General features: G+C 39.9%; 54 protein-coding genes. 45 read left to right on the top strand and 9 right to left on the bottom strand.

The window, feature by feature from the left end:
* The first annotated feature begins 212 nt into the window (after positions 1-212).
* From FC64_RS03420 to smpB, 7 genes are all read left to right on the top strand, one after another.
* The gene (locus FC64_RS03420; RefSeq protein ID WP_057906552.1) at positions 213-1,421 is read left to right on the top strand and encodes a phosphoglycerate kinase; all 1,209 of its coding nucleotides are present in this window, start codon (positions 213-215) and stop codon (positions 1,419-1,421) included.
* 63 nt (positions 1,422-1,484) lie between these two features.
* The gene (gene tpiA, locus FC64_RS03415; protein WP_057906554.1) at positions 1,485-2,240 is read left to right on the top strand and encodes a triose-phosphate isomerase; all 756 of its coding nucleotides are present in this window, start codon (positions 1,485-1,487) and stop codon (positions 2,238-2,240) included.
* A gap of 103 nt (positions 2,241-2,343) precedes the next feature.
* Complete coding sequence (eno, locus tag FC64_RS03410; RefSeq protein ID WP_057826818.1) at positions 2,344-3,669, top strand: phosphopyruvate hydratase; 1,326 nt, start codon at positions 2,344-2,346, stop codon at positions 3,667-3,669.
* A gap of 111 nt (positions 3,670-3,780) precedes the next feature.
* Positions 3,781-5,352, top strand: a complete 1,572-nt coding sequence (locus tag FC64_RS03405; RefSeq protein ID WP_057906551.1) for a ClC family H(+)/Cl(-) exchange transporter — start codon at positions 3,781-3,783, stop codon at positions 5,350-5,352.
* Positions 5,353-5,412: 60 nt separating this feature from the next.
* Positions 5,413-5,649 carry a preprotein translocase subunit SecG gene (gene secG, locus FC64_RS03400; protein WP_057906550.1) on the top strand — a complete coding sequence of 79 codons (237 nt, stop codon included), beginning with the start codon at positions 5,413-5,415 and terminating at the stop codon, positions 5,647-5,649.
* 92 nt (positions 5,650-5,741) lie between these two features.
* Positions 5,742-8,132, top strand: coding sequence for a ribonuclease R (rnr, locus tag FC64_RS03395; RefSeq protein ID WP_057906549.1), 2,391 nt, complete (start codon positions 5,742-5,744; stop codon positions 8,130-8,132).
* 27 nt (positions 8,133-8,159) lie between these two features.
* Positions 8,160-8,627, top strand: a complete 468-nt coding sequence (gene smpB / locus FC64_RS03390) for an SsrA-binding protein SmpB (protein WP_057906548.1) — start codon at positions 8,160-8,162, stop codon at positions 8,625-8,627.
* Positions 8,628-8,663: 36 nt separating this feature from the next.
* Here smpB and FC64_RS03385 read toward each other — a convergent pair whose 3' ends face one another.
* Positions 8,664-9,197 (bottom strand): hypothetical protein, encoded by a 534-nt coding sequence (locus tag FC64_RS03385; RefSeq protein WP_057906547.1) that lies wholly within the window; start codon positions 9,195-9,197, stop codon positions 8,664-8,666.
* Between the two features lie 27 nt (positions 9,198-9,224).
* Positions 9,225-10,091, bottom strand: coding sequence for a Cof-type HAD-IIB family hydrolase (locus FC64_RS03380; RefSeq protein WP_057906546.1), 867 nt, complete (start codon positions 10,089-10,091; stop codon positions 9,225-9,227).
* Positions 10,092-10,210: 119 nt separating this feature from the next.
* Between FC64_RS03380 and FC64_RS03375 the strand changes: the two genes are divergently transcribed.
* From FC64_RS03375 to tsaE, 3 genes are read left to right on the top strand one after another with little or no spacing between them, the layout of a single operon-like run.
* On the top strand, positions 10,211-10,906 hold the full coding sequence (locus FC64_RS03375; protein WP_057906545.1) for a uracil-DNA glycosylase: 696 nt from the start codon (positions 10,211-10,213) through the stop codon (positions 10,904-10,906).
* A 21-nt stretch (positions 10,907-10,927) separates the two neighbouring features.
* Positions 10,928-11,920: a phosphate acetyltransferase gene (pta, locus tag FC64_RS03370; protein WP_057906544.1), complete on the top strand. Its 993-nt coding sequence runs from the start codon at positions 10,928-10,930 to the stop codon at positions 11,918-11,920.
* A gap of 6 nt (positions 11,921-11,926) precedes the next feature.
* Positions 11,927-12,394, top strand: coding sequence for a tRNA (adenosine(37)-N6)-threonylcarbamoyltransferase complex ATPase subunit type 1 TsaE (gene tsaE, locus FC64_RS03365; RefSeq protein WP_057906543.1), 468 nt, complete (start codon positions 11,927-11,929; stop codon positions 12,392-12,394).
* A 39-nt stretch (positions 12,395-12,433) separates the two neighbouring features.
* Here the strand turns inward: tsaE and FC64_RS03360 are convergent, their stop codons facing one another.
* Positions 12,434-12,967, bottom strand: coding sequence for a 3'-5' exonuclease (locus FC64_RS03360; RefSeq protein ID WP_057906542.1), 534 nt, complete (start codon positions 12,965-12,967; stop codon positions 12,434-12,436).
* Between the two features lie 150 nt (positions 12,968-13,117).
* Here FC64_RS03360 and murB point away from each other — a divergent pair, with 150 nt between their 5' ends.
* Both murB and glmM read left to right on the top strand, forming a co-directional pair.
* Positions 13,118-14,023, top strand: a complete 906-nt coding sequence (murB, locus tag FC64_RS03355) for a UDP-N-acetylmuramate dehydrogenase (protein WP_057906541.1) — start codon at positions 13,118-13,120, stop codon at positions 14,021-14,023.
* 161 nt (positions 14,024-14,184) lie between these two features.
* Positions 14,185-15,540 carry a phosphoglucosamine mutase gene (gene glmM / locus FC64_RS03350; RefSeq protein ID WP_057906553.1) on the top strand — a complete coding sequence of 452 codons (1,356 nt, stop codon included), beginning with the start codon at positions 14,185-14,187 and terminating at the stop codon, positions 15,538-15,540.
* Between the two features lie 62 nt (positions 15,541-15,602).
* Here the strand turns inward: glmM and FC64_RS03345 are convergent, their stop codons facing one another.
* Positions 15,603-16,283 (bottom strand): hypothetical protein, encoded by a 681-nt coding sequence (locus tag FC64_RS03345; RefSeq protein ID WP_057906540.1) that lies wholly within the window; start codon positions 16,281-16,283, stop codon positions 15,603-15,605.
* Positions 16,284-16,545: 262 nt separating this feature from the next.
* On the opposite strand from FC64_RS03345, the gene FC64_RS03340 reads away from it, so the two are divergent.
* From FC64_RS03340 to FC64_RS03320, 5 genes are all read left to right on the top strand, one after another.
* Complete coding sequence (locus FC64_RS03340; RefSeq protein WP_057906539.1) at positions 16,546-17,073, top strand: sigma-70 RNA polymerase sigma factor region 4 domain-containing protein; 528 nt, start codon at positions 16,546-16,548, stop codon at positions 17,071-17,073.
* A gap of 138 nt (positions 17,074-17,211) precedes the next feature.
* Entirely contained in the window at positions 17,212-17,427 is a 216-nt protein-coding gene (locus FC64_RS03335; RefSeq protein ID WP_057906538.1) for a DUF1659 domain-containing protein, read from the top strand.
* Between the two features lie 40 nt (positions 17,428-17,467).
* A complete protein-coding gene (locus FC64_RS03330) occupies positions 17,468-17,695 on the top strand; it encodes a DUF2922 domain-containing protein (RefSeq protein WP_057906537.1) in 228 nt (75 codons plus the stop codon).
* Positions 17,696-18,105: 410 nt separating this feature from the next.
* Complete coding sequence (locus FC64_RS03325) at positions 18,106-19,449, top strand: AbiH family protein (RefSeq protein ID WP_057906536.1); 1,344 nt, start codon at positions 18,106-18,108, stop codon at positions 19,447-19,449.
* Positions 19,450-19,458: 9 nt separating this feature from the next.
* Positions 19,459-20,367, top strand: coding sequence for a restriction endonuclease (locus FC64_RS03320; protein WP_057906535.1), 909 nt, complete (start codon positions 19,459-19,461; stop codon positions 20,365-20,367).
* A gap of 88 nt (positions 20,368-20,455) precedes the next feature.
* On the opposite strand, the gene FC64_RS07380 is transcribed toward FC64_RS03320, so the two are convergent.
* Positions 20,456-20,545, bottom strand: a complete 90-nt coding sequence (locus FC64_RS07380; protein ID WP_202987249.1) for a type I toxin-antitoxin system Fst family toxin — start codon at positions 20,543-20,545, stop codon at positions 20,456-20,458.
* A gap of 318 nt (positions 20,546-20,863) precedes the next feature.
* On the opposite strand from FC64_RS07380, the gene FC64_RS03315 reads away from it, so the two are divergent.
* Genes FC64_RS03315 through FC64_RS03300 form a run of 4 tightly spaced genes read left to right on the top strand, consistent with a single transcriptional unit; the run spans position 20,864 to position 25,939 of the window.
* Positions 20,864-21,505: a TetR family transcriptional regulator gene (locus FC64_RS03315; protein ID WP_057906534.1), complete on the top strand. Its 642-nt coding sequence runs from the start codon at positions 20,864-20,866 to the stop codon at positions 21,503-21,505.
* Positions 21,498-23,237, top strand: coding sequence for an ABC transporter ATP-binding protein (locus FC64_RS03310; protein ID WP_057906533.1), 1,740 nt, complete (start codon positions 21,498-21,500; stop codon positions 23,235-23,237). Before FC64_RS03315 ends, FC64_RS03310 begins: the two co-directional genes overlap by 8 nt.
* Positions 23,230-25,065 (top strand): ABC transporter ATP-binding protein, encoded by a 1,836-nt coding sequence (locus tag FC64_RS03305; RefSeq protein WP_057906532.1) that lies wholly within the window; start codon positions 23,230-23,232, stop codon positions 25,063-25,065. Before FC64_RS03310 ends, FC64_RS03305 begins: the two co-directional genes overlap by 8 nt.
* A gap of 13 nt (positions 25,066-25,078) precedes the next feature.
* Complete coding sequence (locus tag FC64_RS03300; RefSeq protein WP_057906531.1) at positions 25,079-25,939, top strand: hypothetical protein; 861 nt, start codon at positions 25,079-25,081, stop codon at positions 25,937-25,939.
* Positions 25,940-26,011: 72 nt separating this feature from the next.
* Here the strand turns inward: FC64_RS03300 and FC64_RS03295 are convergent, their stop codons facing one another.
* The 3 genes from FC64_RS03295 to ade all read right to left on the bottom strand — a co-directional run bounded on the left by FC64_RS03295 (position 26,012) and on the right by ade (position 29,827).
* Positions 26,012-26,716, bottom strand: a complete 705-nt coding sequence (locus tag FC64_RS03295; protein ID WP_057906530.1) for a type 1 glutamine amidotransferase — start codon at positions 26,714-26,716, stop codon at positions 26,012-26,014.
* A complete protein-coding gene (locus FC64_RS03290; RefSeq protein ID WP_057906529.1) occupies positions 26,716-28,068 on the bottom strand; it encodes a Mur ligase family protein in 1,353 nt (450 codons plus the stop codon). The genes FC64_RS03295 and FC64_RS03290 overlap by 1 nt, the downstream gene beginning before the upstream one ends.
* Positions 28,069-28,192: 124 nt before the next feature.
* Entirely contained in the window at positions 28,193-29,827 is a 1,635-nt protein-coding gene (ade, locus tag FC64_RS03285) for an adenine deaminase (protein ID WP_235804834.1), read from the bottom strand.
* A gap of 218 nt (positions 29,828-30,045) precedes the next feature.
* Here ade and FC64_RS03280 point away from each other — a divergent pair, with 218 nt between their 5' ends.
* From FC64_RS03280 to FC64_RS03180, 21 genes are all read left to right on the top strand, one after another.
* Positions 30,046-30,639, top strand: a complete 594-nt coding sequence (locus FC64_RS03280) for a thymidine kinase (protein WP_057906528.1) — start codon at positions 30,046-30,048, stop codon at positions 30,637-30,639.
* Positions 30,640-30,657: 18 nt separating this feature from the next.
* Positions 30,658-31,743 (top strand): peptide chain release factor 1, encoded by a 1,086-nt coding sequence (gene prfA / locus FC64_RS03275; protein WP_057906527.1) that lies wholly within the window; start codon positions 30,658-30,660, stop codon positions 31,741-31,743.
* Positions 31,736-32,575: a peptide chain release factor N(5)-glutamine methyltransferase gene (gene prmC / locus FC64_RS03270; RefSeq protein WP_057906526.1), complete on the top strand. Its 840-nt coding sequence runs from the start codon at positions 31,736-31,738 to the stop codon at positions 32,573-32,575. The genes prfA and prmC overlap by 8 nt, the downstream gene beginning before the upstream one ends.
* A 16-nt stretch (positions 32,576-32,591) precedes the next feature.
* Positions 32,592-33,590, top strand: a complete 999-nt coding sequence (locus FC64_RS03265; RefSeq protein WP_057906525.1) for an L-threonylcarbamoyladenylate synthase — start codon at positions 32,592-32,594, stop codon at positions 33,588-33,590.
* 59 nt (positions 33,591-33,649) lie between these two features.
* Complete coding sequence (gene upp / locus FC64_RS03260; RefSeq protein WP_057906524.1) at positions 33,650-34,279, top strand: uracil phosphoribosyltransferase; 630 nt, start codon at positions 33,650-33,652, stop codon at positions 34,277-34,279.
* 298 nt (positions 34,280-34,577) lie between these two features.
* Positions 34,578-35,297, top strand: coding sequence for a F0F1 ATP synthase subunit A (gene atpB / locus FC64_RS03255; RefSeq protein ID WP_057906523.1), 720 nt, complete (start codon positions 34,578-34,580; stop codon positions 35,295-35,297).
* Between the two features lie 23 nt (positions 35,298-35,320).
* Positions 35,321-35,542, top strand: a complete 222-nt coding sequence (gene atpE, locus FC64_RS03250) for a F0F1 ATP synthase subunit C (RefSeq protein WP_057906522.1) — start codon at positions 35,321-35,323, stop codon at positions 35,540-35,542.
* Between the two features lie 52 nt (positions 35,543-35,594).
* Entirely contained in the window at positions 35,595-36,116 is a 522-nt protein-coding gene (gene atpF / locus FC64_RS03245; protein WP_057906521.1) for a F0F1 ATP synthase subunit B, read from the top strand.
* Complete coding sequence (locus tag FC64_RS03240) at positions 36,103-36,648, top strand: F0F1 ATP synthase subunit delta (RefSeq protein WP_057906520.1); 546 nt, start codon at positions 36,103-36,105, stop codon at positions 36,646-36,648. The genes atpF and FC64_RS03240 overlap by 14 nt, the downstream gene beginning before the upstream one ends.
* Before the next feature lie 15 nt (positions 36,649-36,663).
* Positions 36,664-38,175: a F0F1 ATP synthase subunit alpha gene (gene atpA / locus FC64_RS03235; protein WP_057906519.1), complete on the top strand. Its 1,512-nt coding sequence runs from the start codon at positions 36,664-36,666 to the stop codon at positions 38,173-38,175.
* Positions 38,176-38,193: 18 nt separating this feature from the next.
* Positions 38,194-39,150, top strand: a complete 957-nt coding sequence (locus FC64_RS03230; RefSeq protein ID WP_057906518.1) for a F0F1 ATP synthase subunit gamma — start codon at positions 38,194-38,196, stop codon at positions 39,148-39,150.
* A gap of 18 nt (positions 39,151-39,168) precedes the next feature.
* Positions 39,169-40,575 (top strand): F0F1 ATP synthase subunit beta, encoded by a 1,407-nt coding sequence (gene atpD / locus FC64_RS03225; protein WP_057906517.1) that lies wholly within the window; start codon positions 39,169-39,171, stop codon positions 40,573-40,575.
* 14 nt (positions 40,576-40,589) lie between these two features.
* Positions 40,590-41,009 (top strand): F0F1 ATP synthase subunit epsilon, encoded by a 420-nt coding sequence (locus FC64_RS03220; protein WP_057906516.1) that lies wholly within the window; start codon positions 40,590-40,592, stop codon positions 41,007-41,009.
* Between the two features lie 211 nt (positions 41,010-41,220).
* Positions 41,221-41,451, top strand: coding sequence for a DUF1146 family protein (locus FC64_RS03215; protein WP_057826859.1), 231 nt, complete (start codon positions 41,221-41,223; stop codon positions 41,449-41,451).
* A gap of 13 nt (positions 41,452-41,464) precedes the next feature.
* Positions 41,465-42,769 (top strand): UDP-N-acetylglucosamine 1-carboxyvinyltransferase, encoded by a 1,305-nt coding sequence (gene murA, locus FC64_RS03210; protein ID WP_057906515.1) that lies wholly within the window; start codon positions 41,465-41,467, stop codon positions 42,767-42,769.
* Positions 42,770-42,924: 155 nt separating this feature from the next.
* Positions 42,925-43,920: a rod shape-determining protein gene (gene mreB / locus FC64_RS03205; protein WP_057906514.1), complete on the top strand. Its 996-nt coding sequence runs from the start codon at positions 42,925-42,927 to the stop codon at positions 43,918-43,920.
* A gap of 5 nt (positions 43,921-43,925) precedes the next feature.
* A complete protein-coding gene (gene yidD, locus FC64_RS03200; RefSeq protein ID WP_057906513.1) occupies positions 43,926-44,222 on the top strand; it encodes a membrane protein insertion efficiency factor YidD in 297 nt (98 codons plus the stop codon).
* Positions 44,223-44,240: 18 nt separating this feature from the next.
* Entirely contained in the window at positions 44,241-44,459 is a 219-nt protein-coding gene (locus FC64_RS03195; protein WP_057906512.1) for a DUF2969 domain-containing protein, read from the top strand.
* A gap of 26 nt (positions 44,460-44,485) precedes the next feature.
* Positions 44,486-45,688 (top strand): FtsW/RodA/SpoVE family cell cycle protein, encoded by a 1,203-nt coding sequence (locus FC64_RS03190; protein ID WP_057906511.1) that lies wholly within the window; start codon positions 44,486-44,488, stop codon positions 45,686-45,688.
* 110 nt (positions 45,689-45,798) lie between these two features.
* On the top strand, positions 45,799-46,788 hold the full coding sequence (locus FC64_RS03185) for a DNA-processing protein DprA (protein WP_057906510.1): 990 nt from the start codon (positions 45,799-45,801) through the stop codon (positions 46,786-46,788).
* Positions 46,789-46,879: 91 nt separating this feature from the next.
* Positions 46,880-48,034: a D-alanine--D-alanine ligase family protein gene (locus FC64_RS03180; RefSeq protein ID WP_057906509.1), complete on the top strand. Its 1,155-nt coding sequence runs from the start codon at positions 46,880-46,882 to the stop codon at positions 48,032-48,034.
* Positions 48,035-48,068: 34 nt separating this feature from the next.
* On the opposite strand, the gene FC64_RS03175 is transcribed toward FC64_RS03180, so the two are convergent.
* The gene (locus FC64_RS03175; protein ID WP_057906508.1) at positions 48,069-48,734 is read right to left on the bottom strand and encodes a DUF1361 domain-containing protein; all 666 of its coding nucleotides are present in this window, start codon (positions 48,732-48,734) and stop codon (positions 48,069-48,071) included.
* Between the two features lie 184 nt (positions 48,735-48,918).
* Here FC64_RS03175 and cdaA point away from each other — a divergent pair, with 184 nt between their 5' ends.
* From cdaA to FC64_RS07540, 3 genes are all read left to right on the top strand, one after another.
* Positions 48,919-49,809, top strand: coding sequence for a diadenylate cyclase CdaA (cdaA, locus tag FC64_RS03170; RefSeq protein ID WP_081035626.1), 891 nt, complete (start codon positions 48,919-48,921; stop codon positions 49,807-49,809).
* Positions 49,806-50,891: a CdaR family protein gene (locus FC64_RS03165; RefSeq protein WP_057906507.1), complete on the top strand. Its 1,086-nt coding sequence runs from the start codon at positions 49,806-49,808 to the stop codon at positions 50,889-50,891. Before cdaA ends, FC64_RS03165 begins: the two co-directional genes overlap by 4 nt.
* A 235-nt stretch (positions 50,892-51,126) precedes the next feature.
* A partial coding sequence (locus FC64_RS07540) for a KxYKxGKxW signal peptide domain-containing protein (protein ID WP_202987248.1) occupies positions 51,127-51,420 on the top strand: 294 nt, incomplete at its 3' end.

Here is a 51,420-nt window from a genome sequence, read left to right as displayed (position 1 = left end):
TGGTACGACAATGAATCAGGCTTCACAGCTCAAATGATCCGTACATTAGAAAAATTCGCAAGCATGCTTAAATAATTAATTTAAGTATGAAAATCGAAAGATTTTTATAGAGGCGGGTGGAGGTATAGCCTCTACTCGCCTTTATTTTATAGTGAAATTGGCTTCAAAAACCGATTTAACTACCAAATTTATATTTATGGAGGTTAGGCACTATGGCTAAACTTATGGTATCTGATTTAAAAGATGACCTTAAAGGTAAAAAAGTTTTAGTTCGTGTTGACTTTAATGTTCCGATTAAAGACGGCGTTATTGGTGACGACAACCGGATGACAGCTGCTTTACCAACAATCAACTACATTATTGACAACGGTGGAAAGGCAATCTTGTTCTCACACCTTGGTCGTGTAAAGACTGAAGAAGACAAGAAGGCTTTGACATTGAAGCCAGTTGCTAAGCACTTAGCAGAATTATTGAACAAGCCTGTTACATTTGTCCCTGTAACACGCGGTGCGCAATTAGAAGACGCAATCAACAACATGAAAGACGGCGACGTTTTGCTTGTTGAAAATACACGTTTCGAAGACTTAGATGGTAAGAAGGAATCAGGTAACGATCCTGAATTAGGTAAGTACTGGGCATCACTTGGTGACATTTACGTAAACGATGCCTTTGGTACAGCTCACCGTGAACACGCTTCAAACGTTGGTATCGCTTCAAACATGAAGGCTGCCGGCAAGAAAGCTGCTGCTGGTTTCTTACTTGAAAAGGAAATCAAGTTCTTAGGTAACGCTGTTGACAATCCAGCACACCCATTTGTTGCTATCTTAGGTGGTGCAAAGGTTTCAGATAAGATCGGTGTTATCAACCACTTGATCGATAAGGCTGACAAGATCATCGTTGGTGGTGGAATGGCATACACATTCTACGCAGCTAAGGGTATCAAGATTGGTAACTCATTAGTTGAAAAAGACAAGATTGAATTAGCTAAGGAAATCATGGAAAAAGCTGGCGACAAGTTAGTTCTTCCAATTGATAACGTATGTGCTGAAAAATTCGATAACGATGCTCCAAGCAAAGTTGTTGAAGGCGATATTCCTGATGGTTACATGGCCTTAGATATCGGACCAAAATCAGTTGAAGAATTCGAAAACGTTTTGAAAGACGCTAAGACAGTTGTATGGAATGGACCAATGGGTGTATTCGAAATGCCTAACTTCGCAAAAGGTACACTTGAAATTGGCAAGTTCTTAGGTACATTGACAGATGCTACAACAATTGTCGGTGGTGGTGACTCAACAGCTGCTGTTAAGAAGTTGGGTGTAGCTGACAAGTTAACCCACATCTCAACTGGTGGTGGCGCATCACTTGAATATCTTGAAGGTAAGACATTACCAGGTATTGCCGCTGTATCAGACAAATAATTAATTTGATTCAGATAGGGAGGGCAATCCTCCCTATTTTTATTGAAAGAAAGGATGAAGATTATGCGTACTCCAATTATTGCAGGTAACTGGAAATTAAATAAAAACCCACAAGAAACAACAGAATTTGTAAATGCTATTAAGAATGATTTACCAAAGAACACAGACGTTGAAACATTGATTTGTGCTCCAGCAGTTGATTTGCCAGCATTGATCGAAGCAGCTAAAGGTTCAGAATTACACGTTGGTGCTGAAAACTGCTACTTTGAAGATGAAGGTGCTTACACAGGTGAAACATCACCAAAAGTATTAAATGAAATGGGTATTGACTATGTCATCATCGGCCACTCAGAACGGCGCGGATACTTCCACGAAACAGATGAAGACATCAACAAGAAAGCAAAGGCCATCTTTGCAAACAACATGAAGCCAATTCTTTGCTGCGGTGAATCACTTGAAACTCGTGAAGCCGGCAAAGCTGAAGAATTTGTTGAAGGCCAAATCAAGGCTGATTTAGAAGGTTTATCAGCAGACCAAGTTTCAAACATGGTAATTGCTTATGAACCAATTTGGGCAATTGGTACTGGTAAGACAGCTACAGCGGACCAAGCTGAAGAAATGTGTGCTGCAATCCGCAAGACAGTTGCTGACTTATATGATGAAACTGTTGCTGACAAGGTTCGCATCCAATATGGTGGTTCTGTAAAGCCTGCAAACGTTAAGGAAATCATGTCAAAAGAAAACATTGACGGTGGTTTAATCGGCGGTGCTGCTTTACAACCAGACTCATTCTTACAATTAGCTCACTACAAAGACTAATTTTTGAATGGATTTACGTTGAAAGTTTAAAGTAAAACCAGTAAAATAATACATGAAAACAATTTCTAAGATTGTTTATCAAAGTTAAAGGAGATTATAACATATGTCTGCAATTACAGAAATTTATGCTCGCGAAGTCTTAGACTCACGTGGTAACCCAACAGTTGAAGCTGAAGTTTACACAGAAGCAGGTGCTTTTGGTCGTGGAATCGTTCCTTCAGGTGCTTCAACAGGTGAACACGAAGCTGTTGAATTACGTGATGGTGACAAGTCACGTTACATGGGCAAGGGTGTTTCAAAAGCCGTTGCTAACGTAAACGACGTTATCGCAAAAGAAATCGTTGGTTACGAAGTTACAGATCAAGTTGCTATCGATAAAGCAATGATTGCTTTAGACGGTACACCAAACAAAGGTAAGTTAGGTGCTAACGCAATCTTAGCTGTATCAATCGCTGTTGCACATGCTGCTGCAGATGAATTAGAAGTTCCTTTGTACAACTACATCGGCGGATTCAACGCTCACGTTATGCCAACACCAATGATGAACGTTATCAACGGTGGTGCACACTCAACAAACAAGGTTGACTTCCAAGAATTCATGATCATGCCTGTAGGTGCTCCTTCAATGAAGGAAGCTGTTCGCATGGGTTCAGAAACATTCCACCACTTACAAGCAATCTTAAAGGATGCTGGCAAGGCAACTGCTGTTGGTGATGAAGGTGGCTTCGCTCCTGACTTTGCTAACAACGAAGAACCATTACAATATCTTGTACGTGCCATTGAAGATGCCGGCTACAAGCCAGGTAAGGACGTTGCCATTGCAATGGACGTTGCTGCATCAGAATTATGGGATGACGAAAAGAAAGTTTACAAGTTACGTTGGTCAACAGGTGAAGAATTCACAACACCAGAATTCATCAAGTACATCGAAAACTTAGTAGACAAGTATCCAATCGTATCTGTTGAAGACCCAATCGACGAAAATAATTGGGATGACTGGGCAACAATCACAAGCGAACTTGGCAAGAAAGTTCAATTGGTTGGTGACGACTTCTTCGTTACAAATACAGAATACTTACGTAAGGGTATCAAGATGGGTTGCGCAAACTCAATCTTAATCAAAGTTAACCAAATCGGTACTTTAACAGAAACAATGGAAGCTATCGAAATGGCTAAGGAAGCTGGTTACACAGCTATCGTTTCACACCGTTCAGGTGAAACAGAAGACACAACAATTGCTGACTTGGTTGTTGCTACAAACGCAGGTCAAATCAAGACTGGTTCAATGAGCCGGACAGATCGGATCGCTAAGTACAACCAATTAATGCGGATCGAAGATCAATTAACAAGCAACGTTGCAGAATACAAGGGTATCCACTCATTCTACAACTTAAGCGAACAAGCTCGTCAAGACATTATGAACAAATAATGCCTGATAGAGATATAAAAGAGGAAAACCGATTACGGTTTTCCTCTTTTTTTTGGTTGCGGATAATGTTATATTTTTTTAGGTAACACTTTTATGTGAAGAGGGATTAACGTGTTAAAAAATAGAGATCAAAAGGTTGATCTAACGCGATTCAAATTTATTATAAAAGGACTCGGCGTTGGTTTAATTGTTGGTTTTGTTGTAAGCTTGTTTCGTTTTTTTATTGTAATTGGGTTACATTGCGTTTTAATTGCATATCATTTTATGCGCCATCATCCAATATATATTCTTCCGTGGATTTTATTAATGTTGTTAATTGCTTTTATTAATTCACGATTAATAAAAAAAGATCCGAATATTATGGGATCAGGAATCCCACAAGTTGAAGGTCAATTAGCTGGCGAAATGGAAATGAATTGGTGGAGTGTTCTTTGGCGGAAATGGATTGGCGGCGTTTTGGCGATTGCTTCTGGGTTATTTCTTGGACGAGAAGGTCCGTCAATTCAGCTCGGAGCAGCCGTTGGGCAAGGCTTTGCTGAAAAAACCAATCATAAAGGCGTCGGCCGGCGAGTGTTGATTGCTGGCGGAGCAGCTGCGGGATTATCGGCAGCTTTTAATGCCCCAATTGCTTCATCACTTTTTGTTTTGGAAGAAGTTTATCATAATTTTTCACCGTTGATTTGGACGACGGCTTTAAGCTCAGCGATTGCTTCAGATTTTATTTCAATGAATTTCTTTGGACTTACGCCGGTTTTGCATTTGCGTTATTTTGAATCATTTCCAATCAAATATTATTTTCTACTAATTTTCTTGGGAATCTTTTTAGGCTTTTTAGGGAAGCTATATTCTTACATGACGTTAAATATTGACAAACTTTACGCTAAAATTAAATGGCTTCCGCGAAACTGGGATTCTATTGTTCCATTATTAATGGTTATTCCATTGGGATTGATTTGGCCGCAAGTTTTAGGGGGTGGCAATGCAGTTGTTTTGGGAATTAATCATTTTTGGTCAAGCATTACGGTCTTAATTGCTTTATTCGTTGTTCGATTAGTTTTTTCAACAATTTCATATGGTTCAGGTCTTCCCGGCGGAATTTTCTTGCCAATCTTGACATTAGGGGCAATCGTTGGGGCCCTTTTTGGAAAAGTCTGCGTTGCACTAGGTTTAATGCCGGGAAAGTTAGTAATTAATTGTGTCATATATTCAATGGCAGGATATTTTGCCTGTATTGGAAAAGCTCCGTTTACAGCGATTTTACTGATTACTGAAATGGTTGGATCATTGAGCCATTTAATGCCATTAGCGGTGGTTTCATTGATTGCCTATACTGTAACCGATATTATGCGGGAGCGTCCGATTTATGAAGCAATGTTAGATGCTTTGCTTCCTGAGAAAGAAGAAGCAGCTGAAACTTCAACTTTTCAGGACCGGATTGAAGTTCCAGTATTTGCTGGATCATTTTTACAAGATAAATCAGTTCGTGATTTTCAATGGCCGAAAGAATGCTTATTGATGGCGATTCGAAGAGGAGAACGGGAGTTAATTCCGCATGGTGATACGGTTATTCGAAGCGGTGACACGTTAATTATTTTAACATCGCATGAGAACCGGGCATGGATTCGTCATCGTATTGATGAACTTGCGCAAGCAGTTTATAAAAAGAAACAGTTGGCAAAATGAGTTAATAAATGATAAAATGAGAATTGGTTTTATAACGGAAGAGTGAGGAGGATAAGTGAATTGTATAATACGCTCTTAACGTTACTTGTGATTGTTTCGATTTTAATTATTATTTCAGTAATGATGCAACCCGCAAAGACTGATAATGCTTCAACTGCTTTATCAGGCGGTGCAGCTGATCTTTTCAGTAAGCAAAAGCCAAGAGGATTTGAAGCCTTTATGCAGAAGGTAACTGTTGTTTTAGGGATCTTATTCTTTGCGATTGCTTTAGGCTTAGTATATATTTCATCGCATTAGTCGAAAAAGAAGCGGGGCTGTGACTTTATTCGTCGCGGCCCTTTTTTACATAAAAGTAACGCTTAGTTAATATTTGATAAACGAGGAAACGAATGGAAAAACAAGAAATCATTAATGCATTATATAAAAAATTTAATGAAGAATCAGACCGGCACTTCACGGTACAGGAACTGGCAGATTATCTTGATATGAACCATGGAGCCCAATTTAAGTTCGTTGTTCAAGCATTGACGCAAATGGAACATGACGATCAACTGGGGTTCGATGATGACAACCGGTTCTATTTGAAAAAGCCGATGCCACATTATGAAGGGGTCTTTCATGCTAACGACCGCGGTTTCGGTTTTGTAACGATCGATCCGGATGAACCGGATTTCTTTATTAACCCGTTAAATACTTTATCAGCCTTGAACGGGGATGAAGTTGAAATCGAAATGGTTACACCGGGCGATCCTGAACATGAAGTCCGACCGGAAGGAAAAGTCGTTGCAATCAAAGACCATGCTTTGACGCAGGTTGTTGGTGAATTTCGCAGCGATGAAGATCAGAACTTACCGCAAGGAATTTTAGGAACAATTCACTTAACCGATAAGAAAATGACGAATTTGCAGGTCTTTGTTGAAGATAAAGGCTTGCACCCGGTTCCAGGACAAGTTGTGCTGGCTGACATTACGGCTTATCCTAGCACGGCGCTTCCAGGAATGTTGAAGGTTGTTCCAATTAAGGTAATTGGGAATGTTAACGACCCAGGGGTTGATATTTTACAAGTTGTGTATAAGCATGATATCCCAACTGAATTTCCCGATGATGTGCTTGAAGAAATCAGCCATATTCCGGATTATGTTACGAAAGAGGAAAAAGAAGGCCGGGTTGATTTAACTGATCAAAAACTGGTCACGATCGATAGTATCGAATCAAAGGACCTTGATGATGCGGTCAATGCATGGAAACTTCCAAACGGTAATTTCCACTTAGGGGTTCACATTGCCGACGTTTCACACTACGTAACTCCTGGCAGTCCGCTTGACAAGGAAGCATATGAACGCGGAACGTCAGTTTACCTGACTGACCGAGTAATTCCAATGTTGCCGCACAAGTTATCAAACGGGATTTGTTCACTTAATCCGCACGTTGAACGGTTAGCAATGACGTGTGAAATGGAAATCAATCCGGAAGGAAAAGTTGTTAACCACAAAATTTTCCCAAGTGTGATCAAATCAACGGAACGGATGACGTACGTTGCGGTCAACAAGATCCTGGAAGCCCACGATGAGCAAACCATGGAACGTTATAAAGAATTAGTTCCAATGTTTGAAGATATGGCTGAATTGCATAAGATTTTGCTGAAGATGCGGAAACGGCGCGGAGCAATTGAATTTGAAGATGATGAAGCTAAAATCATTTTGGATGATGACGGTCACCCAATCGACATTCAATTACGGAACCGGGGGACCAGTGAACGGATGGTTGAATCATTCATGTTGGCTGCCAATGAAACGGTTGCGGCCCACTACAACAATCTTAACGTTCCATTTGTATACCGGATCCACGAAAAGCCGAAGGAAGAAAAAATCACGGCATTCTTTGAATTTTTATCAGCTTTAGGCGTTGAAGTGACGGGAACGAAGAAGGATATTCAACCGAAGATGTTGCAGGGAATCTTGAAAAAGGTTGCCGGCAAGCCGGAAGAAGCGATGGTTTCAACGATGCTTTTGCGGTCAATGCAACAGGCGAAGTATGATGATCATCCAATCGGTCACTTTGGCTTAGCCGCAAGCGACTACACGCACTTTACTTCACCAATTCGGCGGTACCCAGACTTGACCGTGCACCGCTTGATTCGCTACTATGCGGAAAATGGAACAAGTGAAGCTGCTCAAGCTAAATATAAAGATAAACTGCCTGAATTAACGAAGCACAGTTCAGAAATGGAACGGCGCGCAATTGATGCTGAACGGGAAACGGATGACTTGAAGAAGGCTGAATACATGGCTGACCACATCGGCGAAGAATTCGATGCGGTTGTCAGCTCAGTAACGAAGTTTGGAATGTTCATTGCCTTACCGAACACCGTTGAAGGATTGATCCACATCAGTGAAATGAAAGATGACTACTATGTTTATGTTGAAAAACAAATGGCATTGGTTGGTCGGCGCTACAAGCGGACATATCGGATTGGGCAACCGTTACGCGTGAAGTTGATGGACGTCAACGTCGAATTGCACGAAGTCAACTTTAAGTTGCTTAACCCGAAGGATGCACCGAAGACTGATTTATTGGACGGGGTTGATTTGCCTGAACTGAAGAAGCCGTTTAACCGCAACCGGCGGGATGGCAAAGGTAAGAATAACCACCGCAACAATGGCAACCGAAGTGATCGTCATAAGGATAACCGCAAGAACGGTTATCGCGGCAACCGGAACAATAATCGACGCCGGAATAATCAGCACAAACGCAATCAGGACAATCGATACCGCCATTAATTTATTGATGTGAAAGGGTGGTTAGCGATGAAAAAAACAAAAACGAAGGATGCACCATTAGCTCAAAATAAAAAAGCGCGGCATGACTACCAGATTCTTGAAACCCTTGAAGCTGGGTTAGTTTTAACCGGAACGGAGATCAAATCAGTGCGGGAACGCCGCATTAACCTGAAAGATGGCTTTGCCCAAATTCACAATGGCGAAGCATGGTTAATGAACGTTCACATTTCAGAGTATACGCAAGGAAACCGATTCAATCATGATCCGTTGCGGGCTCGGAAATTGCTTTTGCATAAAAAAGAGATCCAAAAGTTAACGGGGCAGACAAGTGAAAAAGGGATCACGATCGTTCCACTGAAGGTTTATTTGAAACATGGCTTTGCCAAGGTTCTTTTAGGAATTGCTAAAGGGAAGCATGATTATGATAAACGGGAAACAATCAAGAAACGTGATCAGGAACGCGAAATTCGCCGAACACTGAAAAATTATCGATAAGAAAAAACGCTGTGACGGATAAGTCACAGCGCTTTTTTACGCTAATTCATTTTGATTATGTTGCTGAAATAACTTTGTTAAATCTGGGTTCAATAGTTGTTCATCAAGTAGAGCCCAATAATTTAATAGGGCAATGATCCCGCATACGATTGATTCGTCTGCTTGGTGGTTAACTTTGATTTCAAGCAGTTTTGGAACTGTCGTTGTAATTTGGGTTTTCATTACCGGACGATAAAGTTCAAATGCACGGTATTTCAATTGCCGTTGATTTCCCCAAATCAACCAATGCATTTTTTTAAGATACAGTGGGTGATCATAATTATTGAGAATGCGCCGGAAAGTGCTAATTTGATGATGATCGCACGTGATCTCAAAGCGTTGGATCTTGCCGGCTGTCAGTTGATTAATTGCAAGCAGTTCATCGCCGTAAAGAGAATTGACAGTAATTTTGCCTAACTGATTTCCCCATTGGCCATTAACGAGATATTGAACCTGATGATTACAGTTGCGAACGATCAGCGCAGAATCATTGCGTCGAAGAGTTTCGTAATTAATATAAAGTGACCGCATTTTCACCACCAAACTTTTAACTCATTTTTATTTCCGATTTAATTCTGTCAGAATGGCTTTACCGACTCCATCGTTGATGTTTGATTCAGCCAAATGGTTGGCGATGGCCTTGACTTCGTCAGTGCCGTTTGCCATGGCATAACTGACACCGGCAGCCTTTAGCATTGAAACGTCGTTGTTGTTATCCCCAATCGCCATCACGTTATCCATCGGAATGTTCAAGGAATCTGCGTACCGTTGAAGGGCGATTCCTTTTTGCGCATTCACGTGGTTGATTTCAATGTTACGTTCGCCGGATGAAGTAACGACTAATTCTGGATTAGCGTCAAATTCAGCGCGTAACGGGTCAAGGACTTTCGGACCGTCTTGACTGAATGCGACGATTTTATAAATCGGATTATGAGGATCTTCCAAAATGTCATTATAGTCCTTTACGTATTGAATATTAACTAATTCCATTCGGGCTGAAGCTAAGCTGACAGCCAATTTAAACGGTGTATCTGGTTGAATGGATGCAAGCAGTTCAGCAAAGTTTTCGATTCGCTTTGACTTGTCGTCTGAACATACCCCGTTTTTGGTAACGACTTCAAAGTATAATCCAGCCCGTTTTAACCGCGCCATGATCTGCCGGGCAATTGATGGCGGAACGGGTGTTGAAACAACGGTCTTTCCGTTTTCGTCAAGTACTAAGCCCCCGTTGATCGAAATCATTGGGCACTTAATACCGAATTTATCAAGAAGGGGTTTAACTTCATACCAGCAACGTCCAGATGAAACGATAAAGTGAACGCCTCTTTTTTGGGCTTCCTTGATGGCGTCAGCGTTGAATTTTGAAATTGTCATTTCACCATTAAGTAATGTACCATCCATATCAGATGCAATGATTTGAATCATAAAATATACCTTCCTTTGCTTGATTACCAATATTTTAACATATATTGCAAATGGCAAAGTGAATATTTTATTTTTAGCATAATTTTAAATATGGTAAAATGTCGAAAGAGGTGACGATGATGAAAACGTTGATTCATAATGATTGGCAACAAGTTTTAGAGCCGGAATTTGAAAAACCATATTATCAACAACTTCATAATTTTTTGAAAAATGAGTATCAGCATTATCAAATCCACCCGGATATGTATCATATTTTCCAGGCATTTGAGTGGACGCCCTTTTCAAAAGTTAAAGTTGTAATCTTGGGACAAGATCCGTATCATGAACCGCATCAGGCGCATGGATTAAGTTTCTCGGTCTTACCCGGTGTTCCAGTTCCGCCATCGCTGCAAAATATTTATAAGGAACTCCAAAATGACTTAGGCATTAAACCGGTTAATCACGGTTATTTAAAAAAATGGGCCCAACAGGGAGTCCTGTTACTTAACTCGGTATTGACTGTCCGGAATGGACAGGCATTTTCACATCGTGGTAAAGGTTGGGAACAGTTGACGGATGTTGCGATTCAAAAATTATCTGAGCGGCCCAAGCCGGTGGTCTTTATTTTGTGGGGAAAAGCAGCGCAAGCGAAAGAAAAATTTATTGACCAATCACGTAATATCATCATCAAATCGGCTCATCCGAGTCCACTTTCTGCTAATCGTGGCTTTTTTGGCTCGCGTCCTTTTTCAAAAGCGAATGCGGCATTGGAAGCAATGGGGGAACAGCCAATTGATTGGCAACTTCCTGAACACGTTGATGAGTCTGATGTATAAGGGAGATAGGAGGAAAATTGAATGGATTTAATTGAAAATTTAAAGCGAAAGATCAAAGGACAAGGAATCAAGGTTGTATTCCCCGAAGGAAGCGATGAACGGATCGTAAAGGCTGCGTGCCGTTTAGCCCAAGATAATTTGGTTGATCCGATTATTTTAGGAACTCATGATGAAGTCAATGCGGTGTTAAAGGCAAGTCAAATTACGTTACCAGCAAATGCGCAGGTTATTGACCCGAAAACTTACCCGGACGATCAATTTGAAGAAATGTTAAATGCCTTCATTGAACGGCGTAACGGGAAAAATACGGTTGACGAAGGCCGTGAATGGTTGCGCAATGTTAATAATTATTTTGGAATTATGCTTGTTTATATGCACAAGGCTGACTGCATGGTTTCAGGAGCAATTAGTCCAACTGGTGATACGGTGCGGCCAGCACTTCAAATTATTAAAACGAAACCAGGCGTTTCCCGGACAAGCGGTTCATTTATTATGACCCGCAACGATGGTAAGGAAACGTATGTCTTTGCGGACTGTGCGATCAACATCAATCCGTCAGCGGAAGAATTAGCCGAAATTGCCGTTGAAAGTATCAAGACAGCCCGGTTATTCGATATTGATCCTAAAGTTGCCATGTTGAGTTTTTCAACGAAAGGTTCAGCACACTCAATGGAAGTTGAGAAGGTAATAGATGCAACCCAAATTGCCCAAAAGAAGGCACCAAACGAAATGATCGATGGTGAATTGCAATTCGATGCAGCTTTAATTCCAAGCGTTGGTGCAAGCAAAGCTCCTGGTTCACCTGTTGCAGGGCAAGCTAATGTTTTTGTTTTTCCTGATTTGCAATCTGGTAATATTGGCTATAAGATTGCACAACGGTTAGGAAACTTCACGGCAATCGGACCGATTTTACAAGGCCTTAATCAGCCAGTTTCTGATTTGTCACGTGGAGCATCTGAGGATGATGCATATCAAGTTGGAATTATTACTGCAGCCCAAACTTTAATGGAGTAATGTGAAATGTTAACGATCAAAGTTGATTCAGCAGAACAGACGCAAGCAATCGCGAAGAAAATGGGTCCGTTGTTGCAGGCTCGCGACATTCTATTGCTTGACGGTGATCTGGGGGCCGGGAAAACGACCTTCACTAAGGGACTTGCGGAAGGTCTTGGAATTCACCGCAACATTAAGAGCCCAACGTTTACGATTATCCGCGAGTACCAGCAAGGGCGCTTGCCGTTATACCACATGGACGTTTATCGGCTTGAAGAAACCGGTGGCGATGACCTTGGCCTTGAAGAATATTTTGAAGGCGATGGGGTTTCAGTTGTTGAATGGTCACAATTTGTTGGTGATGAAATTCCGGCTGATAAATTGATTATTCATTTGAAAAAAGATGATCACAATGACGATGTTCGCTACCTTGAATTTGAACCGCACGGAAAGCGGTATGAAGAATTGGTGAGTGAATTGGAAAAGCAATTGTAAAAAAAGGAGACTGCAATTTATGTTGCAGCCTCCTTTTTTCTATACACTTTGCACATATGGTTTCAGCGCTGGTGTCCCAAAATGATCAATCTGTTCAAGTAAAATGTTTGCACAGGCTTCACAATCATCAAGTGCATTGTGGTGATGCTCAAGGTTGATGTTGAGCGCATCGCAAACGGTATTTAGCCGGTAATTCGGTAATCCTTTATAAAATGCGTGGCTGGTTGCTAGTGTATCAAGGGAAAGATAATGTGGTTCTGGTAACTGATAGTGTTCCAGTGTTTTTTTGAGAACACTGTTGTCAAACCGTGCATTGTGGGCGACCACGATTTGATCCGGACCGAAGAATTGCTGAATGTGTGGCCAAAGTTCATTGAATTTTGGTGAATCAGCAACCATCTCCGGTTTGATGCCGTGAATTTGAATGTTGCGCCAGAAAAAATCTGATTCGGGTTTGATCAGTGAATATAATTCATCAACGATTTGGTTATTTTGAACAACGGTCAGTGCGAGCGAGCAGGCACTGTCACGTTTGCCGTTGGCCGTTTCAAAGTCAATTGCCACAAAGTTCATTGTTTTTGCTCCTTCAAAGATTTATTGCCATTATTGTATCATTTTATTGCAGAATATTTACGATAAAAATGTTAAAATGAAAAAGCAAGCAAATTCAAGCAGAATTGTGAAGATTTGATTTGAATCAAATTGAGGTGTGAGGGTTTTAATATGGATTTTGAAAAGTTAACAGTAAAAAAAGAATTACAAGGAATCGAAGTTCAGTTTGATGAACCGCTCGCAAATTATACCAATACCTGTACGGGAGGTCCAGCTGATATTTTAGCGTTGCCAGCTTCAATTCAGGAAGTGAAGCGCGTAATTGACTGGACGAATCAAAAAAATGTGCCGTTGACGGTCATCGGCAATGCCAGCAACTTGATCGTTAAAAACGGCGGAATTCGCGGCATGGTTATGATTTTGACAAAGTTAGACCGGATCAAGTTATTAGCAAATCAAATTATTGCACAGTCCGGGGCTTTATTGATCGATGTTGCGCAAAAGGCAAGTGAAGCCAGTTTAAGCGGTATGGAACCTTTATCAGGAATTCCAGGCAGTGTCGGTGGGGCGGTCTTCATGAACGCTGGTGCATACGGTGGCGAAATTGCACAGGTTGTCAAATCGGTTGAAGTAATCACTCGTCAAGGTGAATTAAAGACTTATCGCGGCAATGAATTACGTTTTGGTTACCGCCACAGCCGGTTGCAAGATGAAGATGAGATCGTTTTACAAGCCACCTTTTCATTGAAAGCCGGCAATCAAGAAGAAATCATCAACGCAATGCGGGAATACAGTTTCTTGCGGGCTTCCAAGCAACCGCTTGAATATCCGTCATGTGGAAGTGTCTTCAAACGGCCAGTGGGACACTATACTGGAAAATTAATTCACGATGCAGGACTTCAAGGTTTCCAAATCGGCGGCGCGCAAGTTTCAAAGAAGCACGCCGGCTTTATCGTTAACGTTGATCATGCGACCGCAACGGATTACATGGATGTGATTCATCACATTCAACGAACGATCAAGGAAAAGTTTGACGTTGAACTTGAAACCGAAGTGCGAATTATCGGTGAAGATTAAGCCATCATGATTTAATGAAAGTTAATCATTTATAAGAGTTTATGATAGAATATTACTATTATGAGCTCTTTTGTTTTAATAAAATGTAAAAAACATTAGTGGTCAACATGATATAATAATTACATTAGTTACTAATATGAAATGAGGAAAATACGATGAAATTGAAGTATTTCGGAACAGATGGCGTTCGGGGCATTGCAAATGAATCATTGAGCCCTGAATTAGCATTTAAATTGGGCCGTTGCGGCGGTTATGTGTTGACGCAACATGCTACCAATAAGGAACGAGCACCACGGGTTTTAGTAGCACGTGATACCCGAATCTCAGGCCAAATGCTTGAACACGCATTGATTGCCGGATTACTTTCAGTTGGAATTGAAGTGTTCGACTTGGGCGTAATCACAACTCCGGGAGTAGCATACTTGGTTCGCTTGCAAGATGCTGACGCCGGGGTCATGATTTCAGCTTCACACAACCCGGTTCAAGATAACGGAATTAAGTTCTTCGGCGGCGACGGCTATAAGTTGTCCGATGAAAAGGAAGCCGAAATTGAAGCTTTGCTTGATAAGGATGAAGATACATTGCCACGCCCATCAGCAGAAGGTTTGGGAACAATGAGCGACTTTAAGGAAGGAACTTTGAAGTATACTCAATTCCTTGAACAAACGATTCCGGACGACTTGTCAGGAATGCACATCTGCGTTGACGGCGCAAACGGTTCAACCAGTGCATTGGTATCACGCTTATTCGCCGATTTAGGTGCGGACTTTACCACGATGGCAACTAATCCCGATGGTTTGAATATCAATAATGGAGTTGGTTCAACGCATCCGGAAGCCTTAGCGAAGTTCGTTGTCGAACAAGGAGCGCAAGCCGGTGTTGCCTTTGACGGTGACGGCGACCGGTGTATCGCCGTTGATGAATTAGGAAACATTGTTGACGGCGACAAGATCATGTACATCTGCGGAAAGTACATGAATGAACGTGGCCGGTTGAAGAAGAGCACAATTGTAACGACCGTAATGAGCAACCTTGGAATGTACAAGGCGATGGAGAAAGCCGGAATAAATTCAGTAAAAACTCAAGTCGGCGACCGGTACGTTGTTGAAGAAATGTTGAAGGACGGCTACAACCTTGGCGGTGAACAATCCGGCCACGTTGTTTTCTTAGACTTTAATACAACGGGTGACGGAATGTTGACGGCTCTTCAATTATTGAATGTCATGAAGCAAACCGGTAAGAAATTGTCTGAATTAGCCGCTGAAGTTGAAACGTATCCACAAGAATTGGTTAATGTACGGGTAACAGATAAGAAAGCCGCATTGAATAATTCTGCCATTCAAAAGGTCATTAAGGAAGTCGAAGCCAAAATGGATGGCGAAGGACGGGTATTGGTTCGTCCTTCAGGAACTGAAGACCTTTTGCGGGTAATGTGCGAAGCCAAAACACCGGAATTAGTTCATGACTATGTTATGGAAATTGTGAACGTTGTTAAACAGCAAATGGGAATTGAATAAAAGTGAAAAAGCGCTGACAGTGGAAACTGTCAGTGTTTTTTATTGTCTGCATTACCGAATTTTTATTTAATCACCCGCTTAATTTCTCGCAAACTCATCCCAAAGACTTCTTTCAAAATCTTAATTATCCGAAAGGTGCCAATTGCCCTTAAAATTTTTGATAATTCAGCATTTGAAAGGGTGGTCTCATAATGTGCGGGTAACTTGACGGTGAAGTGATACGGCAAAATGGCTTGCGCCACGCCATAGCATCGGTATGCTAGTTTTTTATTACTTTGAAAGGCTTTTTCATTTGCCTTTAAATGAAGTTCAAAATTATGTTCAGGAACGTCAATTGTAAAATGGGATTTGTCTTCTTTACGGATCGGATATTTATTAAGAAAGACCCAGCAGCCTTGATGGCGACTGGTTCCAATGGCGGGAAAAATCAAAAAGTCTTTTCCCATAATCGGTAACTGGCGGGTCCCGGAGTGGTGAACATCATAGAGATGATAGATAATGCCGTCGATGATAATTCCGCCTAAATCACTGTGCGGAGCAATGAGTTGTTTGATAAGGGCATTGGGAGTTTGATTCGTTTTAATGACCGTCCCATCATTTTGGAAAATCAAGGTTCGGAAATGTTGCTCGTGAATCTTACAGAACATGATTGTGGTGGCAGGATTAAGCGTTGCATCATAATCGACCACAACGCGGTGGGGTTTACTAAGCTGTTTGGTATTGGTGCAATATTGAAGCAGCATGGGCATAACTCCTGACTGTTTGATTAAAGGTTAATTTTTGTTAAAAATAATTACGATTTTCTATATCAACCAATTTTACTTACCGGTTAATTATTTTGTCAACATCATTCTTAATCATTCTGAAAATTAAAATCAAATTTAGTTCATCGTCTTTAAAATTAACTGCCATCTTTGCTTGTTGATCGTTATTTTTTAAACTTGGCGTATCAGTTTGGGCCAGATTGAAATTAAAGTTAAGGAGCAGTCATGACGAAAAAGTGAATTGGAGAACCAAGAAGTTATTCGCCAAGGATTTGAAGAATTATTACACGATGATTTAGTGATCTATGCGGTCTTAAAGAAATTAAATATTACTCAAGCTCATGTAAATTACGATGATTATGTTTCGGAAGCTCGCTTATTATATTTAAAAGTTTATGCAACGAATCAATTAACCGGGAAGCAGCGATTTAATTATTTTTTTACTAAAATTTACTGGGGATTATTAGATCTGCTACGCAAAGAAAGCCGCAATGCGCAGCGTGTTGAACCTGAATCCGCTGATGAGCTGATGATAATCGATAACCGGATCGATCTTGAAGCGCAGGTCGAATCAACGGAACTGTTAACAGCCATTCGCAGTCTTTGTACGGAAAAAGAATGGTTTTACGTTGAACAACGGCTGCAGGGGAAAACGATTAAGGAAATCGCCATGCAAATTGGTGTGCACCCGAATGCGTTATACCGGCGCAAACAGCGCTTGAAAAGGAAAGTCGATCATTTTTTGGAAAAAGTTGATCAAGAGGTGTGAAAAATGATAAGGGATTTCGTTAATAAAGATGTAAGGGGCGCGCGCCTTACACCAACGCAATGGACTGAAAGATCAAACTTCAATCCGATTAGTAATTGAACATGATTTTCAGTCATTTAGAAATTGGAGGAATATAAAGTGGCAGTTAAAGCAGAATGGAAGAAAACCGGAATTTATCTGGAACATGATTTAGGTGATGGTAAGATCCGCCGGCGGACATTTAACGGGGTGAATGCCGATGCGACCGCAGAGAAGATCGCTACATTTGCGGATATTATCGGAAAATTAACTGGAGAAAATGTGCTTGGAATCAAGGTAACGCGAACTGAAGAAGTTTCATCAATCAGTGAATAAAACCGTTACTACGCATTAATGAGGAAAGAAGGCATTTAATATGAAAAAATTAAACTTAGGGTTTCGTTCAGCAACGAAAAATACGGTTCATCGGTTACAACTCAGTTATGTAAAAACCGATTTAGACGCCGAAACTTTAAAAAAGTATATGGCGCAAATCGCAGCGTTAGGGATTTTCAGTGATAAGACTGGCGAAAGTGTGTTTGCTACTCCGGTTTCCGCCAGTTATGTCGATACGGAAGAAAAGGTCGTTTTTGCTGAAAAATAATTTGTAAATAAGGTGAGAGGTTCTGCTGAAAGTTAGAACCTCTTTTATGTTGCTTTCTTGGCTTGATAATGACTCCAGTCAGAAAAATGATTACTGATGTACTTTGCGCTGATCAGTGGCTAGTAAATAAAATAGGAGACAATATTGAAGTTATTTTGTTGCCTAAAAATTTAGTCCGATTTAATGGTAATCAGAGTTATAAGGTTATCCCTTTTACCTTTAATATGTGGAAAGTGTCATTAGAAATTATTTAGATCTTTTCAGTCAAGATTTTAAGGATTATGAAGAAATGTTAGAGACAATTCTTTTTTATAAGTAGGGACTATTTTTTAGTCACAATCACGCATGGCTATATATTTCTGCTTATCTCCTGTTATATATTGTATAGGTGTAAGGAAAGGATGTATGAAATGGTAAGTCAACTAATAATTATAGGAAATGGTTTTGATATACATTGTGGATTAAAATCTAAGTTTAGCGACTATTTTGATAAAAATAAGCCTAAAAATGATAGCGATAAAATGTTTTTTAATAGGGCGGTATCTTCATTACCTTCAATAAAAAATTCTTATTTCTTTAAACAGCAATCTTTTTGGGATATTTATTTTAGACTGTTATCAACTATTGAAATAAAAGATTGGGCTGACGTGGAAAAGCAAATCATCATCTTTTTAACTCATGGTGCTAAATCATATGATTTACTTGATTTAATGAGTCTTAAATTTTTGGAAAGAATTATAAAGCCTTATGAGTCAGAGTATGACTTTTCCAGAATAAAACAATCAATTGGAGGTGAAATGGATAGTATTAAAAGAAAAAATACATCAGCAGCATGGGCCTCTATTTCTGACGTAGCAGAAAAATTAAATATATGTATGGATTCTAAAACCAAAAATAATAATGATGGACTGATGAGTATTCAAAAAGCAATATATAATTATATGATTGATACAGGTGATGCTATTTCTAACGATTTTTGCCAAAAAAGTTTGATTAATACTTATAAAGCATTTCTATATGATTTTTTATTCAAAGAATTACAAGCCTTTGAGAGTAACTTAAAGGGATATTTAAATAATTTATTTAAAACAGAAAATGTAGTTAAAGTAGAAAATAATGGATCGATATCTTCAGTTTCTAAAAGTCCAGAAGGAAAAATAACGAAATATATGAAGTCGTTTCAAGATTGCTTAAGGAAAATATCTAAAAATAGTTATTATAATTTATTATCATTTAATTATACGTATCCAATTGAAATTTATGGTGTATACTCGGGAGGTATGGGAATAGAGACTGTACCAAATGTAAGAAGAATTAATTTAGATAAGTGTAATTGTTATACAAATATACATGGCAGTTTGGATAAAGACATTATTATAGGAATTGATGAAAAAGGAATAGACGAAAATGATATTTTGTATAGATTCACAAAAACATATCGTTTATTTGAATTGGATAATAAAGAGTCTTGTTTAGATAAGAATATTAAACATATTAAGTTTTATGGTCATTCATTAGCAGCTGCTGATTATTCATATTTCCAGTCAATATTTGATTTTTATGATATTTATAATAGTGATGTTGATTTAACATTTTATTATTCGGACTATGATGGAAATCAAAGGCATGTAAACGTTGATAGAGTTGTAAAATTAATTAAAGCTTATGGGAATACGTTAGATAATAAAGATCACGGAAAGAATCTATTACATAAAATGAAATTAGAAAATAGATTGCTAATAAAAGAATTATAGGAGAATATAATGAAAAAATTTATAAAAATGAAAAGAAAAGAGCAGGAAGCCTTTCTAATGTTTCCGATTTTAAAAGAATTAAAGAATGTTGGCGGTCAAATTACAACGAAAGAATTGCGTAAATTAGTTGTAATGAATACTGAAGAAATTCCAGAAAATATTTTATCTGAAACTAAAGTGTCTGCTAAAGGGCGTACATATATTCCATTTAATTTTCCGTTTAATTTTGCATTAACTAATATGGAAATGGCAGGCTTTTTAAAACGTCCTAAACGTGGAGTGGTTGAATTAACAGAAAAGGGTAGAATTTGCGATTTAGAGCGACAAGATTTAGTTGATCAGGTTTACAAACTTTCTTTACCGGAGTGGGATAAAAGGACTAAAAATAAAGAGCAAAGGGAAGAAATAATTGAGGATTCTCAAGAGAATTCAAATAATGACGATTTTGAAGAAACTTGGCGTTTAGAGTTGCTAACAGCTTTAAATAATCTTTCACCAACTAAATTTGAACTATTTTGTAGAGCTTTGATGAAGAAAATGAATATTGAAGTTGATGAAGAAAAAGGAGTTGTTCCAGTTGGTGATGGTGGAATAGATGGTTATGGATATTTAACGACTGATGATTTTCGAACTACAAGGGTTGCTATTCAAGCTAAAAAATGGAATTCAAATAATTTAGTTTCTTCACCTGAAATAGATAAATTTAGAGGTGCAATGGATAAATTTAGAGCAGATTATGGAATATTTATTACAACTTCATCATTCACAAGAGGGGCAAAAAAGGCGTCGAGAACAGGAACTTCTGTGATTACTTTAATTGATGGAGATCATCTTATTGATTTAATTGCAAAATATGAACTATTTGTGGAGCCTATAACAATTTATAAACTTGGTGAATTTTTTGAGGGGGATCATTAAAAGGATACAAATCTTAAAAAATACGCCCAGCAAGTTGTCTAAGCTTACTAGACGATTACGTTACATGCGCGTGATAGATAGCAACTCGTTATCGCTTGTTAATCCACCACGTAAATAACGCTGTGCCGCACCCAACAAGTAATGGTGCAATAATGTTTTGTAAGGTAAATTGTATCATATGACTTCACACCTCCTCTCAGAGGCAGTTGCCAAAGTCATTGTATCATTAGTTGTATTATATTTTCTATATGTTATACTGAGTGTGTAAGATAAATTGTATTAGAAGTCATATGACTTCCAAACCTAACTGTGCCTGTCTAACCAGTTAGGCTTTTTTTTATGCTAAGTAAAATATTCTAAAAGGTATTTTGATAAGGTTGAGCCGTAAAGCTCAGCCTTTTTGTTTTGCAATTTAATTTGACATTCAAAGTCAAAAACACTAATATGACATATTGTCATATGACAACGTGTCATATAGTTAGAAAGGAATCGAATCATGCCTAAGCAAACGTTTCTTAACCTTCCGCAAGAAAAGCAGCAGCGCTTACTGAGTGCCGGTTTTGAGGAATTTTCACGGGTTCCGGCAATGGAAGCATCGATCAGTAACATTATTAAACTGGCTGCGATTCCCCGCGGAAGTTTTTATCAATATTTTGAAGATAAGTTTGATTTACAAGCTTATTTAGTAATGCAATTTTCGCAAAAGTGGAATCAAACATGGCATACGCTTCTGCAACGCCATCAGGGCGATTTTTTTGCTGCCGTTCCGCCGTTGTTTAAAGAAATTTTGGATATGATGACGGATAAGAAAAATTATGCATTTTGGAAAAATACTTTTTTTCAACTCCGAAACTCGAAGGAAATGCGTAAGACGCTTCATCAACAACGATGTTCAAAGCATAATGACGACCGGGAATTGATCGATCAGCACAAATTGCGGATCGAACTAACTAAACGGAATTATCTTTTGCTAAAACGCCAGATTACAACCATGATGATTCAGTCCATCAGTATGTATTTCATGGCGGAACATTTAAAAATTGACGATCCATATCACGAAGCGATCCAAGGGTTTAACACGTTGTTGAATTGGCTTCAATATGGGATTCAAGCTGAAGGAGGAAATCAGGATGCTTAATTTATTGAAACAGCGGTTACCGAAATCAAAAGTGATTGGGGCAACGCTTTTCATGGCCATTCAGGTAATGACGACTTTGTATCTGCCAACGCTGACTTCGAACATTGTGAATAATGGGGTAGCGAAAGGCGATGTGCATTATATTTGGACGGTTGGAATTCAAATGATGGTCTTTTCGCTGATCAGCGTTGCGGCGGCGGCCTTTAATGTTTATTTTTCAGCGAAAGGGTCGCAAAAATTAGGACAACGGTTGCGCAGCGACGTATACCGCAAAGTCATTAATTATTCGCATGATGAGATGAAACAGATCGGAACGTCATCATTGGTTACGCGAACCACGAACGACATCATGCAGATTCAAAATGTGACGTTGATGTTTTTACGGATGATGTTAATGGCGCCGCTGATGTTGATCGGGGCAAGTATTTTAGCTTATCGCCGCAGTGCCACGCTGACCATGATTTTTATCGTTGTTTTGCCGTTGATTGCAGTCATTATGGCGTTAGTAATTCGGTTTGCTGGCCCATTATTTTTTGCGATGCAGAAGAAAACAGACCGGGTCAACCAAGTTTTCCGTGAAGGCTTAACGGGTGTTCGGGTCATTCGGGCCTTCCGTCAAGACGAACTTGAACAGCAACGCTTCGACGAAGTCAACCAGGACTATACTCACAATGCGATCAAGGTTTATAACATTACTGGTTTGATGATGCCATTGATGACCTTGATCATGAGCGCCACCAACGTGGTAATTACCTACTGGGGTAGTCATTTGATTGCCTTTCAAGCCACCCAAGTCGGGAACATGATTGCCTTTATTACCTATGCGGCACAAATTTTGATGAGTTTTACGATGTTATCAATGGTTTTCGTAATGGTTCCCCGGGCGCAAGCTTCTGCTAAACGGTTGAACCAAGTTTTGAACATGACGACTCCGATCGCGGACGCGAAGGATCCGCAAGCACTAAATGAACCAGCAGCATTGGAGTTTGACCATGTTGCCTTTCGCTATGCGGATGCGCAAAAGGATGCTCTTGAAGGGGTCAACTTTAAGCTGCATGCTGGGCAAACATTGGCAATCATTGGTGGAACCGGTTCAGGAAAATCAACGTTGATCAATTTGATTCCACGGTTTTATGATGCAACACAAGGTGAAGTCAAAGTTGATGGCGTTGATGTCCGGAACACGACGTTGCAAGCCATTCACCAAGCCGTTTCATTTGTCCCGCAAAAAGCGAACCTGTTTGAAGGAACGTTGCGAGCAAACATGCAGTTCGGTGATGCCAAGGCAACCGATGAACAGATTTGGCACGCCATTGAGATTGCTCAAGCCAGTGATTTTGTGAAAGAACTGGACGGGCAGCTTGATGCCCACGTTGAACAGGGCGGTGCCAACTTCTCTGGCGGGCAACGGCAACGGTTAGCGATTGCTCGGGCATTAGTTAAGCAAGCTTCGATCTATGTTTTTGATGATTCATTTTCAGCGTTAGACTTTAAAACGGATGCGAAATTACGCGCGGCCTTGAAAGCTGATCAGGAAATTCAAAAACGGATTGTGGTCATCGTTGGTCAGCGGGTATCAACGATTGCCGATGCCGACTTGATTTTAGTGCTTGATAAAGGAAAGGTCGTTGGTCAAGGGACTCATCAGGAGTTGCTTGCTACTAATAAGGTTTATCAATCAATCGTGAACTCTCAGATTCGGGAATCAAAGGAGGGTGATCAAAATGCCTAAACGAAATCGCGGACCAATTGAAAAACCGCAACATTTCTGGAAGACAACGTGGCGCTTATTAAAGTATATGAAAAACCAGCTTGTCGCAATCTTAATTACAATGGCTTTAGCGATTACTGCTCAAGTCTTGCAGATTCGAACGCCGAAAATTTTAGGACAAGCAACGACCGCGATTTTTGAAGGGGTCATGAAGGGAACCGCGATGCAGAAAGCCGGGATCGCAATGCATCGTTGGCCAATTGATTTTCACAAAATCGGTCACATTTTGATGATTGTAATGGCAATGTATATTGGTTCAGCGGTTCTAACCTTTATTCAACGGGTCATCATGAACTATATGTCACAACATACGGTATACAGTATGCGCAAGCAATTAAAACATAAAATGATGACGGTGCCGGTTAATTTTTATGACACCCATTCAAATGGTGACATTATCAGTACAGCAATTAATGATATGGACAACATCTCATCAACTTTGCAACAAAGCTTGATGCAGTTAGTAACCTCGGTTGTTCAATTGGTTGGAACTTTATGGCTGATGTTGACGATCAGTTGGAAGTTAACCCTGATCATCGTTTGTTCAGTTCCATTGAGTATGATCTGTATTGGGATTATTGCTCCCCAATCGCAGAAAAATTTCGGGGCCCAACAAAAGCACCTTGGAATTTTAAATGGGGCAATCGAAGAAAACTATGCTGGGCAAAATGTGATTAAAAGTTTTAACCGCGAGCAAAAAACAATTGATGATTTCGAAAAGGAAAATGAGGCTTTATACCAAGCATCATGGCGGGCCCAAATGGCTTCCGGAATCATGATGCCGTTGATGTCATTTATCAGTAACTTAACGTATGTTTGTGTAGCGATTGTTGGCGGCATTCAAGTTACAAACGGTCAGATTTCCTTGGGGAATGTACAAGCAATGTTGCAGTATACAACCAACTTTTCACAACCAATTTCTCAATTAGCCAACTTAGCCAACACCATTCAATTAACGATTGCATCAGCTGAACGGGTCTTTGGTGTTTTAGACGAACCTGACATGCAGGAAACGAAGTCTGGCTTGCCAGTTGAAAAGCACCCAGATGGTTTAATTGAATTTGAACATGTCAAATTCGGTTATGATAATGCACCAATTTTAATGAAAGATTATAACTTAACGGTTAAGAAAGGACACATGACGGCGATCGTTGGCCCAACTGGTGCCGGGAAAACAACGATCATCAACCTGCTTGAACGGTTTTATGACATTAAAGGCGGTTCAATTCGGTTAAATGGGGTCGATACCCGTGATATGACCCGTGAAGAATTACGTTCTCATTTTGCGATGGTTTTACAAGATACCTGGCTATTTTCGGGAACGATCTGGGATAATTTGAAGTACGGTCGCGAAGATGCAACGGATGAAGAAGTTCTTGCGGCAGCTAAAGCAGCCCATGTGGATGATTTTGTGGAACAATTGCCGAATGGTTATCAAACGATTTTGGACGAATCGGCATCTAATATTTCACAAGGACAACGGCAATTGTTGACCATTGCCCGGGCATTTGTGGCTGATCCTGAAATTTTAATTTTGGATGAAGCCACCTCAAGTGTTGATACGCGAACTGAATTACAGATTCAACATGCTATGAACAAGTTGCTTGAAGGCCGGACGAGTTTTGTGGTTGCGCACCGGTTATCAACAATTCAGGATGCGGATAACATTATTGTGATGAATCACGGGTCAATTGTGGAAACCGGAACGCATAATGAGTTATTGGCGCAAAATGGTTTCTATGCTGATTTGTATAATTCACAATTTGAAGGCAACGTTGAAATGGATTAGGAGGAATGGACAAATGCACAAGAAATTAGGAATAATTTTAACCGCGGGACTCTCATTGCTTCTAACCGGATGCAGCAAGGTTAGTTTATCAACAACCGCAAAAACATATTCACCGGATGGAATGGTGGCCGTCGTCAAAGGGCATACCGCTAATCATAATACTGTTACTTATCAAATTGATAACGGCGTAAAGCATTCCGTAAAAGTGCATGATAAAACATTTGTAATTCAAGTACCTGCAAGCAATCGGGAACAAAAAGTAAAACTTACGGCTTCTGCTGGAAATAAGCAACAGCAGCAAACAGTAAAGGTGAAGGCGGTTAAAAGTCTTGGAAATTACCAGCAGGTTGTGCAAAAGTACAATCAAATGGTGGTAATGAGTAAGTTATCCTCACAAGAAATTCAAACATTAAAGGCAGCGTCGACTTTGAAAAAGGCACTAAGTTCACCGGATCCCCAACTGATGCAACAGATAAAGCAGGCGCAACAGGTTGAACAAAAGGTTCAGCAGTTGCAATCCACAACAAAAAGTGAACAACTTCCGGTGCAGTTAAACGGAATTCACAATGTCGTGGATAATTCAGCTTATACGTTGCGGTTGAACGTGCAAAATGGGGACTTGATGGGGGTTACAATGATGATTCCGGTCAAAAGCTTTAAGAACAAAGCTCAGGCTCAGCAATTCGGTACGGCATTTGCGCTTTTCAGTCAAGCACTTGGTGCCAATGGAAAGCAGGTCATGCATGAATTTGAAAGTAAGACGAAGGATCAGGATAAAACCCAGACAACGTCGAAAACGATTATTGATCATGGCGTGAAGTATTCAATTGGTTTTTCCACAACTAAATTATATGTGTATATTACGAAGGCATAGCAAAATATTAACAATAAATTGTTGATTTGGTGAATAAAAAAGAGGTTGAGATTTATATCTCAACCTCTTTTTCTAATATGTTGGTTTAATTTCTAACGCTTCTTGTTGACTAAAGTCAGCGTCCGGATATTTATTTTTCAATGCTAGTAATAAGAAACGTTTTGCAAGGTTTCCGTTCCGGGCAAGAACTGGTCCATGGAAATATGTTCCAAAGACATTTTTATAAATAGCACCTTCGGAACCATCTTGACCATTATTCCCGTGACCTTCAATCACTTTTCCTAAAGGACGTTCGCCTTCGCCGAGGAAAGTCATACCATTGTGATTTTCAAACCCGTGATATTCTTCGCCGGTTTCTTCATTTCGAATACGAATATCGCCAATAAATCGATTATTGACTTGCGTTTCAGTCCGGTGTGGTAAAGCACCCACACCAGGGATTTTTTTTCCGTCTGCACCAATATAATATTGACCAAGCAGTTGATAACCGCCGCAAACCGCAAGCATTGGTTTGTCATCGTTGATGAACTTTTTGATGGCCGCTGCTTTATTTGGCAAATCCCGTGAAACGATCGTTTGTTCATAATCTTGACCGCCACCAAAAAGGGCAAAGTCGAATTTATCCGGGTCAAAGTCATCATCTAAAGAAATGATTTGAACGTCAATATCGGTATCCATTTGTTTGGCATAGTATTTCAAAACCAAAATATTGCCAATGTCACTGTAAGTATTGAGCAAATCACCATAGAGGTGGGCTAAATTCAAATGATATTGCATTATTCCATTCCTCCTTTGATGTAACCTTCATCAGCAAGCATCTTCCGTAATTGCAACATTGCGGTGTAGGTTGCCAAAACGTAAACGTGTTTTGTCGGCATTTGTTTGATATAGTTGACCGCTTCTTTTAATTCTGGCCGTTGGGCAAAATGTTCTTCCGGAACCCCGGCAACGCGCATCCGGAAAGTGATGTCCTTATATCGTTCACCACCAGTCAACACTGATGGAATGTGGTCAAATGGTAATTCTTCAAAACTGCCGTCCCAAATCCAACTGGTGTCGATTCCGTCAGCGTAGTTGGCATTTAATAGGAATGCTAGTGAGAACGGATTCTTGTCCGTTTTGATCATTTGCAATACCTGGTCAAGGCCAACCGGATTTTTAACAAGGATGATTGTCACGTCTTTATCCCCAACGTGGACAACTTCTTGTCGGCCGAAGATGTTTTTATCATCAGCGCCCAGGGCCTTCGTGATTTCGTGCGGCAACAAACCAAATTTAGCTCCAACAGAATATGCAGCTAGCGCATTGTAGATGTTATACGTTCCGCCAATGTGAAGTGTAAATTCGTGATCATCGATTTTAACGGTCGATGATTGTGGCGTTTGATCCATAATTTGATTCATCCGGTATGTTAATTCCGGCCGCTCAAATCCACAGTGGGGACAGAAATATTTTCCCAAGTTGCCATAGCTGCGACTGTAATAATGAAGAATGTGATCGCAATTTGGACATAAAACCCCATCCGTATTGGCTGGTGCTTTTTGGTCTTGATCCGGTTGGTTATCAAATCCAAAGTAAACAACTTGGTTTGGCAAATCCTGCAGGTTGTGGAATAATGGTTCGTCACCGTTCGCGATAATCTTAGCTTGCGGGTGCAGTTTGATTCCTTGAAGGATCTTATTGTATGTGGTGTAAATTTCGCCAAACCGGTCGAGCTGATCCCGGAAAATGTTCGTTAAAACGAAAGCGGTTGGGGCAACGTACTTTGAAATAATCGGCACGTTAGCTTCGTCTGTTTCCAAAACAGCGATTTTTTTACCGTTCTTGACTTTTTTAGCAGATAAAAATGTGCTGACGATTCCCTGTTTCATATTTGAACCGCTCGGGTTGGTCAAAATTTCCGGATATTTTTGTTTAAGAACTTTAACCGTGAGGGCCGTTGTCAGGGTCTTCCCGTTGGTTCCGGTAACGATCACGATTTCGTAATCCTTTGCTAATTCTTTCAAAACATCTGGATCAATTGCAAGGGTGATCTTACCTGGAAGCGATGTTCCACCATGCATTACATTATGCAAAAACCAATAAGAAGATTTTCCGGCAGCAATTGCCAATTTACTTTTAAGTGCCATTGATCTATCTCCTAAAATTAAAATACTATTTGCATTTTATCATAGTAGAATCTGAATTTCACTTTTACCTCCTTTAACTTAATCTGCGTTTGCTTCAACAGGGATAAACTTTTGCTGATCAAAGTCATAAAGGGCCGCGTGCAGTTAATTTTAAGGTTGGAATGACCGGTAATGCTAAGAAAGATAAGGTAATAAATGGATTAAAGGCAATTGGACGGCTGATTGACTGGTAAGCCGCAGTGATCGCGTTTAATTTTTGAGCGGTCTCTTTATATGAAAGATTTGACATCAATCCGCTGATTTGAAGCGGAAGGGTGGCTAATTCATGGTGATTTGCAAAGACGGTGATTCCGCCGCCGACCTTTTGAAGATGTTGAATCGCAGCAAATAAATCAGCATCATTTGTTCCAACTGCAATAATGTTGTGGGAATCGTGCGCAATTGAGGATGCAACTGCTCCGTGAGTCAGGTTGAAGCCTTTCACGATAGCTTTACCAATTTTGCCAGTATTGTGGTGGCGTTCAACCACGACCATTTTAAGTTGATCTTTAACAGTATCAGGACAGAAGTTGCCATTATGAATTGAAACGGGTTCGACTAAGTGTTCAGTTTCGATGTGGTTGGGAATTACTTGAATGATGTTTGCGGTATCTGATTTCAGCGAAAGTTCGAGATCAGGTTGGAAAAGCGAAAAGTTCATTGTATTTTTCGCAAAGGAGAGAGGGCGGGTATTAAAATCATGATTTGAAATTAAGTGGCCCTTTTTGATGACTTGATGGATCTTGACATCATACGGATCGTCTAAGACAACGATGTCTGCTTGGTAATTCGGATTAAGTGCGCCGATGAAAGGTGTTTGGTGAGCTTGCGCAGCGTTAAAACTGGCCATCGTATATGCGGTTTCGGGCCGCAGACCATGCTGAATTGCTTTGCGAATGCAATCGTTGATCCCTCCTTCATTTAAAAGCGAATCAACTAATTTATCGTCAGTACAAAATGCGAACCGATTGGCATTTGATTCATTGACTGCGCCGACGGTATTTTCAAGGTCGCGTTCAACGGTTCCTTCGCGCAGAAAGACATAAAAACCTTCGTTAATGCGTTCTTGAATTTGACGGATCGTGGTTGCTTCATGGTCAGTTGAGATTTGATGCTGGCGGTAAACGTCAAGCTGATGCCGTGAAAGGCCGGAACCGTGGCCATCAATTTGCCGGCCAGCTTGAAGACAATCGTTCAGTTTAGCAATCATATCGGGTTGATTCGATGAAACTGCTGGATAATCCATCACTTCGGCTAATCCGCGGACAGTTGAATCTTGATAAAATGGTTTCATTTTTTTGGCAGTCAATGTTGCGCCGCTGTCTTCAAATGGAGTGCATGGGACACTTGAAGGTAACATTGTATAGACGTCCAATAATGACTGGTGTGCATCATCGATCATGTACTGAATTCCGTTTTCCCCGGCAACGTTGGCAATTTCATGTGGATCGATGAAGATGCTGGTTGTTCCCTGTGGCAGAATGACCTTGGCTAATTCACTTGGAGTTAAAAGAGAACTTTCAATGTGAACGTGGGCGTCGATAAATCCGGGAACGATGTATTGCTCAGCATAGTCGAGCGTTCGTCGGGCATGAAAGGCTGATGATTCGCCGGTCGCAATAATTTTGCCGTCATTGATCCATAGGACATTCGGTTCGAATAATCGGGAGAAGACATTCAAAACGTGGTTGCTTTTAATACATAAATCGATCGTCGTCATTACTGATCCTCCAATATTATTTGTATTTTGGTTATATTGTTAATTCATTTTAAACTTAAATGAATAAAAGTCAATGCAAATTGTTAATTATTGTGAATTAATTTGAGATAAACGTCCGAATAATAATTAAAGCTCCGAAAATTTTAAGTGAGGGAATGAATTTTGCCTTTAAATCGTATATACTTATTTAGAAAGACTTTTTTTATGGAGATGGGTTTATGGCACAGCTTTTTTTCCGTTATGGCGCAATGAACAGCGGCAAAACGATTGAGATCCTTAAAGTTGCTCATAACTATGAGGAACAGCATAAGCACGTTGTGATTTTGACAAGCGGACTGGATAACCGGGATGAAGTCGGATATGTCTCAAGCCGGATTGGGTTACGGCGGCCGGCAATTCCGATTTTTGATGAAACAAATGTGTACGAAATTGTGGCTTCAAAGCAAAACATCGATTGTGTATTAGTTGATGAAGCGCAATTTTTGAAAAAACATCACGTAATTGAATTGACACAAATCGTTGATGAATTGGAAATCCCTGTGATGACGTTTGGCTTAAAGAATGACTTTCGGAATCAGTTATTTGAAGGGTCCGAATACCTTTTGTTGTATGCTGACAAAATCGAAGAAATGAAAACCATTTGCTGGTTCTGTGCCAAAAAAGCAACTATGAACCTTCGAATCCATGATGGCAAGCCGGTTTATGACGGCGAGCAGATCATGATCGGTGGCAACGAAGCATATTTCCCAGTTTGCCGGAAACATTACGTTAATCCGCCGCTGGAAGAGATTTGCAAAGATATTGAAGAATAACACTTAATGGAGGACAAGATGGATAAGTTATTTGATCGTTTACAAATGCTTGAAGATCGTTACGAAGAGCTTGGCGAATTGCTTTCTGATCCGGATGTAATTGCTGATACGCAACGGTTCACAAAGCTTTCAAAGGAAATGGCTGATTTGCGCGAAACCGTTGAAAAGTACAATCAATATAAGAAAGTTACGCAGCAGATCAAAGATGATGAGGAAATGTTGAATGCCGGCATTGATGATGAAGAAATGGCATCAATGGTCAAAGATGAATTAGCAGATTCAAAGGTTGAAAAGGAAAAACTTGAAGAAGAAATCAAGCTTCTTTTAATTCCGAAGGACCCGAATGATGAAAAGAACATCATCATGGAAATCCGGGGAGCTGCCGGCGGGGACGAAGCCAGTTTATTTGCAGCGGATTTATACAACATGTATACTCGTTATGCTGAAAAACAAGGCTGGTCAGTTCAAATCGTTGATAAAACTCCAACCGAAGTCGGTGGGTTCAAGCAAGTCGTATTGCTCATCAACGGGAAAAATGTTTATTCAAAATTAAAATATGAAAGCGGCGCTCACCGGGTTCAACGGGTTCCAGTAACCGAATCAGCTGGCCGGGTTCATACTTCAACCGCAACGGTTGGGGTAATGCCTGAAGAAGAAGACGTTGAAATTGAAATTGATCCAAAGGACATTCGGGTTGACGTTTTCCGGTCATCAGGTGCCGGTGGTCAGCACATTAACAAGACTTCATCAGCCGTTCGGATGACGCATTTGCCAACCGGGATCGTGGTTTCAATGCAAGATCAACGTTCGCAGCAACAAAACCGGGAAAAGGCGATGCAGATTTTGAAAGCTCGGGTTTACGACTACTATAAGACCCAAGAACAAAGTGAATACGATGAAAACCGGAAATCAGCCATTGGGACTGGTGACCGGTCAGAAAGAATTCGGACATATAATTACCCACAAAATCGGGTTACAGATCACCGGATCGGATTGACCTTGAACAAGTTGGATAAGATCATGAACGGTGATTTAGATGACATTATTGATGCGTTAGTCTTGTACGATCAAACTAAAGCATTGGAGAAATTGCAAAATGAATAATGCAGTAAATTATTTTAAGGCCCGTCAATGGGCTTTTTCTTTTATTGAAACGCACGGATTAGAAGCTGATGCCGCTGATTTATTGTTGTGCGATCAAATGGGGTGGAGTGAAGCCCAACTATTGATGCATTTTCGTGATCCGATGCCAGTTGAAGAGTGGCAGCAGTATCAGACAAACGTTCAGAAGTTTGTTGATGGCTGGCCGGCCCAATATCTCACGGGTAAGGCATTCTTTTACGGCTTGCAGCTGAAAGTGACGAAAGATACCTTGATTCCGCGTCCGGAAACGGAGGAACTGGTTGATTGGATCTTAGCAGATTATGATAAGCAGCCGATCAAACTGCTTGATGTTGGCACCGGGACGGGAGCAATCGGTTTAGCACTTAAATCTGAGCGACCAAATTGGGACGTAACTTTAAGCGACATTTCGACTGATGCGTTAGCCGTTGCCCAACAGAATGCGACGGCGTTGAATGAATCTGTCAAATTTGTCCAAAGCGATCTTTTGAATGAGGTGGACGGGAAATATGATGTGATCGTTTCAAATCCGCCATATATTGCGGAAGACGAGCGTAAATATATGGATCGCAGTGTTTTAGAATACGAACCGGAACTTGCATTATTTGCACCGCATCACGGCTTGGCAATTTACCAGCGAATCGCTGTGGAATGTACTTCGTATTTAAAGCCGCATGCCCGAATGTACTTTGAAATCGGGTTTCATCAGGGACAAGCAGTCAAACAGATTTTTGAAAAGCAGTTTCCGGAAGCCAACGTTGAAGTGCGCCAAGATATCAATCACCATGATCGGATGGTGCGGGTAAAATTATAAGAAAGGAAATCAAGCGATGGAAATTACGAAAATTTATAAACCAGATGAAGTTGCCCAAGCAGCCAAAGAAATTCAACTTGGGGAATTAATTGCATTTCCAACTGAAACCGTTTATGGGTTAGGAGCCGATGCAACGAATGAAAAAGCTGTCCGCCGGGTTTTTCAAGCTAAAGGCCGACCAGCTAATAATCCGCTAAATGTAACGGTTTGTTCGCCCAAAATGGTTGAGCGGTTTGTGGGTGAAATCAATGAATGGGGCCAAAAATTGATTAAGCAATTTTGGCCAGGCCCGTTGACTCTGATTTTTAAAACTTTGCCGCATGCGTTAGCACCAGTCGTTACGGGCGGCTTACCAACCGCTGCTTTTCGGATGCCGGATAATCAAGTAACGTTGAAAATGATTGAACTTGCAGGAACACCGATTGTCGGTCCGTCTGCTAATTCATCAGGAAAGCCGAGTCCAACGACCGCTGACCATGTCTTTCATGATATGGAAGGCAAGATTGCCGGAATCGTTGATGATGGGCCAACTGCGGTTGGTGTAGAATCAACGATTATTGATTTAAGTGGAGACACACCGATTATTACCCGCCCAGGAGCAATCAGTATTAAAGCAATCGAAGACGTTCTTGGAATAAAGGTTTTGTTGAAGGACGACAAGGATGTAGCTCCAGCGGCTCAATATAAGCATTATAATCCGGATGCCCAGGTTTTAATGGTTAATGATCAAGATTGGGATCAAGTTGATCAGTGGCTTAAAACTCAAAATCAAAAAGTGGGAGTAATGGCAACGGATAAGGTGTTGGATTCGCTTTCAAATACCAAACTTCAATTCAGTTTAGGCCAAGATGTGCAATCAGCAAGCAAAAGATTCTTTGCGGGCATTCGGCATTTAGATAATGATGAACATGCCAAAATGATCCTTGTTCAAAAGTTTCCAGAGATTGGTTTAGGAGAAGCCTACATGAATCGATTAGAAAAAGCCAGTGGAAATCAAACTTGGAGTTTGGAGTAGCCAAATTATTTAATATCCGATAAAATAGGACTGAATAAAGATTAAAGGAGATGTTTGAAATGGGAAAATTTGAAGTTTTAGATCACCCATTAATTCAACACAAATTAACGATTATTCGAAATAAAAATTGTGGTACTCGCGAATTTCGGGAAGTTGTCAATGAAATTGCCGAATTGATGGTCTACGAAGTTTGTCGTGATATGCCGCTTGAAGATGTAAAGGTTGAAACTCCGGTTGCAACAGCTGTTGAAAAACGGTTGACTGGTAAAAAAGTAGTAGTTGTTCCAATTTTGCGGGCCGGGCTTGGAATGGTTGATGGTGTTCTTGAATTACTGCCGGCTGCAAAGGTTGGGCATATTGGAATGTATCGTGATGAAGAAACGCTTCAACCGCACGAATACTTTGTAAAGATGCCAGATCACCTTGATAAACGGGAAATGATCATTGTAGATCCAATGTTAGCAACTGGTGGATCCGCAATTGCAGCTGTTGATGCATTAAAGAAGCGGGGAGCAAAATCAATTCGGTTTGTTTGTCTGGTAGCTGCACCAGAAGGGGTAAAAGCTTTACGAGATGCACACCCTGATATTGATGTTTATGCTGCTGCATTAGACGATCATTTAAATGAAAATGGATATATTGTTCCGGGATTAGGCGATGCCGGCGATCGACTTTTTGGGACAAAATAATAGCTGAATATTATAGTACTTAATTAATCTATAAATTTTATTAATGAATGTTTAAAAAATCAAAATGTGATTATACCGCGATTTTTTTATGATTTTTCATCATTATAAAACGGTTACATTAAATTTTTGAAATACGCTTAAATGGCGGTATTACGTTCTTAAATTGGTTTTATATTTAATAAAAATGGTGGTATGATGAAAGTTGTATTCAGAGATTGTCCATCTTTGGATCGAAATCATTTTATGGTTCGACCGTAATGTTTTCAACCTTATTACAATTGAAAAGAGGTGAGACTTGGTGTTTGATGACGGAAGTAAAATTGTCAAGCTGTTCGGGCTCTCATTTAATGTCGGGAACTGTGTTGCCGGTCTGGTTACAGCAATTATTGTTTGTGCCGTTTTAATTTGGCTTTCACGCAATTTGCAGATGAAGCCAACCGGTAAACAAAATATTCTCGAATGGATCGTTGATTTTACAAATGGAATTGTTAAATCGGCGATTCCTGATGCACAAGGGAGTGATTATGGATTACTTGCATTTTTACTCTTCATATTTATTTTTGTTGCTAACCAGTTAGGGTTGATCATTCAATTCGTAATTGGGGATGTTACATATATTAAGAGTCCAACTGCTTCACCAATGACAACATTAACATTGGCATTTATGGTACTTGTTATTTCGCATATTGCAGGAATTAATCGTTTTGGATTTAAAGGATATGTTAAAAATTCATTTTTCAGTCCAATGCCAGTGCTATTTCCAATTAAGGTGTTAGAGCAATTTACAAATTTTATTACCCTTGCGCTTCGGCTCTATGGTAATATTTATGCCGGTGAAGTATTGCTTAAACTTGTTTTTCAAATGGCGCAATCTCATGGTGTTTTAACTTTTATACCAGCTGTTCCATTGGAAATGATTTGGCAAGGATTCTCTGTTTTTATTGGGGCAATTCAAGCCTATGTTTTTGTAACATTAGCGATGGTTTACATTTCACAAAAGATCGAAAAAGAGGCTTAATATTTTAAGGAGGAATTATAATTATGACAGGATTAGCATTATTAGGTGCAGGTATTGCTGCAGGACTCGCTGCTATTGGTACTGGTGTAGGTAACGGTATGGTTATTTCAAAGATGTTGGAATCAATGGCTCGTCAACCTGAATTGAGTGGTCAATTACGAACAAATATGTTTATTGGTGTCGGCTTGATTGAAGCTGTTCCGATTATTGCGATCGTTATTGCATTCATGTTATTTGCTAAATAACCTTCGTAAAAAGGTAACATAAGTTATATTTAAACGAAGGAGGTGTCAATAGATGTATTCGACATTTTTACTTGGTGATGCAGGGGTACAATGGGGAGATTTCCTTTTCTACCTTATTATGTTCATTATCATGTTGTTAATCGTTAAGCACTTTGCATGGGGGCCTGTCACAAAGATGATGGATAAACGGGCAACAAAGATTTCAAACGATATTGATTCTGCTGAAAAGGCTCGGAAAGAAGCTGAAGATCTTGCTGCAAAACGGCAAACGGCTTTGGAAAACTCACGGACAGAAGCTGCTGGAATCATTGATCGCGCAAAACAAAACGGTGAACAACAAAAAGCTTCAATTGTAAATGCTGCAAATGAAGAAGTTAAAACAATGAAGGCCAATGCCAAGAAAGATATTCAACAAGAAAAGCAAGATGCTTTATCAAGTGTAAAGAACGATGTCGCTGAATTATCTATTGAAATTGCTTCGAAGATTATTCAAAAAGAACTAACACCTGAAAGTCAAAAGGAATTAGTTGATTCATATATTGAAGGGTTGGGAAAGCAAAATGGCAATAGATAATGCAACAATTGCACGTCGTTATGGCAATGCCCTTTTTGAAGTTGCTCAAGAACAAAATTCACTTGCTGAAACGGCAGCTGAATTAAATGAATTGAAAGCAGCTTTAAATCAAGAACCCGGATTTGTTAACTTTATGACAAGTCCGCAAATCGATGAAAAAGCAAAGAAAGATACTTTTTCTGCGTTAACTGCAAATGCTTCAACATTGGTTTCTAATCTGCTTAACATGTTATTCGACTACCGGCGGATCAGTAACTTAGAAGCAATCATTGATGAATTTAACAGACTTTATGATCAAGAACGCAAAGTTGTTCGGGCCGTTGTACGGACAGCCGTTGAATTAGATGATCAACAAAAGGATACCCTTGCAAAGAAATTTGCTGAGGTTGAAGGCGCAAACCAAGTTATCTTGGATGCTAAGGTTGATCCATCAATTATCGGTGGGGTTATCATGCAATCTGCAAGTCATATTTATGACGGTTCAATTAAGACGAAGCTTGAAAAGATCAAGCGTCTGTTACTAAAACGTTAAAGAGGTGAGACTTTTATGAGCATTAAGGCTGAGGAAATCAGTGCTCTTATTAAGAAACAATTAGCAGATTATAAAGATGAATTATCTGTTGATGAAGTTGGTACTGTTACTTATGTTGGTGATGGTATTGCTCGTGCTAACGGTCTCGATAATGCCTTGTCTGGTGAATTGGTAGAATTCCAAAATGGAGTATTTGGAATGGCTCAAAACTTGGAATCAACAGATGTTGGGATCGTTGTTTTGGGTGATTACAAAGGAATCCGCGAAGGTGATACCGTTAAGCGGACTGGCCGGATCATGGAAGTTCCTGTTGGGGACGCATTAATTGGTCGGGTCGTAAACCCATTAGGACAACCAATTGATGGATTAGGTGAAATTAAAACCGATAAGACACGTCCAGTAGAACGGAAAGCTCCAGGAGTTATGGAACGGCAATCTGTTTCAGAACCACTTCAAACGGGGATCAAAGCGATCGATGCTTTAGTTCCGATTGGTCGGGGACAGCGTGAATTGATTATCGGTGACCGGAAGACTGGGAAGACATCATTGGCAATCGATACGATCTTGAACCAAAAAGATCAAGATATGATTTGTATCTACGTTGCGATTGGACAGAAGGAATCAACTGTTCGTGAACAAGTTGAAACATTACGCAAGTTTGGTGCAATGGACTATACGATTGTTGTTTCAGCTGGTCCTTCAGAACCTGCTCCAATGCTTTACATCGCTCCATATGCCGGAGCCGCAATGGGTGAAGAATTCATGTTCAACGGCAAACACGTTTTGATCGTTTATGATGACTTAACAAAGCAGGCTGATGCTTACCGTGAACTTTCATTGATCTTGAGAAGACCTCCTGGCCGTGAAGCTTATCCAGGTGACGTTTTCTACCTACACTCACGTTTGCTTGAACGGGCTGCTAAGTTAAGTGACGAACTTGGTGGCGGATCAATGACTGCTTTGCCATTCATTGAAACAAAAGCTGGGGACGTTTCAGCATACATTCCAACTAACGTTATTTCGATCACTGATGGACAGATTTTCTTAGACAGTGATAAGTTCTATGCTGGTGTTCGTCCTGCTATCGATGCCGGAACTTCGGTTTCACGTGTTGGTGGTGACGCCCAGATCAAAGCCATGAAGAAAGTTGCTGGGACACTGCGTTTGGACTTAGCTTCATATGCTGAATTGGAATCATTTACTCAATTCGGTTCAGACTTGGACGAAGCTACCCAAGCTAAGTTGAATCGTGGGCGTCGGACAATTGAAGTTTTGAAGCAACCATTACATAAACCACTTCCTGTTGAAAAACAAGTTGTGATCCTTTATGCATTGACTCACGGCTTCTTAGACTCAATTATGATCGATGATATTATGAAGTTCCAAGATGGATTGTTTGACTACTTCGACAATAATCACAAAGACTTGCTTGACGAAATTAAGAAGACTGGTCAATTACCAGATACAGAAAAACTTGATGCTGCAATCAAGGATTATGCTGATACTTTCCAAGCAAGCAACAAATAGAAAGGGTGGTGAAGGCTGATGGCTGGTTCATTACAAAGTGTTAAGCGTCGGATCAATTCGACCAAGAAAACACAACAAATTACAAATGCCATGCAAATGGTATCAACTGTAAAATTGAATCAAATTCAAAGACATACAGCAAGTTATCAAGTCTATGCCGCCAAGATTCGGAGTGTAATCACTCACCTTGCTAAATCACACTTATTGGATAGCATTTCAGTAAGTAGTTCATCAAAAAAGAGCGACGATCCAATGAGCTCATTGGGGATGTTGCAACAACGTCCGGTCAGGAAGGTTGGAATCGTTGTGATCACATCAGATCGGGGCTTGGTTGGAAGTTACAACAGTACGGTATTGAAACAAACAATGACGTTGATTGATAACGTAAGCAAAGCTGACAACAAAAAAGATGATATTGTGATCTTAGCAATCGGTTCAACTGGTGCAGATTTCTTTAAACAACGTGGATTTAACATCGGATACGAGTATCAAGGTGTTAATGATGTGCCAAAATTTAAAGAAGTTCGACCAATTGTTCAAGCAATCGTTACGATGTTTACAAATGGAGCATTCGACAAATTATACGTTTGCTACAACCACTTCGTAAACACCTTAACGTCAGAATTTCGTGCTGAACAAATGCTTCCAATTACCGCTGAAAACGTTGGTGATTTGGAAAATGACGGACTTGAAGAAGCCAAAGAAGGCCAAATAGCTCCAGCATACGATGCCGAACCTTCTCAAGATGCAATCTTGGAAGTTGTTTTGCCGCAATACGCTGAAAGCTTAGTATACGGTGCAATTTTGGATGCCAAGACATCTGAACATGCTTCAAGTTCAACTGCAATGAAATCTGCTTCAGATAACGCAGATGACATTATTTCAAGCTTGCAATTACAATATAACCGTGCACGGCAGAGTGCAATTACAACTGAAATTACTGAAATTACAGGTGCTCAAGCTGCCTTAGAATAAAATTAGGAGGAATTACGAATGAGTTCTGGTAAAGTAGTACAAGTTATCGGACCTGTTGTTGACGTTGAATTTCCTCTAAATGAATCTTTACCTGAAATTGACAACGCGCTTCACGTAAAACGTGAAGATGGTTCAGAATTGGTTCTTGAAGTTGCTCTTGAATTGGGTGACGGGGTTATGAGAACCGTTGCGATGGATTCAACTGACGGATTAAAACGTGGTGCAGAAGTTATTGATACTGGTTCATCAATCTCTGTCCCAGTTGGTAAAGATACATTAGGACGGGTATTTAATGTTTTAGGTGACACAATCGATAACGGTCCTAAATTTAGTGAAGATCATCGTCGTGATCCAATTCACCGCAATGCTCCAGCATACGATCAATTGAATCCAGGGACTGAAGTTTTGGAAACAGGGATCAAGGTTATTGATTTGCTTGCTCCATACATCAGAGGTGGAAAGATTGGTTTGTTCGGTGGTGCCGGTGTTGGGAAGACTGTTTTAATTCAGGAATTAATTCATAACATTGCTGAAGAACACAGTGGGATCTCAGTATTTACTGGTGTTGGTGAACGGACACGTGAAGGAAACGACCTTTACTTTGAAATGAAGGAATCAGGTGTTTTAGATAAAACAGCCATGGTATTCGGTCAAATGAACGAACCACCTGGTGCCCGGATGCGGGTTGCTTTAACTGGTTTAACAATTGCTGAATACTTCCGTGACGTTGAAGGACAAGACGTTTTGCTCTTCATCGATAACATTTTCCGGTTCACTCAGGCTGGTTCAGAAGTTTCAGCCTTGCTTGGACGGATTCCTTCAGCCGTAGGTTACCAACCAACCTTAGCTACTGAAATGGGTCAATTACAGGAACGGATCACTTCAACCAAGAAGGGTTCAATTACTTCAATTCAAGCGGTTTATGTTCCTGCCGATGACTATACTGACCCTGCTCCAGCAACAACTTTCGCTCACTTGGATGCCACAACTAACTTGGAACGTTCATTGACACAACAAGGAATCTACCCAGCCGTAGACCCACTTGCTTCAACCTCAAGTGCGTTATCACCAGAAGTTGTCGGTGACGAACATTACCAAGTAGCAACTGAAGTTCAACACGTATTACAACGTTACCGTGAATTACAAGATATCATCTCAATCCTTGGGATGGATGAATTATCTGACGATGAAAAGTTGACCGTTGCACGCGCACGGCGGATCCAATTGTTCTTATCACAAAACTTCCACGTTGCCGAAAAATTCAATGGTTTCCCAGGATCATATGTAACAGTTGAACAGACCGTTCAAGGGTTCAAGGAAATCCTTGAAGGTAAGTATGATGATCTTCCAGAAGAAGCATTCCGGAACGTTGGTCCAATTGAAGATGTTGTAAAGAAAGCTAAGAAATTGGCAGCTAATGCTTAAGGAGGGAACGTCAAATGAGTGACAAACCTGAATTAACAGTGTCTGTTGTAACTCCAGATGGTGAAGTTTATGAAAAAAAGACCACTTTAGCAATTTGTAAGACTGGCGAAGGTGAACTTGGAATCATGCCGAACCATACTCCTGTTTTAGCTTCATTGGCAATCGATGAGGTACGGGTTAAAACTGGAGAAGATCAATACGATGAAATTGCCATTGGCGGTGGATTCTTAGAATTTTCAAATAACGTCCTTTCAATTGTTGCTTCAGCAGCTGAAAGAAAAGAAAATATTGATGCATCACGGGCAGAACGTGCACGCGATCGGGCTAAAGAACGAATCGAAAAAGCACAGAATGAACATGACGCCAAAGAATTAAAACGGGCTGAAATTTCATTAAAACGGGCTTTAAATCGGATTAAGATTTCAGGTCACTAGTGAAATTTAGTCTTTGATAGAGAAAAGAGGTTATGGTTTTCCATGATCTCTTTTTTTATTTAAAAATGAATATTAAGTTAATTTAAAAATTAATGTTATTTGATATAAAAGGGTGTATATTAATTAGATATGCAAGATATACTTATCATTAATATTGTTATCAAAAAGACAATTATGATATTATAATTGCAAACTGAGAGGTGAAGAGTTAATGAGACAAATTGGATTGAACGCGTTACTGACGATCATCAGCAACTTTACTTTTATCCTGATCACATTTAAGATCTTGCGCGATTTACGCTTGGATTACTATGTTAATAAGGAACGGCAACGAACTTTCCGGTTGTTTCTTATTTTGGTTTCAACGGCTCTAGGCTTCTTAGTGAGTCAGTTTTTCCTAAACTTCATCGATAGTGTACGAAATTTAGGATATCTATTGTAATGGAGGATTCGACTTGGAAAAAATTATTGTTCGCGGCGGAAACAAGTTAAATGGAATGGTTGAAATTGAAGGAGCAAAAAATGCGGTTTTACCAATTTTAGCTGCATCGATTCTTTCGACTGAAGGCCGCACTGTTTTACATAACGTCCCGATTTTATCAGACGTATTTACAATGAATAATGTGATCCGCTTTTTAAATGTTAAAGTTGGATTTGATGAAGATCAAAAAGAAATTACGGTTGATGCAACTAATGAATTATCTTATGAAGCACCATTTAAGTATGTTTCAAAGATGCGAGCATCGATCGTTGTTTTAGGCCCGCTTTTGGCCCGAGTTAAACATGCAAAGGTTGCAATGCCCGGCGGATGTGCAATTGGTTCCCGACCAATTGATCTACACTTAAAGGGGTTAGAGGCGCTGGGAGCCAAGATTATTCGAAATGATGGCTATATTGAAGCAATGACAGATGGTTTGAAAGGTGCCAATATTTATCTTGACTTTCCAAGCGTTGGTGCAACCCAAAATATTATGATGGCCGCAACCTTAGCAAAGGGAACAACAATTATTGAAAATGTTGCGCGGGAACCTGAAATCGTTGATCTTGCTAACTTTTTAAATAAGATGGGAGCTCATGTAACAGGTGCAGGAACAGAAACCATCAAGGTTGTTGGGGTTGACCATCTTCATGGGGTTGAACACACGGTTGTCCAAGATCGGATCGAAGCTGGAACGTTCATGGTTGCTGCGGCAATCACCAATGGAAATGTTTTGATCAAAGACGCCGTTGAAGAACATAACAAACCATTGATTTCTAAACTTGAAGAAATGGGTGCACAAGTAATTCGGGAAGATGACGGTATTCGGGTAATTGGACCGGAAAAACTTAAACCAGCAGATGTGAAGACAATGCCGCATCCAGGTTTTCCAACCGATATGCAGCCGCAAATCAGCGTTGCTCAATTAGCAGCTGATGGGACAAGCACGTTGACGGAAACCGTTTTCGAGAACCGATTCATGCACCTTGAAGAACTTCGGCGGATGAATGCCGACTTTAAGGTTGAAGGTAACGCAGCTGTTTTGAATGGACCAACGAATTTTAGCGGTTCTGAAGTCGCTGCGACGGACTTACGGGCCGCTGCGGCGTTAATTCTTGCCGGATTAATTGCCAAGGGTATTACGCAAGTAACTCATTTGGAATATCTTGATCGTGGATACTGGCACTTTAACCAAAAGCTTGCTTCATTAGGCGCTGAGATCAAACGAGTCAATGATATTACCGGAAACGAAATGAAGATTAACAGCGAAGTTAAAAATTAATCAAATTACGAATCATAAGGGGCTGAATTTTGATACGGTCCCTTTTTTGGTACTAACAATTATCTTGATTTTACGTGAATTCAAAAATGATTCTATGGTATAATAATCAAGATATATCCTTAATTTTGAGTAATGATTATTAAAGGAGAATTGCTATGGCAAAAGACATTGGGATTGACTTGGGTACAGCCAATGTGCTGATTAATATCCAAGGTGAAGGAATTGTGTTAAATGAACCTTCAGTAGTAGCTGTCAATTCAAAATCAAATAAGGTTTTGGCTGTTGGGTCAGAAGCCTATCAAATGGTTGGCCGGACACCAGGGAGTATCCGGGCAATTCGACCGTTGAAGGACGGGGTGATTGCAGACTTTGATATTACGGAACAAATGCTTTCATACTTCATCAAGAAGCTAAATGTAAAAGGGTTTATGTCAAAACCAAATATCATGATCTGCTGTCCAACGAATACAACGGACGTTGAACATAAAGCAATTCGCCAAGTTGCTGAAAAAATTGGCGGCGGTCAGGTTTACTTGGAACTTGAACCGAAAGTTTCAGCTGTTGGGGCCGGTTTAGACATTTTCAAACCGTTTGGAAACATGGTTATCGATATTGGTGGGGGAACAAGCGATATTGCGTTCCTTTCATTGGGTGACATTGTTGCCAGTCGGTCATTGAAGATTGCCGGTGATCGGTTGAACATGGATATTTTGAACTTTGTAAAGAAGAAATATAATTTACAAATCGGTGAACGGACCGCTGAAAAAGTGAAGATTGAAATCGGGACGGTTGTTCCAGGACATCGCAACGAAGAAATCGATGTTCGCGGTCGGGATACCATTTCAGGATTGCCACGGACAATTACCTTGAAATCTGACGATGTTGAACCAACGTTGAATGAAACGATGATGAATGTTGTTGAAGCGGCAAAGGATGTTTTAGGAGTAATTCCACCTGAACTTGCAGCTGATATCATCGATCATGGAATTATGATGACGGGTGGTGGCGCATTGCTTGACGGCATGGATCAATTACTGATGGATAATTTAAATATTCCAGTTAACATTTCAGATACACCATTAGATGATGTTGCTGTCGGAACTGGAATTTTACTTGAAAAGATTCTTGGCAGCGAAAATCAAAAGAGATAATCGAAATGTTTAAGCGCATTTTTACGTGGATCATTCATCAGTACCAACGATTTGTTTCACCGTTATTTCCACCAAGTTGTCGGTATTACCCGACATGTTCAAATTACGCCCTACAGGCGATCCAAAGATTTGGGGCCTTCAGGGGGAGTTTGATGGCTGCGGCGCGCATTTTACGGTGTAATCCGTTTGTGAAAGGTGGATATGATCCTGTTCCAGATCATTTCAGCTTGCATCGAAATGAAAGCTGGAAAAATGATCCCAATGAAAATTTCTTTTATAACGAAGAACATTTAAACAAATAACTTTAAGGAGGTAAGCGTGTGTCAAAGAAGACGAAAACAATTGAACTAGTTGAGGATGAAAAGGTAATCAATGGGGTAACGGTTGCTGAATTAAAATTAGGTGAAAAGTCTTTAGGAACGGTCGAACCTGAAGATGATAAGTTTACAGCCAGTCTTCCGGACGGTGAAAAGTTCAGTGTGAAAAGCCATTCAGAAGCCGTTAATATTTTGATCAGTCATTACCATTTACACTCATAGGATGATTACGCAAAGGAGCTTTAAAATTGGGTAATACTAAAAATAACCGGCGGGTAAAAAGTAATGATGATCGGATCGACTGGGGTATTATCTTCTCAGTTCTTGTTTTAGCCGTGATCGGGATGCTTTCGATTTACGTTGCCGTTAAGCATGACACAAGTAATGCGAGTGTAACTAAGACATTGTTATCACAGGCGATGTGGTATGCTTTCGGAATCATTGCGGTCGTGATCATTATGCAGTTTGACGCCGAGCAGTTGTGGAAAGTGGCCCCGATTGCTTACGGCATTGGGATTACACTAATGTTTCTGTTGCTTTTCCTATATAGTCGTTCGTATGCGGCTCAAACAGGAGCGAAAAGCTGGTTTGCAATCGGGCCATTAACTTTCCAGCCATCAGAAGTGATGAAACCCGCGTATATTCTGATGTTAGCGCGGGTAATAGCCGAGCATAATTCCTTATATCCTGAACATACAATTGAAACGGATTGGAAATTGCTTGGTAAAATGTTTCTCTGGACGTTGCCAATCGTTATTTTGTTAAAACTTCAAAATGACTTTGGAACGACTTTAGTTTTCTTAGCAATTTTCGGCGGAATGGTTTTAATTTCCGGAATTTCGTGGCGCATCATTGTTCCAATCTTTGGGGTCTTCTTCATTATTGGGGCAATTGCAATTTACTTTGCGGTTTTTAACCGGGGAGTGCTGTTACATTTAGGATTCCAAAATTACCAATTCCAACGAATCGATGCTTGGTTGCATCCTGAAAATAATACAACCGGTTCAAGTTACCAGTTATGGCGGAGTATTGAAGCCATTGGTTCTGGTCAATTATTTGGAAAAGGGTTCAACGTTTCAAATGTTTACGTTCCTGTTCGGGAATCTGATATGATTTTTTCTGTTATCGGGGAGAACTTTGGCTTTATAGGTGGGTGTGTCTTGATTTTCATCTACCTGCTGTTGATTTTCCAAATGGTTCAAGTAACATTTGAAACCCGGAATGAATTTTACGCATACATTTCAACCGGAGTTATCATGATGATTTTATTCCACGTTTTTGAAAACATTGGAATGAGTATCGGATTACTTCCATTGACGGGGATTCCATTACCATTTATTAGTCAAGGGGGTTCATCGTTGATTGGGAATATGATTGGAATTGGTTTGATTATGTCAATGCGATACCATCATAAGAGCTATATGTTTAGTAATAATTCAGATTTTAGTTAAACAAAGGGGTTGCGATTGATGCGCAACCTTTTTTAGTGCGTTTAATTTCTAAAATAGTTTAATAACCTTTATACTTAAAGATAGTAATTTATGGAATAAGAGGAATTAAAATGGATAGCGATCAACTTACAGAATTAATTTTAGCTTTGCAAATGATTAAGGGTGTTGGTCCAAAGACGGTGCTGAAATTTTTTGACACCGTTAAGCCGCGATTAATCTTGGAAAACTTCCGTAACATGCACCGTAATTCAACGATCAACCGGCGCATTAATGAGGGAGCTCTGGATTATCAGAAATGGAAAAGCATGCTTGCAGATGCCCGTGAATTAATGGAAAAGACTCGCAGTTACGGAATTCAAATTTTAAACTATCAGGATGCAGATTATCCAGACAATCTGCGGAGCTTGAATCATTATCCGTTAATCATTTACGTCAAGGGGAACGTTAAGGCTCTTCAAGGACCGTCAGTGGGATTTATTGGAACGCGGCGACCAACTGAATTAGGATATAAAATGGCAGAACGGATGGCATACCAATTTGCAAAAGACGGATTAACTGTCGTTAGCGGATTATCTGTCGGAACGAACACTGCAGCTCATACCGGCGCATTAAAGGCTGGTGGAACGACGGTTGCGATTTTAGGTCATAGTTTGGAACAACCGATTTACCCAAAAGAAAATAAGGATTTTGCTCAAGAAATCATCGATAACGGTGGTGCATTAATGTCGACTTACAGTCTCGGAGCAATCGTTCGACGGCAATTTTTGGCAGCCCGTGATGAATGGGAAAGCGGCCTTGCTGACGGTTTAGTGGTTGTTGAAACCGACCAAAACGGGAAGACAGAGTCCGCTTTGCAACATGCATTCAAACAGGGACGGCCAGTCGGAATGCTTGACCACAGTCAATGCCCGAAAATCGACGATGTCATGAAAATCGAACAGGCAATCGGAAATCAGGAATTTATCCGAAAAAAACGGGCAATGCCATTATGGGACATTGATAGTCTTCATCGTTTTGAAGCGACAATGACAAAATCACGCGAAGAATTTCTGAAGAAAAGCAAACGGCACAAACGGCTTGCTGAAATTCGTCTTTTTTAAGGGTAATTGGATGCAGATGATAATAAATTATGCTATACTTAGGTTTCAAGTTATGTACGAACAAAATTCTAAACAAAAGGTGATTAAGTAAATGGATAGCAAAAAGAAATTACATATTGCATTATTCTTTGGCGGAAACTCATCTGAACATGACGTTTCAAAGCGTTCAGCTCACAACATTTATGACGCTTTAGACAAAGATAAATATGAAGTTTCAGTCTTCATGTTTACGAAACAAGGTTTCTTACTTGGTAACAAAGACTCTCTTCGGATTTTTAACGGCGAACCAGAGGATGAAGTGGTTGCAGAAGCAACAAAGGACGTTGACTTTTCAAACCCGTTAGCAAACATCCAAAACTTATCAGAAGTGAAGGATGTTGACGTCTTCTATCCCGTAATCCATGGGAACATGGGTGAAGATGGAACGGTTCAAGGTCTTTTCCGGTTGTTGAACAAACCATGGATCGGGAGTGGAATTGCTTCATCAGCTAATTCATTTGATAAGGATTTAACCAAGCAATTATTAACGTTGCATGGGGTTCGGAATACAAAGTACTTTGTTGTTACACCTGAAACGGTTGATGAACATCCATACAGTAAAGCCAAGGAAGAATTGGGCGACGTTATGTTTGTTAAACCTGCTCGTCAAGGTTCCTCAGTGGGAATCAATAAGGTTAAGACCGAACAAGAATATAACGATGCAATTCAAGAAGCTTTTCGCTATGACTACAAGGTAATGGTCGAAGAAGCAATCAAGAATCCACGTGAAGTTGAATGTTCAGTTCTTGGAAACCGCGATCCGAAGTATTCAAAGCTTGGAGCGGTTGATGTCAACGGAGATGAATTTTATGACTATAACAACAAGTTCGTTGATGCTTCAGGTGTCGTCTTCAAGATTCCGGTTGATTTACCAGAAAAATTAACAAAGGAAATTCAAGAAATGTCAGTTAAGGCATTTAAAGCTTTGGACAATCGTGGTTTAGCCCGGATGGACTTCTTAGTTGATGAAAATGATGTTCCATACTTAGGTGAAGTAAATACTTTACCAGGTTTTACCAACATTTCACTTTACCCTCAATTATGGGAAGTTTCAGGAATCAGTTATTCAGATTTAATTGATAAGTTGATTCAACTCGCAATTGACGAATTTAACGACAATGCAAAACTTCACTATGACTTTACCGAATTGGGTTCTGAAAAGTTAGGTAAGGGATTATTAGACAAGAATGGAAAACACCGTGATTAAAAAATAAGCTGTGATTTTACATCACAGCTTATTTTTATTCCTCAAATTTGTTAAACGTTGAGCGGTAAATGTTCATGGTCAACCAAATCAATGTTTGGAAGACGGCAATTAAAATGACAAAGACTAGCATGCGAATATTCCACATTTGAATTAGGTCATTGATCACGCTGTGCGGATCCATGAACAGGTAAACGGTGTGAAGCCGTAAGAACCGGCCAATGTAAACTCCAATCGAAGAAGCAAGGATTAAGATTCCAACGATCGAAATTTCAAAAAACGGACTGTTCTTTTTGAGCCGCTTAGCGATCACCTTGCTGACACATGAGAGACTCCAAACGCCAAAAAGACTTGACATCAAAGCGCTGAATACTAAGTTACCATAGTGCCACCAAATGCGCAGCTTGAAGACCATCAATCCAGTAACTGTATTGTAAGGATTGATTTTTGCTAAGTGAAAAAGGTCGGTTAAAACGTATGGGGCATTTGGATAAAATAGCAGCCATAAAATAAAAAGAATGACGAACAACCAGCGGGGCTGTTTTTCATTGATGTGCATTCCAATTTCAATCGGAATGTATGCCAGAAAAGTATTTAGCAACAGGAAATTGTATAATGCTTTGCCTGATGCAATTACACCGCCAATGTACAGCATGTAGAAGATAAACAGCAGCCGTACGATCCATTGAACTTTTTTATTCATTGAAAACACCTCGGATCGAAGAAAGTTCAAAAAGTATTATTATCATTGTACCAATTTTGGAATTGCTTTGCAGGTAAAAAAATCAATTTAATGAATAGTTAATAAAAATTAACTGTTTATTGCGGTTTCTTAAAATTATTTTCATGATACAATTATAGTATATACGCTGAACGAGGAGGACAAAATGGGATTCTTAAGCAGTATTTTTACCTGGCAACACTTTATTAACTTGTTGGATATTGGCGTTGTTTGGTATGCAATTTACAAATTGATGATGCTTTTACGTGGGACAAAGGCGGTTCAACTTTTCAAAGGCGTTTTAGTGATCATCGTTATTAAATTGATCAGTTGGTATTTAGGACTTCGAACGGTTTCGTGGATTACAGACCAAATTATTAATTGGGGAATTATTGCGATCATCGTAATTTTCCAACCGGAAATTCGGCGCGGCCTCGAGCATCTTGGACGCGGTTCACTGTTCTTTAATAATAAAAAGAAACAAAATGAAGCTCAAGAAAAGATGATTCAAGCGCTTGATAAAGCGATTCAATATATGTCAAAACGACGGATCGGGGCTTTAATGACGATTGAAATGAATACGGGGCTTGAAGATTACATTGAAACGGGAATTCCGTTGGATGCGGATGTCAGCGGTGAATTGTTAATCAATATCTTCATTCCGAATACACCGTTGCATGATGGTGCGGTAATCATTAAGAACAATCGGATTGCAGTTGCGGCTGCCTATTTGCCACTTTCAGAAAGTAATTTGATCCCTAAGGAATTAGGGACCCGACACCGGGCTGCTGTCGGAATCAGTGAAGTTACGGATGCGTTAACGATCGTTATTTCTGAAGAAACTGGAGCGGTTACAATCACCAAAAACAACGAGTTGATTCGAAACCTGACCCGGCAAGATTACTTAAAATTGTTACATAATGAATTAGTTCCGACAGAAGAGAAGACGCAAAAGAATGTTTTTGTCCGGCTTTTCAATAAGATGAAAGCCCGTAAAGTAAATCGGAACAGCCATGCGGTAGGTCATGCAGCTCATAAGAGGGGGCGGAAACATTGAAATTCAGTAAATTGTCAAACACTAAATTTGTATATTCCATTATTTCCTTGATTTTTGCATGTTTTCTCTTTGGGTATGTAACTACTGATACGGGAGCAAATACTAATGGAGCAACCAATAAGGCAACTTTGTCGACCCAAAAATCAGCAACAGTTACGGTGCCGTTAAAAGTTAATGTAAGTTCCAAGTACTTTGTTGAGGGCTATCCTGAAAACGTAAAAGTGAAGATCAATGGTCCAGCAGCGCTGGTTCAAACTGCAGAAAATACTAAAAACTTTCAGGCATATGCTGACTTGGAAGGCTTGAAACCCGGGAAACACACCGTTAAGTTAAAAGTTTCGGGCGTTAGTCACGAATTGAGCGCAAACGTTCAACCTGAAAAAGTAACAGTCACGATCAGTAAGAAAGCAACGGCGACCTTTCCAATTCAAGTTCGCTTTGACTCAACCTTGATTGGCAACGGCTATGCTGCCGGAATTGCATCTAGTAACTATTCACGGGCGAAGGTGATTGGTTCCCGCAGTTCGATTAACGCGGTAACAAACGTGGTCGCAAATGTTAGTTTACCGGAGGGAATTCAACATTCTGTTACGCAAAATGTAACGCTTCAAGCGCTTGATGAAAACGGCAAGCCGTTAAACGTCATAATTGAACCGACAACGGTTAAGGCAACTGTTCCAATTTATGCGGCAACAACAACCAAGAAAGTCAATGTGCATTTAGTTGCTAGCGGTGGCGGCGATAACACCAAAAATTATAGTCTATCAACGAATACGAAGACTGTTACAGTAACGGGGACAAAACAAGCATTGAGTCGGTTACAAAGTTTGAATGTTGCTGTTCCTGTCAGTGGGGTGACATCAAGTACAACGAAGACGGTTCCAATCGATACTATTCAAAATGGGATTATTGCAGTTAGCCCAAGCTCAATTAACGTTCAAATTACGGTTTCGGGACAAGAAAATCAAAGTTCAATTCAAAACCAAAATGATAATAATCAACAGTCGAGCCAAATTACAACCTCCCAAAAAGCTAATAATCAAAGCCAAAGAAATCAGTCACAAGAGAATGTTACGCAATAATTATTTTTTTAATGCATAATATTTATTGACGAATAAACGTTATAATAATTTTTTTTAAATTAAAAAATGTACTTGATTTAATTTGCTTATCCGATTAAAAGTTAAAAAACATTAAAGGTTAATCAGAAAAAAAGGATATAAATTGTAAAAAAACTTTTGGAGGATTAATATAATCTGTGTTAACAAAGATAGATGTAGAGAGTCAAAAATAAATTTTTAAAGAAAGGAAATTTTAATGAGAAGTAAGAGCTATTTTGGAAATAAAGTTAATAAAATAAAGTTATATAAAAAAGGTAAATTATGGGTTGCTGCCTCAATGACATTTATAACTTTAGGATTAAGTGCATTTTCGACGGTTGATGCCAACCAAGTTGATAGCAGTTCTTCAATAAATGTAAGTTCATTAAATAAAGAAGCTAGTTCTTCAGTGAACACATCAAGTGTAAGTTCATCAAGCAAAGAAGCTAGTTCTTCAATGAACACATCAAGTGTAAGTTCATCAAGCAAAGAAGCTAGTTCTTCAATGAAT

The sequence above is a fragment of the Ligilactobacillus araffinosus DSM 20653 genome (assembly GCF_001435375.1).
In the GTDB taxonomy this organism is placed as follows: Bacteria; Bacillota; Bacilli; order Lactobacillales; family Lactobacillaceae; genus Ligilactobacillus; species Ligilactobacillus araffinosus.
Note: the sequence above shows the minus strand (reverse complement) of the source record. Positions and strands in the feature narration are given on the sequence as shown.

What these genes read in the sequence shown, in the direction of transcription:
- FC64_RS03420 (WP_057906552.1), top strand. Translation starts at nt 213, where the DNA reads ATGGCTAAACTTATGGTATCTGATTTAAAAGATGACCTTAAAGGTAAA.
- tpiA (WP_057906554.1), top strand. Translation starts at nt 1,485, where the DNA reads ATGCGTACTCCAATTATTGCAGGTAACTGGAAATTAAATAAAAACCCA.
- eno (WP_057826818.1), top strand. Translation starts at nt 2,344, where the DNA reads ATGTCTGCAATTACAGAAATTTATGCTCGCGAAGTCTTAGACTCACGT.
- rnr (WP_057906549.1), top strand. Translation starts at nt 5,742, where the DNA reads ATGGAAAAACAAGAAATCATTAATGCATTATATAAAAAATTTAATGAA.
- smpB (WP_057906548.1), top strand. Translation starts at nt 8,160, where the DNA reads ATGAAAAAAACAAAAACGAAGGATGCACCATTAGCTCAAAATAAAAAA.
- FC64_RS03385 (WP_057906547.1), bottom strand. Translation starts at nt 9,197, where the DNA reads ATGCGGTCACTTTATATTAATTACGAAACTCTTCGACGCAATGATTCT.
- FC64_RS03380 (WP_057906546.1), bottom strand. Translation starts at nt 10,091, where the DNA reads ATGATTCAAATCATTGCATCTGATATGGATGGTACATTACTTAATGGT.
- FC64_RS03375 (WP_057906545.1), top strand. Translation starts at nt 10,211, where the DNA reads ATGAAAACGTTGATTCATAATGATTGGCAACAAGTTTTAGAGCCGGAA.
- pta (WP_057906544.1), top strand. Translation starts at nt 10,928, where the DNA reads ATGGATTTAATTGAAAATTTAAAGCGAAAGATCAAAGGACAAGGAATC.
- tsaE (WP_057906543.1), top strand. Translation starts at nt 11,927, where the DNA reads ATGTTAACGATCAAAGTTGATTCAGCAGAACAGACGCAAGCAATCGCG.
- FC64_RS03360 (WP_057906542.1), bottom strand. Translation starts at nt 12,967, where the DNA reads ATGAACTTTGTGGCAATTGACTTTGAAACGGCCAACGGCAAACGTGAC.
- murB (WP_057906541.1), top strand. Translation starts at nt 13,118, where the DNA reads ATGGATTTTGAAAAGTTAACAGTAAAAAAAGAATTACAAGGAATCGAA.
- FC64_RS03345 (WP_057906540.1), bottom strand. Translation starts at nt 16,283, where the DNA reads ATGCTGCTTCAATATTGCACCAATACCAAACAGCTTAGTAAACCCCAC.
- FC64_RS03330 (WP_057906537.1), top strand. Translation starts at nt 17,468, where the DNA reads ATGAAAAAATTAAACTTAGGGTTTCGTTCAGCAACGAAAAATACGGTT.
- FC64_RS03325 (WP_057906536.1), top strand. Translation starts at nt 18,106, where the DNA reads ATGGTAAGTCAACTAATAATTATAGGAAATGGTTTTGATATACATTGT.
- FC64_RS03320 (WP_057906535.1), top strand. Translation starts at nt 19,459, where the DNA reads ATGAAAAAATTTATAAAAATGAAAAGAAAAGAGCAGGAAGCCTTTCTA.
- FC64_RS07380 (WP_202987249.1), bottom strand. Translation starts at nt 20,545, where the DNA reads ATGATACAATTTACCTTACAAAACATTATTGCACCATTACTTGTTGGG.
- FC64_RS03315 (WP_057906534.1), top strand. Translation starts at nt 20,864, where the DNA reads ATGCCTAAGCAAACGTTTCTTAACCTTCCGCAAGAAAAGCAGCAGCGC.
- FC64_RS03310 (WP_057906533.1), top strand. Translation starts at nt 21,498, where the DNA reads ATGCTTAATTTATTGAAACAGCGGTTACCGAAATCAAAAGTGATTGGG.
- FC64_RS03305 (WP_057906532.1), top strand. Translation starts at nt 23,230, where the DNA reads ATGCCTAAACGAAATCGCGGACCAATTGAAAAACCGCAACATTTCTGG.
- FC64_RS03300 (WP_057906531.1), top strand. Translation starts at nt 25,079, where the DNA reads ATGCACAAGAAATTAGGAATAATTTTAACCGCGGGACTCTCATTGCTT.
- FC64_RS03295 (WP_057906530.1), bottom strand. Translation starts at nt 26,716, where the DNA reads ATGCAATATCATTTGAATTTAGCCCACCTCTATGGTGATTTGCTCAAT.
- FC64_RS03290 (WP_057906529.1), bottom strand. Translation starts at nt 28,068, where the DNA reads ATGGCACTTAAAAGTAAATTGGCAATTGCTGCCGGAAAATCTTCTTAT.
- ade (WP_235804834.1), bottom strand. Translation starts at nt 29,827, where the DNA reads ATGACGACGATCGATTTATGTATTAAAAGCAACCACGTTTTGAATGTC.
- FC64_RS03280 (WP_057906528.1), top strand. Translation starts at nt 30,046, where the DNA reads ATGGCACAGCTTTTTTTCCGTTATGGCGCAATGAACAGCGGCAAAACG.
- prfA (WP_057906527.1), top strand. Translation starts at nt 30,658, where the DNA reads ATGGATAAGTTATTTGATCGTTTACAAATGCTTGAAGATCGTTACGAA.
- prmC (WP_057906526.1), top strand. Translation starts at nt 31,736, where the DNA reads ATGAATAATGCAGTAAATTATTTTAAGGCCCGTCAATGGGCTTTTTCT.
- FC64_RS03265 (WP_057906525.1), top strand. Translation starts at nt 32,592, where the DNA reads ATGGAAATTACGAAAATTTATAAACCAGATGAAGTTGCCCAAGCAGCC.
- upp (WP_057906524.1), top strand. Translation starts at nt 33,650, where the DNA reads ATGGGAAAATTTGAAGTTTTAGATCACCCATTAATTCAACACAAATTA.
- atpE (WP_057906522.1), top strand. Translation starts at nt 35,321, where the DNA reads ATGACAGGATTAGCATTATTAGGTGCAGGTATTGCTGCAGGACTCGCT.
- atpF (WP_057906521.1), top strand. Translation starts at nt 35,595, where the DNA reads ATGTATTCGACATTTTTACTTGGTGATGCAGGGGTACAATGGGGAGAT.
- FC64_RS03240 (WP_057906520.1), top strand. Translation starts at nt 36,103, where the DNA reads ATGGCAATAGATAATGCAACAATTGCACGTCGTTATGGCAATGCCCTT.
- atpA (WP_057906519.1), top strand. Translation starts at nt 36,664, where the DNA reads ATGAGCATTAAGGCTGAGGAAATCAGTGCTCTTATTAAGAAACAATTA.
- FC64_RS03230 (WP_057906518.1), top strand. Translation starts at nt 38,194, where the DNA reads ATGGCTGGTTCATTACAAAGTGTTAAGCGTCGGATCAATTCGACCAAG.
- atpD (WP_057906517.1), top strand. Translation starts at nt 39,169, where the DNA reads ATGAGTTCTGGTAAAGTAGTACAAGTTATCGGACCTGTTGTTGACGTT.
- FC64_RS03220 (WP_057906516.1), top strand. Translation starts at nt 40,590, where the DNA reads ATGAGTGACAAACCTGAATTAACAGTGTCTGTTGTAACTCCAGATGGT.
- FC64_RS03215 (WP_057826859.1), top strand. Translation starts at nt 41,221, where the DNA reads ATGAGACAAATTGGATTGAACGCGTTACTGACGATCATCAGCAACTTT.
- mreB (WP_057906514.1), top strand. Translation starts at nt 42,925, where the DNA reads ATGGCAAAAGACATTGGGATTGACTTGGGTACAGCCAATGTGCTGATT.
- yidD (WP_057906513.1), top strand. Translation starts at nt 43,926, where the DNA reads ATGTTTAAGCGCATTTTTACGTGGATCATTCATCAGTACCAACGATTT.
- FC64_RS03185 (WP_057906510.1), top strand. Translation starts at nt 45,799, where the DNA reads ATGGATAGCGATCAACTTACAGAATTAATTTTAGCTTTGCAAATGATT.
- FC64_RS03180 (WP_057906509.1), top strand. Translation starts at nt 46,880, where the DNA reads ATGGATAGCAAAAAGAAATTACATATTGCATTATTCTTTGGCGGAAAC.
- FC64_RS03175 (WP_057906508.1), bottom strand. Translation starts at nt 48,734, where the DNA reads ATGAATAAAAAAGTTCAATGGATCGTACGGCTGCTGTTTATCTTCTAC.
- cdaA (WP_081035626.1), top strand. Translation starts at nt 48,919, where the DNA reads ATGGGATTCTTAAGCAGTATTTTTACCTGGCAACACTTTATTAACTTG.